The sequence below is a fragment of the Scytonema hofmannii PCC 7110 genome (assembly GCF_000346485.2).
GTDB lineage: Bacteria > Cyanobacteriota > Cyanobacteriia > Cyanobacteriales > Nostocaceae > Scytonema > Scytonema hofmannii.
Genome location: NZ_KQ976354.1, coordinates 7,652,639 through 7,710,309 on the forward strand (window position 1 = coordinate 7,652,639; position 57,671 = coordinate 7,710,309).

Annotated in this window: 48 protein-coding genes and 1 pseudogene (2 of these 49 running past the window's edge); 25 read left to right on the plus strand and 24 right to left on the minus strand. The window is 40.9% G+C overall.

Going from position 1 to position 57,671, the window contains the following annotated elements; translation table 11 throughout:
- From WA1_RS32090 to WA1_RS32100, 3 genes are all read right to left on the minus strand, one after another.
- Positions 1-1,887: the 5' portion of a hypothetical protein gene (locus tag WA1_RS32090; RefSeq protein WP_017740195.1), read on the minus strand. The gene continues 1,527 nt to the left of window position 1, outside the view; the window shows 1,887 of its 3,414 coding nt (coding positions 1-1,887); its start codon is at positions 1,885-1,887; the stop codon falls past the left edge of the window.
- 236 nt (positions 1,888-2,123) lie between these two features.
- A complete protein-coding gene (locus WA1_RS55665) occupies positions 2,124-2,318 on the minus strand; it encodes a DUF6887 family protein (RefSeq protein WP_026134331.1) in 195 nt (64 codons plus the stop codon).
- Between the two features lies 1 nt (position 2,319).
- Positions 2,320-4,884: a dynamin family protein gene (locus WA1_RS32100; RefSeq protein WP_026134330.1), complete on the minus strand. Its 2,565-nt coding sequence runs from the start codon at positions 4,882-4,884 to the stop codon at positions 2,320-2,322.
- Positions 4,885-5,172: 288 nt separating this feature from the next.
- Between WA1_RS32100 and WA1_RS32105 the strand changes: the two genes are divergently transcribed.
- Complete coding sequence (locus WA1_RS32105; RefSeq protein ID WP_017750193.1) at positions 5,173-6,795, plus strand: IS1634 family transposase; 1,623 nt, start codon at positions 5,173-5,175, stop codon at positions 6,793-6,795.
- A gap of 1,243 nt (positions 6,796-8,038) precedes the next feature.
- On the opposite strand, the gene WA1_RS32110 is transcribed toward WA1_RS32105, so the two are convergent.
- From WA1_RS32110 to WA1_RS32115, 4 genes and pseudogenes are all read right to left on the minus strand, one after another.
- Positions 8,039-9,259, minus strand: coding sequence for a group II intron reverse transcriptase (locus WA1_RS32110; RefSeq protein WP_017747400.1), 1,221 nt, complete (start codon positions 9,257-9,259; stop codon positions 8,039-8,041).
- Positions 9,216-9,549, minus strand: a pseudogene (locus WA1_RS58305) (reverse transcriptase N-terminal domain-containing protein); the annotation flags it as partial. The gene WA1_RS32110 and the pseudogene WA1_RS58305, both read right to left, overlap by 44 nt.
- A 215-nt stretch (positions 9,550-9,764) precedes the next feature.
- A complete protein-coding gene (locus WA1_RS55670) occupies positions 9,765-10,001 on the minus strand; it encodes a hypothetical protein (RefSeq protein ID WP_148662805.1) in 237 nt (78 codons plus the stop codon).
- 271 nt (positions 10,002-10,272) lie between these two features.
- Positions 10,273-11,070 carry a class I SAM-dependent methyltransferase gene (locus WA1_RS32115; protein WP_017747398.1) on the minus strand — a complete coding sequence of 266 codons (798 nt, stop codon included), beginning with the start codon at positions 11,068-11,070 and terminating at the stop codon, positions 10,273-10,275.
- 391 nt (positions 11,071-11,461) lie between these two features.
- On the opposite strand from WA1_RS32115, the gene WA1_RS32120 reads away from it, so the two are divergent.
- Complete coding sequence (locus WA1_RS32120) at positions 11,462-11,884, plus strand: DUF433 domain-containing protein (protein ID WP_017747396.1); 423 nt, start codon at positions 11,462-11,464, stop codon at positions 11,882-11,884.
- Entirely contained in the window at positions 11,862-12,077 is a 216-nt protein-coding gene (locus tag WA1_RS60495; RefSeq protein ID WP_272819273.1) for a DUF5615 family PIN-like protein, read from the plus strand. The genes WA1_RS32120 and WA1_RS60495 overlap by 23 nt, the downstream gene beginning before the upstream one ends.
- A gap of 179 nt (positions 12,078-12,256) precedes the next feature.
- Here WA1_RS60495 and WA1_RS32130 read toward each other — a convergent pair whose 3' ends face one another.
- The 3 genes from WA1_RS32130 to ribBA form a co-directional block, all read right to left on the minus strand.
- Positions 12,257-12,787, minus strand: a complete 531-nt coding sequence (locus WA1_RS32130) for an REP-associated tyrosine transposase (protein WP_017747393.1) — start codon at positions 12,785-12,787, stop codon at positions 12,257-12,259.
- 821 nt (positions 12,788-13,608) lie between these two features.
- Positions 13,609-13,794: a hypothetical protein gene (locus tag WA1_RS55675; RefSeq protein WP_148662806.1), complete on the minus strand. Its 186-nt coding sequence runs from the start codon at positions 13,792-13,794 to the stop codon at positions 13,609-13,611.
- Between the two features lie 40 nt (positions 13,795-13,834).
- Positions 13,835-15,523: a bifunctional 3,4-dihydroxy-2-butanone-4-phosphate synthase/GTP cyclohydrolase II gene (gene ribBA / locus WA1_RS32135; RefSeq protein WP_017747392.1), complete on the minus strand. Its 1,689-nt coding sequence runs from the start codon at positions 15,521-15,523 to the stop codon at positions 13,835-13,837.
- Between the two features lie 401 nt (positions 15,524-15,924).
- Between ribBA and argC the strand changes: the two genes are divergently transcribed.
- The gene (gene argC, locus WA1_RS32140; RefSeq protein ID WP_017747391.1) at positions 15,925-16,983 is read left to right on the plus strand and encodes an N-acetyl-gamma-glutamyl-phosphate reductase; all 1,059 of its coding nucleotides are present in this window, start codon (positions 15,925-15,927) and stop codon (positions 16,981-16,983) included.
- 69 nt (positions 16,984-17,052) lie between these two features.
- Here argC and eno read toward each other — a convergent pair whose 3' ends face one another.
- On the minus strand, positions 17,053-18,339 hold the full coding sequence (gene eno / locus WA1_RS32145) for a phosphopyruvate hydratase (protein ID WP_026135107.1): 1,287 nt from the start codon (positions 18,337-18,339) through the stop codon (positions 17,053-17,055).
- A gap of 276 nt (positions 18,340-18,615) precedes the next feature.
- Here eno and WA1_RS32150 point away from each other — a divergent pair, with 276 nt between their 5' ends.
- From WA1_RS32150 to clpB, 4 genes are all read left to right on the plus strand, one after another.
- Complete coding sequence (locus WA1_RS32150) at positions 18,616-19,242, plus strand: 4Fe-4S single cluster domain-containing protein (protein ID WP_026135106.1); 627 nt, start codon at positions 18,616-18,618, stop codon at positions 19,240-19,242.
- Between the two features lie 82 nt (positions 19,243-19,324).
- Entirely contained in the window at positions 19,325-19,756 is a 432-nt protein-coding gene (gloA, locus tag WA1_RS32155) for a lactoylglutathione lyase (protein ID WP_017747388.1), read from the plus strand.
- Positions 19,757-19,783: 27 nt separating this feature from the next.
- Positions 19,784-21,433, plus strand: a complete 1,650-nt coding sequence (locus tag WA1_RS32160) for an iron uptake porin (protein ID WP_017747387.1) — start codon at positions 19,784-19,786, stop codon at positions 21,431-21,433.
- 529 nt (positions 21,434-21,962) lie between these two features.
- Positions 21,963-24,632 (plus strand): ATP-dependent chaperone ClpB, encoded by a 2,670-nt coding sequence (gene clpB, locus WA1_RS32165; protein ID WP_017747386.1) that lies wholly within the window; start codon positions 21,963-21,965, stop codon positions 24,630-24,632.
- 149 nt (positions 24,633-24,781) lie between these two features.
- On the opposite strand, the gene WA1_RS32170 is transcribed toward clpB, so the two are convergent.
- Both WA1_RS32170 and WA1_RS32175 read right to left on the minus strand, forming a co-directional pair.
- A complete protein-coding gene (locus WA1_RS32170; RefSeq protein ID WP_017747385.1) occupies positions 24,782-25,708 on the minus strand; it encodes an RpnC/YadD family protein in 927 nt (308 codons plus the stop codon).
- A 493-nt stretch (positions 25,709-26,201) separates the two neighbouring features.
- The gene (locus WA1_RS32175) at positions 26,202-27,104 is read right to left on the minus strand and encodes a hypothetical protein (RefSeq protein WP_066613080.1); all 903 of its coding nucleotides are present in this window, start codon (positions 27,102-27,104) and stop codon (positions 26,202-26,204) included.
- Between the two features lie 308 nt (positions 27,105-27,412).
- Here WA1_RS32175 and WA1_RS32180 point away from each other — a divergent pair, with 308 nt between their 5' ends.
- Positions 27,413-27,619 carry a hypothetical protein gene (locus WA1_RS32180; protein WP_017747383.1) on the plus strand — a complete coding sequence of 69 codons (207 nt, stop codon included), beginning with the start codon at positions 27,413-27,415 and terminating at the stop codon, positions 27,617-27,619.
- 22 nt (positions 27,620-27,641) lie between these two features.
- Here the strand turns inward: WA1_RS32180 and WA1_RS32185 are convergent, their stop codons facing one another.
- Positions 27,642-28,604: an RpnC/YadD family protein gene (locus tag WA1_RS32185; protein WP_066613081.1), complete on the minus strand. Its 963-nt coding sequence runs from the start codon at positions 28,602-28,604 to the stop codon at positions 27,642-27,644.
- A 341-nt stretch (positions 28,605-28,945) separates the two neighbouring features.
- On the opposite strand from WA1_RS32185, the gene WA1_RS32190 reads away from it, so the two are divergent.
- A complete protein-coding gene (locus WA1_RS32190; RefSeq protein ID WP_066613083.1) occupies positions 28,946-29,137 on the plus strand; it encodes a hypothetical protein in 192 nt (63 codons plus the stop codon).
- Here WA1_RS32190 and WA1_RS32195 read toward each other — a convergent pair.
- A complete protein-coding gene (locus tag WA1_RS32195; RefSeq protein ID WP_066613090.1) occupies positions 29,131-30,093 on the minus strand; it encodes an RpnC/YadD family protein in 963 nt (320 codons plus the stop codon). The genes WA1_RS32190 and WA1_RS32195 overlap by 7 nt on opposite strands.
- 308 nt (positions 30,094-30,401) lie before the next feature.
- Here WA1_RS32195 and WA1_RS32200 point away from each other — a divergent pair, with 308 nt between their 5' ends.
- Positions 30,402-30,644 carry a hypothetical protein gene (locus WA1_RS32200; protein ID WP_066613093.1) on the plus strand — a complete coding sequence of 81 codons (243 nt, stop codon included), beginning with the start codon at positions 30,402-30,404 and terminating at the stop codon, positions 30,642-30,644.
- Here the strand turns inward: WA1_RS32200 and WA1_RS32205 are convergent.
- Complete coding sequence (locus WA1_RS32205) at positions 30,615-31,577, minus strand: RpnC/YadD family protein (RefSeq protein ID WP_066613096.1); 963 nt, start codon at positions 31,575-31,577, stop codon at positions 30,615-30,617. The two genes, WA1_RS32200 and WA1_RS32205, sit on opposite strands and share 30 nt — an antisense overlap.
- A gap of 308 nt (positions 31,578-31,885) precedes the next feature.
- On the opposite strand from WA1_RS32205, the gene WA1_RS32210 reads away from it, so the two are divergent.
- A complete protein-coding gene (locus WA1_RS32210) occupies positions 31,886-32,128 on the plus strand; it encodes a hypothetical protein (protein ID WP_017747377.1) in 243 nt (80 codons plus the stop codon).
- On the opposite strand, the gene WA1_RS32215 is transcribed toward WA1_RS32210, so the two are convergent.
- Complete coding sequence (locus WA1_RS32215) at positions 32,099-32,977, minus strand: hypothetical protein (protein WP_066613099.1); 879 nt, start codon at positions 32,975-32,977, stop codon at positions 32,099-32,101. The genes WA1_RS32210 and WA1_RS32215 overlap by 30 nt on opposite strands.
- 341 nt (positions 32,978-33,318) lie before the next feature.
- Between WA1_RS32215 and WA1_RS32220 the strand changes: the two genes are divergently transcribed.
- Positions 33,319-33,576, plus strand: coding sequence for a hypothetical protein (locus WA1_RS32220; protein ID WP_017747375.1), 258 nt, complete (start codon positions 33,319-33,321; stop codon positions 33,574-33,576).
- Here WA1_RS32220 and WA1_RS32225 read toward each other — a convergent pair.
- Both WA1_RS32225 and WA1_RS32230 read right to left on the minus strand, forming a co-directional pair.
- On the minus strand, positions 33,547-34,485 hold the full coding sequence (locus WA1_RS32225; protein WP_017747374.1) for an RpnC/YadD family protein: 939 nt from the start codon (positions 34,483-34,485) through the stop codon (positions 33,547-33,549). The two genes, WA1_RS32220 and WA1_RS32225, sit on opposite strands and share 30 nt — an antisense overlap.
- 260 nt (positions 34,486-34,745) lie before the next feature.
- Entirely contained in the window at positions 34,746-34,973 is a 228-nt protein-coding gene (locus tag WA1_RS32230) for a ribbon-helix-helix domain-containing protein (protein ID WP_017747373.1), read from the minus strand.
- A gap of 215 nt (positions 34,974-35,188) precedes the next feature.
- Between WA1_RS32230 and WA1_RS32235 the strand changes: the two genes are divergently transcribed.
- Positions 35,189-35,428, plus strand: a complete 240-nt coding sequence (locus WA1_RS32235; protein WP_017747372.1) for a hypothetical protein — start codon at positions 35,189-35,191, stop codon at positions 35,426-35,428.
- 241 nt (positions 35,429-35,669) lie between these two features.
- On the opposite strand, the gene WA1_RS32240 is transcribed toward WA1_RS32235, so the two are convergent.
- Positions 35,670-36,632, minus strand: coding sequence for a class I SAM-dependent methyltransferase (locus WA1_RS32240; RefSeq protein WP_017747371.1), 963 nt, complete (start codon positions 36,630-36,632; stop codon positions 35,670-35,672).
- 301 nt (positions 36,633-36,933) lie between these two features.
- Positions 36,934-37,056, minus strand: a complete 123-nt coding sequence (locus WA1_RS60500; RefSeq protein WP_272819274.1) for a hypothetical protein — start codon at positions 37,054-37,056, stop codon at positions 36,934-36,936.
- A 246-nt stretch (positions 37,057-37,302) separates the two neighbouring features.
- On the opposite strand from WA1_RS60500, the gene WA1_RS32245 reads away from it, so the two are divergent.
- The 10 genes from WA1_RS32245 to WA1_RS32290 all read left to right on the plus strand — a co-directional run bounded on the left by WA1_RS32245 (position 37,303) and on the right by WA1_RS32290 (position 52,568).
- Positions 37,303-38,361 (plus strand): radical SAM/SPASM domain-containing protein, encoded by a 1,059-nt coding sequence (locus tag WA1_RS32245; RefSeq protein WP_017747370.1) that lies wholly within the window; start codon positions 37,303-37,305, stop codon positions 38,359-38,361.
- Between the two features lie 355 nt (positions 38,362-38,716).
- Positions 38,717-40,720 carry a molecular chaperone HtpG gene (htpG, locus tag WA1_RS32250; RefSeq protein ID WP_017747369.1) on the plus strand — a complete coding sequence of 668 codons (2,004 nt, stop codon included), beginning with the start codon at positions 38,717-38,719 and terminating at the stop codon, positions 40,718-40,720.
- Between the two features lie 276 nt (positions 40,721-40,996).
- A complete protein-coding gene (rpmB, locus tag WA1_RS32255; RefSeq protein ID WP_017747368.1) occupies positions 40,997-41,233 on the plus strand; it encodes a 50S ribosomal protein L28 in 237 nt (78 codons plus the stop codon).
- A gap of 454 nt (positions 41,234-41,687) precedes the next feature.
- On the plus strand, positions 41,688-46,646 hold the full coding sequence (hpsA, locus tag WA1_RS32260) for a hormogonium polysaccharide biosynthesis protein HpsA (RefSeq protein ID WP_066613100.1): 4,959 nt from the start codon (positions 41,688-41,690) through the stop codon (positions 46,644-46,646).
- 81 nt (positions 46,647-46,727) lie between these two features.
- Positions 46,728-47,441 (plus strand): hormogonium polysaccharide secretion pseudopilin HpsB, encoded by a 714-nt coding sequence (hpsB, locus tag WA1_RS32265; protein ID WP_017747367.1) that lies wholly within the window; start codon positions 46,728-46,730, stop codon positions 47,439-47,441.
- A 41-nt stretch (positions 47,442-47,482) separates the two neighbouring features.
- Positions 47,483-48,511, plus strand: a complete 1,029-nt coding sequence (gene hpsC / locus WA1_RS32270) for a hormogonium polysaccharide secretion pseudopilin HpsC (protein ID WP_017747366.1) — start codon at positions 47,483-47,485, stop codon at positions 48,509-48,511.
- A 3-nt stretch (positions 48,512-48,514) separates the two neighbouring features.
- Positions 48,515-49,315, plus strand: coding sequence for a prepilin-type N-terminal cleavage/methylation domain-containing protein (locus tag WA1_RS32275; protein WP_272819276.1), 801 nt, complete (start codon positions 48,515-48,517; stop codon positions 49,313-49,315).
- A gap of 258 nt (positions 49,316-49,573) precedes the next feature.
- Entirely contained in the window at positions 49,574-50,539 is a 966-nt protein-coding gene (gene hpsE / locus WA1_RS32280) for a hormogonium polysaccharide biosynthesis glycosyltransferase HpsE (protein ID WP_017747364.1), read from the plus strand.
- An 18-nt stretch (positions 50,540-50,557) separates the two neighbouring features.
- A complete protein-coding gene (hpsE, locus tag WA1_RS32285; protein ID WP_017747363.1) occupies positions 50,558-51,553 on the plus strand; it encodes a hormogonium polysaccharide biosynthesis glycosyltransferase HpsE in 996 nt (331 codons plus the stop codon).
- A gap of 61 nt (positions 51,554-51,614) precedes the next feature.
- Positions 51,615-52,568: a glycosyltransferase gene (locus WA1_RS32290; RefSeq protein WP_017747362.1), complete on the plus strand. Its 954-nt coding sequence runs from the start codon at positions 51,615-51,617 to the stop codon at positions 52,566-52,568.
- Between the two features lie 146 nt (positions 52,569-52,714).
- Here the strand turns inward: WA1_RS32290 and WA1_RS32295 are convergent, their stop codons facing one another.
- Both WA1_RS32295 and WA1_RS32300 read right to left on the minus strand, forming a co-directional pair.
- Positions 52,715-53,008, minus strand: a complete 294-nt coding sequence (locus tag WA1_RS32295) for a nucleotidyltransferase family protein (protein ID WP_017747361.1) — start codon at positions 53,006-53,008, stop codon at positions 52,715-52,717.
- Between the two features lie 115 nt (positions 53,009-53,123).
- Entirely contained in the window at positions 53,124-54,266 is a 1,143-nt protein-coding gene (locus WA1_RS32300; protein WP_026135404.1) for an IS4 family transposase, read from the minus strand.
- Positions 54,267-54,565: 299 nt separating this feature from the next.
- Here WA1_RS32300 and WA1_RS32305 point away from each other — a divergent pair, with 299 nt between their 5' ends.
- On the plus strand, positions 54,566-55,189 hold the full coding sequence (locus WA1_RS32305; RefSeq protein WP_026135103.1) for a pilus assembly FimT family protein: 624 nt from the start codon (positions 54,566-54,568) through the stop codon (positions 55,187-55,189).
- Between the two features lie 240 nt (positions 55,190-55,429).
- Here WA1_RS32305 and WA1_RS32310 read toward each other — a convergent pair whose 3' ends face one another.
- Positions 55,430-57,671: the 3' portion of a type IV pilus secretin family protein gene (locus tag WA1_RS32310; RefSeq protein ID WP_017747359.1), read on the minus strand. 236 nt of this gene lie beyond the right edge of the window; only the last 2,242 of its 2,478 coding nucleotides appear in the window; its start codon lies off the right edge, out of view; the stop codon is at positions 55,430-55,432.

Genomic DNA, 57,671 nt, shown 5'->3' on the forward strand with positions numbered 1-57,671 from the left:
TTCTCGAATTTCTTTATCAACATAAGCTAATAAACTACCAGGTAGATATTTGCCATTATCTAGGAAGTAATCGCTTAACTCTTCTGGTTGTACTTTTAAAACATCCTTGTCCAGACGTTCTCGGACAACAGCCGTTAGCAAACAGTCTGCGATCGCAGCTTTCAGCAACAAAAACAACCGCAGAGTAATCAACTCCCCACCCAATTGTAAATGACCGGAAGAACCCAGTAATTTAGGAGTCAGTTTGTAATATCTTCCGCCATCACCCCGATCTTCTCCTGGCTCAAAGGGGTTAATTTCTTCTAGCGTTAAGCGAATCAGTGCAAGATCCGTCGTTCCACCACCAATATCTAAAACCAGGACATTTTGCCACCATTTGTCCCCATTGTAACGGCAACGAGTTTTAAACGACTCAATCCCCACATTGAGATCGCCACCAAATTCCCGCCAGAGAAAAAAGAGGGCGACTGATATAGCTTCATCATAAGCCATCTGCACATCTTCAATATCCAATTGTCGCACCAAATTTTCAATTTCACGACGTACAAACGGTGAAGCAATTGTTGGATAGGTCACGACGGCGCGGTAGAACTTTCCTTCCGAACATCTACCCGGATAACGTTGGCGGTACTTCTCAGTTAACTCTATAAGTTGAGCATAAGCGGCTTGAAGTAGTTTGTTAACTTCAATGCTCTCAGAGTTTCCATTCAGTGTAATTTGGAAAGAACGTTCTTGTCCAAAGTAACGTTTGGGAGAATGCAAGAATCTACCTTCAATTTCCTCGCCATTTCTAATTGCATCCAGCCTGTGCTGCTTTGCTTGTTCTCCCAAAACCACTTTAACTTTTGCGCGATCGTTTTTTTGTGGGGATGGTTCCAAATGAGAAACTTCTAACTCACTAGAAATTTCATTCAGACGGCGATCTTTATCTAATTCTACTGATATTAAGCTTTGCCATTCTAACGGAGGTACGCGGAAAACCTCATGATAGATTTGATTCAACCTTTTGCTGGCTGAACGACGAAACCAACTCAGACGTTTGCTCAAACAAATTTCAATTTGTCGGATAGTTTCTAACAAATCAATATTGTTCACACCCCGAAAAAGTCGATCTCCCAAATTATGGCGAGTGACAGAATTGATTTCTTTCAAGTCTTTGCTCAGTTCGGTTAGAAACTTTTGCCATTCTTGTTCCCATGCATCCCGACTAACACCTGGTACATTATCTACAGGGCGTTGATTTAGCCATGAAGCCATTCGTTCCCGCAACCGTGCTTCTTGCTCGTTGGGAAAACTATCTGGAGTCACAATCACCTTAGGATCGTACAGTGTAATTGTAGAATTAGACGTACCAAAATCTATGGCAAACCAACCTGGATAGGAAATTTCTGACTTTTGCATTTCTGGTATTGGTTCGGATTTAAAAAAGGGTCCTGGAGGTGGTGGCGTTGTAGGTGGGACTGAAATTTTAGTTTCTGTCTCTCCGACTGGTGCGCTAGTCCATATATTGCATTCAGATACAGCAATTTTCGTGGCGAACAGGTTTGGGTTCCCGACTTCATCAGAATCAAAATATTCCACAGTGACCAATAGAATACAGTTGACGCGCATTGATAAAGGTCGATTCCACCTGCAATCTATTTGCTTTAGTCTTTGTGGACTTGTGAGTTTTAAGAGTTTGCTTGTACTAAAATTAACACTTTTATAGGCTGAGTGTATCTGTTGTGCTAAATCTTCTGGTGTTCCAGTGACAGAGATATCAATTCTGGAAATGTGGGGTAAGTTGAAGTTGTCAGTTGGTTTAATTTCAACGACTGGTAGCAGTAGAAGATCGTCGTCTTTGAGCCGCAGTTGGTAGCGATTTAATAGTTCGATTTTGACTGGCATTTTTGTGATTTTAGATTTTAGATTTTGGATTTTGGATTGGGGATTGGGAGAGAGAGTCGTAATATATGGTAATTATATTTGATTTTTTGAAATACACGTAGATAGGCCAATACCTAGCCATGTCAAAGTAATGACTAAAAACTAAGTCTTTTCTTCGTTTCCTTTGTGTCTTTGCGGTTCAAAAAAATTTTTTAACCACAAAGACACAAAGAGCACGAAGCTAAAATAGCAAGAAACTAGCTAGCTTGATGCTGACTAACTCGCCGTTGCAATTCAGCTTCGGCTTCTTCTATTGACATGGGTTTTGGATTGGGGTTAGCAGCACGTTTTTTATCAATGTATGTGTAAAAAGCTTCACGCTCTTCGGGATGTTGTTTGACGTAGTTTAGCAAGTCGTTATCGGACATAGCATTGTAATTAAGTTTAGTCAATTTAAATTTCCTCTGGATAAGAAATTGCTGGAATTTGGGATAGAGTATCCAACCAAGGTGGAATGGAGGCTGAGGTTTGTGCTTCTGCGGAGGCGATATGTCGTAGTAAAGGTTCGTGCTTGGATTTTAAAAGTTCTTGCAGATTGTCTACAATTTCTTTTAAAGCTTTGGAGAAAGATACTTTGACTTGCTTGGTGAGTTGACTGACATACTGTACTAAATGCAATCCCGCACTTGCGGTTATTTCATCTCGCAATCTTAAAACAGCAACTTGGTGGTTAAATGGTCTTGGAGTAACCATGAATTTTTTATCTGGACTCCAATCAAAAATTTGACCGTTTTGATGTCTGTCGTCTTGACGTGCTAGGGGGAATAAAGCATCTGCATGCACGGGAACTGCATCTCCTGCTAGCCCGCTATGTTGGATAATTAGGTTTTGCCATCTTTGAGAGGGTTCGATCGCACGCAGCAGGTTTCTGAATAAGCGAACTTGGCTTCTGCCAAATTTTTTCTCAATGGAAGATTCTTTGTCTTGTAATAAAATTGGACTGAGTTTCTCTCTTTCTTGTTGTACGTCTGTGGATAATTTGCTAAACAAGTCTGTCACGGCTTCTGTGGTGCGATCGTGAGCAAAGGCTTGCATATCTTGAATGGTTTGTACAAATGCAGAGTAGAAATCATCGCTTTTTGTAGGAATTGAATCATCTACCTCATCTTCTTCAAAAAAGCTTTCACTTTCTGTCAAAACAATCGTTCCATTTTTAGTTCTGTCAAAAAGCAATGTCCACTCGCTCCATTCAAAAAATATTTTATTGGTTAGCTCGTCTTTAACAACATCGCTAACGGCTACATTGTTACGATTAATTAAAATGGGTTGTTTGTCTAAATCTTCTTGGAATTGTCTGTAGGTGGTCACTAAATTTTCTATGGCTTCTCGTAAGGTGATAAAAACGGGGCTTTCAACGACTGGTATGTAAGCTGGTATATTTTCTAATAGGTTTTTCAGGTTGTTTTGTTCTTTTCTCAAAGCCTCAACCGCTTTCTTTGTATCTTCTACCAGTTGCTTCATTCCGTGGAAAGCTACGTGTTCTTTTAGTAAAGAACGCAACCTATTAATACCACCATCTTCAGCATAATTGCTCAGTTGTTTGTGCAAGTAACTCGAAGGTGGTAGCATTTCACTAAGTTGTCGCCATTTCTCCCTAAGTTGAAGTTCATCTGGTTTGTTTGGTTTGTCTAGTTCGGATAAAAACTCTCTTGAAGAAACTTGCAGTAAAGAGGACTGTTCTGCTAGTTTGGTGAGTCCATAGAGTTGTGACAGCAAAACAATATTTTTTTTCTCTGTCGTCAAATTACTGGCGCTAGCAATGGTCAGTTTGAGAATGTTAAGCTGTTCCAGGACGGTTTCTTCTGACAGGAGTGGTTCATCTAAAAGATCGTCGAGCGATCGCTCATCACTCCCACTGAGAGGAATTTGATTAAAGCGTCCAACACCGACTATAATCCGATCTCGAAGGTCTTGTCCCTTATCCCGTTCTAACATACTGCGGATTTTCGTAGCAGTGACGCCACCAGGGTATCGACCATTGAGGAGCAGCAGAATAGTTTGTACGTCCCTCAATTCCCGCAGAGACAAAAAGGCGTCTCTGACACCAGAATCAGCCGCTCCCAATCCTGGAAAGTCCAACAGAATAAATTCATTTGTCCCCTGTAGGGAAGATAAATCCCAAATTTGTTTTGACACTTCAACCGTCACATCAACGCGACGGATCAGGGAAAAGCTACTCCGTAAATCTTTGGCTGATGGCTGTGCTAAAGTTTCCCAACGTTTCGGAGGTGGAGGTAATTGGTCAAAGCTGAGTTCTAAGATATTCATAGGCGGCTCAGCCAATCTTAACCCTTTGTGAGCGGTAGTACTATCAATCTGGTAGGTTTTACCGCAAATATCTTCTCCATGTACGCTATAGGTACGAGCAAAGAGCACGAGTTCTCGTAATAAAGACCTTAACTCCAAGCTTTGAATTTTCCACGCTTGCTCGCACCATCTTAAAATCCCGTTACTATCAACCTGAGTTGTAGGGTACAAACTTTTCACTAGAGCAAGTTCTGATGCTGGTAAATTGACAGCTTTTGCTCGTTGTTCTGCCTCTTCTATCATATAACACAGGCACTCTCTCACACCTTCGTGAGAAAGATATTCAACTGCAAACTGACTAATTTTCGTAGTTTGTAAGTCTGGTTGTTGAACGAGGTGAATCGCGGTGACATTACCCGTTGTGGGGGTTTCACTTACGGGTAGAGCATCAGCATAGCCAATGAGACTGCCCAAAAGCAATGTTTTTCCACTGCTAAATTCTCCCATAATCCCGATTTTGACAGGAGAAGAAGCAAGTTCTACGACTCTCTTAGCCGATTGTTGAAGGCGCTGGGTGCTCTCGTGAATAGTTGTTGGTACCCAGTTATCCCTGGGAGGTGGGTTTTGCGAGACTAAATCTAAGCTCTGAAGTACAGATTCCCCATATTCTTTATAACGGCGTAATTGTTCTACTGCCATGTCGCCTCTCATACCGCTTCCTGATTAGATACCAGTGTAAAGGATGAAATATAAAGTATGAAGGATAAAACCCACATTCCGCACTTCAAAATGTAGTACAGAGAGTCACATAATTCTTCTCAGATGCAGGTAAATAAAAGTACACGAATTTTTTCAGTAGTTCGGCATTGAGTTGGCATGAAGAAATAAAGCAAAAGCAAAGTAGAAAATTGATTTCCAGCTTTTGATAAAACTAAATATACATTGATTAATTTCAAATGGGACAATCAGAAAAACTCAAAAATCTTTGATAGGTAAAAAATGTTCCCAATCTCAGATGCGAAAATTAAGAATATCGACCACTTAGGAATAGTAGCTGGGCTGATTGACGAAATAGGAATAGTTGAAATAATAAATTCTAAATTAGGAATAGACACCCGAGAGAAGATTTCAGCGGGAATATTGGTGAAAGCAATTTTAATCAATGGATTAGGATTTGTATCAAGACCTTTATATTTATTTAGCCAGTTTTTTGAAGATAAAGGAATCGAAATATTATTGGGTTCAGAGGTAAAAAAAGATTATATGAATGACGATAAACTGGGAAGAGTCATGGATAAATTATATAAATATGGATTGAATAATCTGTTTATAGAAATTGGATTATCAGTGATTAAAAAATTTCAGATAAATACAAAATATTCACATCTGGATGCGACATCATTTCATCTACATGGAGAATATAAAAGTGGAGAAAATCAGGAAAAAGAAGAAGTAAGCAGAGAAAGACCAATAATTGTAACCAAAGGATATTCTCGTGACCATAGACCAGATTTGAAACAATGTATTTTAGATTTAATTACGAGTAGTGATGGAGATATACCATTATTAATGAGAGCGGGAGATGGTAATGAAGCGGATAAAGCCGTATTTGGAAAAATTTTAGTAGAGTTTAAAAAGCAAATAGATTTTGAAAGTATTATGGTCTGCGATAGCGCATTATATAGTCAAGAAAATCTCCAATTAATTGAACATCTAAAATGGATAAGTAGAGTACCGATGACAATTAAAAAAGCACAGGGATTAGTGAAGTTTGTAGAAATAGAAGAGATAAGTCCAGAAGAAAGAGATAAAAGAGCAGCCCTAAACTTAGAAGGATATAAATGGAAAGAAGAAATAGTAAATTATGGTGGAATTAAACAAATATGGCTAATAGTAGAAAGTCAAAACAGAAAAATTAGTGATTTAGAAAAGCTAGAGAAAAAGCTAAAAAAAGAAAAAGAAAAAGTTGAAAAGCAGTTGAAAGCATTCAAAAAAGAAGATTTTGAAACACCGGAGCAAGCCAGATACAGACTAAAAGCCATTAATAAGAAATTGAAACTATTTGAAATTAAAGATGTTCAAATTTTTGAAAGTCAATCAAAAGAGAATCAGACTATTTATAAAATATCAGGAGTCATTCATGAAAAAATAGAAGAGATAGAAATCCAAAGAAAAGAAGCAGGAAGGTTTATTTTAGCAACTAATTTAGTAGACGAGAATAAGTTAGAGCCAGAAGAAATTCTGAGAAATTATAAAAATCAACAATCATGTGAACGAGGATTTAGATTTCTGAAAGACCCATTATTTTTTGTTGATAGTTTTTTTGTAGAAAATCCTGAAAGAATAGAGACGATGTTATTTTTAATGTCTCTGTGTTTATTAGTTTATAATCTCGGTCAAAGGCAACTAAGAAACAGCTTAAAAAGAGTCAAGATGGGAATCAAAAATCAATTAGGAAAATTAACTTTTAGTCCTACATTAAGGTGGGTATTTCAATGTTTTCAAGGAATTCATATTTTAATTTTAAACGGTGTTAGTCAAATAGTTAATTTAACAGAAGAGCGTCATTTTATTTTGAATAATCTGCCATCATCTTGTCAAAAATATTATTTGCTTTCTTAATTTAAGCAGTATATGGAGAGTGAATAAAAATTTCTCAGTTTCCGAGGAAATCATAATTATTCCTCCAATTTTTAGTGCTTAAATAACCTGTTTTATCAGTTAAATATTTGATAATTGATAATTTTTCTTTATGCCACGGATTGGTTCAATATTCTTTTCTTAATTATCCTAATTGTTTGACTTTTACGTTGATTGTAGTTTTTTTGTACTTCAATTTGAAGTGCGGAATGTGGGATAAAACATAAAGTATTGCGGGAGCGCGTTTGGCGATCAGCGCTCTTTCAGCTTGCGCTTCGCGAACGCGACCTTATCCTGTCAGCGATGACCCGTGTATGAGATTGGGTGCAAATAGACAGAAGTAACAGCAATGGTAAGGTAATGATACGATGAAAACGACAAGAGATCGGAGCTTGAGGCGATCGTTCAAGCCCTCGCAAAATTACTCCCTTCCCGCTATAAGACTACCGATCTGCTTTTCCTCTTACTCCCTTGCTCTTTGCGTCTTTGCGGTTCATTAAATTAGGTAATCTTCTGGCGGGAAGGGAGTAACTCAACGAACCGCCAAGCAAATACAACCCTACCTTGATGACTTGGTTGTCCGTTTACGAGAACTTGAGGAACCTTCCTTTGAAGAATTCGATCAAGTACTTGAGGATATAGCGAACGAAATTCCTGACGTTCCGCCTCTTACAAGTGTAGGGATAAGCCATGATAGTATCTACCTTTCTTAGCGGCAAGTACTATAGCAATCCTATTTGAATTATAAAAATTACTTCTTTTAATGAACCGCAGAGGCGCAGAGAACGCAGAGGGAAGAAAGAGGAGATTTTACCAATGATTTAGGATTGCTATAATTACTCCCTTCGGTGCTAGAAGAATACCTTATTTAATGAACCGCAAAGACGCAAAGAGCACGAAGGAAGAAGAAAAAGAAGATAGATAATCTTAGACCGGGAAGGGAGTAGCTCGCACAACAAGGATTTTGTTTATATAGACTGACATTCTCAATGTGAGGTTTTTTTGTAACTTTATTTTTGTTAATATCACAGTGATCGAAGGCGGAAGCCCACGAAATTGAGTTTTAAAGCTTGGCGGAAAAACTCAATTGTCCTTCAGGCGTGGGAGGAAGCCGTAAGCACTTTTAAGTGCAGTCTAACTTTTTCAGAATGGGTAGGGTCGAGGTGTACATTACTGTAGCACCCCTCCCATCCGGAACCGTGCTTGCCATTTTCACGGCACACGGCTACTCAGTGTGTTGTCCATTTGTCACGTCGGACTTCCTAACCTTTTTACTTATGAAATTTGGAATATCATTTATCCAATCCCATTCAAATTTCTCCCAAAATTGAAATAATTTCTTATGGAATTTCAGATAGTTTTTCCTCCGAATTTCTTTTAAGTCAATTGCGGTTTTTTCGTCATGACAATGCCGATGTAATAATTGAAGATTTTTGTATTCATCCTTACCGCCTAGAGCTTTGGGGATTTTGTGGTCTTCTTCAATTACATCCCAACTTTGGAAGCTTAATCCGCACCAGGGACATTTACCCTTTTGCTGTTTTAATAGCTTAGCCTTACGATTCGGCATTTCAGGATGTGTCCCTAGTCTTGAACTCCAATAAACTGTGTCGCCATCGTAGGGGCTTTTATCGCCTTTAACTTTGACATAGTCAGTGCTACTGCAACTCATCTCACTATGTTTAAGTAACCTTCGGGGGTTCGCTTCCCCTTTTTTGGTTGCGAATACCCAGTGATTATCGTCTATGGAAGTCCAGTACTTATGATAAGCTTTTTTGGCTTTTCCACAGCGACGGAGTGCCCATCGTCGAAGTTTCAGGTATGTGAGGTGGTCTTGTTTTGATAATTCTCTAACTGTTTGAGCATCGGAGTGGGAGTAAAAAGAAGTCCATCCCCTTATCACAGGGTTGAGGTCTTTGATTAATTCCGCTTGTGGCGTAGACCTATGTTTTGTGATGATTCTTCCAACCTCCTCTTGGTGAGCCTTACTCGCCTTCGCGGATGGGGTGATAAGGGTGTTAAAACCTAATATTTCACCTTGTGCGTTTTTATTGCTTCGGTACTTCCCGGCTGAATATTGTCGGATGTGATGTCCTAAGAAATCAAATCCGGCTTTGCCATCCTCACTTAATTCAGAATTGAATGTGTGGGTTAACCGGGTTTTTTCAGGTTTTAATTCAAGTCCTATACCAATTAACCATTCCGAGATGATTTCTCGGCATCTTTGGACAACGGTTTTATCTTCGTGAAGAATTACGAAGTCATCGGCGTAACGGATTATGTTAGGAGGATTAAAATGTGTGTCCTTTTTGTGAAACCAAGTTTCCCTCATGGTAGTTGACATTCTGGGAAAGGTTTCTTGAATCCGTTGTTCCATACCGTGGAGGGCTATATTCGCAAGTAAGGGTGAGATCGCGCAGTCCAAGGTGTTGCCAATTTCTGCCATGGCGTAGGAGTTCCTCACTCAATTCAAAACGTTGCTCGAATGTGAGCTTGGCTATTCCATCGATACAAGAGTGTCTTTTTGCCAGCGTTTAGCTGTGACACTTGACGTACAGCCAGCATTCGTGCTGAGGTCGATTTCAGTATCAGCTTTTGAAGGGACTTTGCTTTCCGATAGTCGCCAACACAAACAGCTTTGTAAATTCTTTTTTGCAGGCGGAAGAGGTTTCGGCGGAATTTCTTCCACGGCAACGTCTTCCAGGATTCACTAGTATTTCTACTGTGTCTAATCATGCGCTACTCCAATTCATTTACTCTGAACACCTCAGACCAATTACGGTCTGTCCTACCCAATGTGAGGAGTTCCGCATCTCGTCTTGCCTACTGGGGTCTCGACCTTTCCCCAGACCTCATCATCGTTTTTCTTCGTTCCCTCGGAGAGATTGATTGTTCCTTTAGGTGTAGCCATTTCAACCACTGAATCCCCTAGACTCATGCCACTGCCATGATTACTGCGTGGCGGGGATTAAACTCCAGTGAAGTCGGGGTTTTGTGTTGCGCCCCGCTTGACGTTGGGTTGCTTTTCTAGGCTCGATTTCACCGTGGGAACTCCCCGTTAGCACCAGTGTCATTCCGCAACGAACGTCTGATTGCGCCCTGTTCCCAGCTTCACCCCCCAAGAATCGAGCTTGGTCGGTGTGGGCAGATAGGGAGTCATGCCTGAATCTGGCAGACGGGACTTTCACCCGTATTCCTTCAAGAGTTCAAGGTTACTTTAGGATTTCACCTTGGGCAGCTTGTGTACGGACTGATACCGTGATTCTGCTGCCAACGAATCGCACAACCATTATGTCTGTTTAATTACCTGGTTTCAGAGCTTGGAACTAGCTACGCATCCCAAGGTGAGTACTTTAACACTTAATGTAAACCCAGCTTGTTTAAGGCTGATAGTCTGGTAAACTTGGCTTCAACTAAACTGGGTTTAGCTGAAGCCCACTGCTTTAAGCAGTGGGTTGCTTACCTCATTCTATAAGCCCAGATTTCAAATTTTGCATCGGAAGAGAGAACTGTTTGTAGACCATAATGTTCAATACAAAACTCTTCAAATTCATTCATGCTCTGGTGAAATATCTCATCTGATACTTGCCAACAAAAGCCATATGCCCGTAATTTAAGGAAATTTAATAGCTCCTCAACAGTGTTATTAACAGCCCATTGCTTTGCAATGAAATAATTTGATATATATCCTTTACTGTTGAAATATTTATCTACGTCTATTTCTTGGAGGACTGTATTTACATATTTTGATTCTTGCTTGTCACCTTCATACTTTGATAAGATGGCTCGAAAATGACCTTCAAACTCTCTCCGCTTTGGTGGAGTTATCCATTGACAGTTGAGATAAAAGCCTTCAGGTTTCAGCACGCGATCAATCTCATCTAAAAATGCTCTCCAGTCAGAGACTGTATGAACCATGTGAACAGTTAATATAACATCAAAACTGTTGTCTGGAAAAGGTAATTGTGAGGCATCTGTATGTCGTAATATTAAATTGGGAGGAGTTCCATTTATTTTTTGACGGAACTGCTCCAGCATTTCTTCAGAGATATCTATTCCTGTTACAGAATAACCACGTTTGACAAGAGGAAGAACATTTAAACCTGTACCAACTCCGGGTTCTAGAAAAGATGTCTCAGGTGTTGCACAAGTAAGGTCAAGAATAAAGTCTGCTACTTCTTCCGCTACTGATTCTGTTAACCAACGCGTTTGGTTGTAAATTTGTGCAATGCGATCGTAATAATTGAATTTCTTCATATTAAATTACGGTTTTTGAGCCGATAAAAACACTGTTAAACCATCCTTGTGTGTGCGAATATTTGTAAACCTAGTCTGGGTTAACCACTGCAAGAGGGTTGTTTGTGACTAAACACGCCCGCCACAGGTGACAAAGTAGGTCAGAGAAAACAGGCTAAGGATCGGTGTCAGCTTGTTTTGAGTCCCAGGATGATACAAATCGTAAATGAGTACCTTCCTCTTGGGACTCAGCGCCTGAAAAACTTTCTGCCATGGATTTACTCCTTTTTGGCGTATGCCAAGAACAATTTAACACTGTTTCAAGCTTCTTGAAGTACGCTATAAAAAAGGGCTGAAATGATTGTTAGGAATAGATTTAAGATATTTCATATAAAGAGAGAGCACTACAATTATGCGACTAGAAAACTATTTTGACTTTTTTGCACCAAATGACATTCGGGTTAAAGGTACGCGAGTTGGGATCGAAAGTATTCTTTATGAGTATATTCATCGTAAGTTATCCCCAGAGGAAATACTTCCCAAGTTTCGCACTTTGACATTAGAGCAAGTTTATGCCACGATTTTGTATTACCTTCACAACAAAGAAGAAGTTGGTAAATACTTTGCTGACTGGTTGGAGTGGGGTCACCAGCAACGTAAGGCGCAAGAAATGAATCCTCACCCTGGAATTATTAAGTTACGGGAACGGATAGCCAAGTATGGACGCAACCCAGAGGTATACAAAAAACTTCGTGCTGAGGGAGTTCTAGATTTATCAACAAGTACAAAGGAAGCAACTGAAATAAGGCAAGATGATTTGTTACCTAATGGATGAAAATGTAGACCCAGTTTATCAAATTCAACTATTACGGCAAGACACTAATTTAGTCGTTTGGGCTGTGGGTGACATGGGTACACCCTCGAAAGGTACTCTCGATCCTGAGATCCTTATTTGGTGTGAAGAACATGACTTTATTTTAGTAACTAATAATCGTACATCTATGCCTGTGCATTTAATTGAACATTAAGCACGAGGTCGTCATGTACCAGGAATTTTCATCTTAAATCCAAAGATGAGTATTGGTGAGACAATTGAGGAATTAATTTTGATTGCTGAAGCATCAAGAGATGATGAGTATCAAGACTGTATCACTCATTTGCCTCTTAAATAAGAAAGTGACGGAAATCCAATACTTGTCGGTTAAGCCTAAAAATACTCATGACTTCCACGGCTGTTTGCTCTCCAGTTTATGGTATAAATTCCCTGCTGAACGTAACGGTGAAAACTAGAATATTCCCAATCCTTGGGTGCTACCACTAATCCATGCTTCACAGGATTATAATGAATGTACTCCAGATGATTAATAAAGTCTTTTTCATCTCGTATTTGATGTTCCCAAAAGCGACGTTGCCAAATCGCCTGCTCCTGTTTCTTTTTTCGAGATGTGGATATTTCACCGCGATAAATACTTGCACAGCGATGACTAAAATAACTTTTGACTAAACGCCAGCGTGTAGAATAGTCACAATCTCCTTCAGGTAGTGTCCAAATAGAGTGTATGTGCTCGGGTAATATAGCGATCGCTTCAATTTTAAAAGGATGTTGCTGTAGCACGTATCGAAAAGCATTTCTTAATAGAGAAATATTACTTGGTTCACATAAAAACTTGCGTCTGTTGTGAGTGACTACAGTAAAAAAGTATGTACCTCCATCTATTTTGACTCTACGATATTGCATTTTTTTTGTTAGGGTTATATTTTAATAATGATTTTAAAATTATCAAATTCGTTTTAGTACAAGTCAATTGAGAAGAATACTGAAAATAGAACTTACGTAAAAACTAGTTTTTAGGATGAAGTTTTGTTGTTTGAGATTTATGTAGAGAAAATTTCATGTGATGTGTTGAGTGAAGCAAAATTCACGTAGTAAGGGTTGAGGAACGAAACCCAACAGATGGTTGTAGATGTTGAGTGAAGCAAAATTCACGTAGTAAGGGTTGAGGAACGAAACCCAACAGATGGTTGTAGATGTTGGGTGAAGCAAAATTCACGTAGTAAGGGTTGAGGAACGAAACCCAACAGATGGTTGTAGATGTTGAGTGAAGCAAAATTCACGTAGTAAGGGTTGAGGAACGAAACCCAACAGATGGTTGTAGATGTTGAGTGAAGCAAAATTCACGTAGTAAGGGTTGAGGAACGAAACCCAACAGATGGTTGTAGATGTTGGGTGAAGCAAAATTCACGTAGTAAGGGTTGAGGAACGAAACCCAACAGATGGTTGTAGATGTTGAGTGAAGCAAAATTCACGTAGTAAGGGTTGAGGAACGAAACCCAACAGATGACCATAAATGTTAGGTGAAGCAAAATTCACGTAGGTTGGGTTGAGGAACGAAACCCAACAGATGGTTGTAGATGTTGAGTGAAGCAAAATTCACGTAGTAAGGGTTGAGGAACGAAACCCAACAGATGGCCATAAATGTTAGGTGAAGCAAAATTCACGTAGTAAGGGTTAAGGAACGAAACCCAACAGATGATTATAAATGTTAGGAGAAGCAAAATTCACGTAGTAAGGGTTGAGGAACGAAACCCAACAGATGGTTGTAGATGTTGGGTGAAGCAAAATTCACGTAGTAAGGGTTGAGGAACGAAACCCAACAGATGACCATAGATGTTGGGTGAAGCAAAATTCACGTAGTAATAGCGATCGCACAGCTTGTGAGAAATGCGGGATATCCCTATAGACATTGGGTTAAGCATATGCATTATAAATGTTGGGTTTCGTTCCTCAACCCAACCTACCAAAACTGTAAATCTTCTGAGTTCCCAAATTCTCGCAACAAATTGAGGAAGGCAATGTACCAATAGGAAATGATTGCCGATCCAATTGCACTTGCAAATTACTCATGGGGTCAACACCAGGAGAAATCAGAAATTCTAGCTTTTGGATGTAGGGCAAATTTACCAAGTTGTCTAAAATTTGAGAAATTGCTTGTGCGTAAGGATGTCCTTTCTGCTTGTACCAATCGCTGGTTGCAATGTTGGCTTGGTCAAAACCTAAATGTACTATTAGGGATGGTTCGTCAAACAGCGCCAAGGCTAGAGGACGTGCTTCTTCTTGTAGCAATAGATCGCAACTTTTTGCGAGATGCCGCAATTTTTCTAAGCGTTCGTAACGTTCCGTCACAGCTTTTGGATCGTCTTGCCAGTGAATAGCTACTGTTACTAAATAAGTTTGTAACAGCATATGACCCAGCTTTTTCGCTTTTGTTGTTAGATAGTAGGAATTGTAGTCGGTTGCTTCAATTAACAGAGGTACGCGATCGACAACTTCTAAACCATAGCCTTTTAACCCGGCAATTTTACGGGGATTGTTAGTAATCAAGCGAATCTTATGCACGCCTAAGTCCATAAGCATTTGCGCTCCCATCCCGTAGTCTCGCAAATCGGCGGCGAATCCCAACCTTTGATTTGCTTCTACGGTATCGAGTCCCATGTCCTGTAAGGAGTAGGCTTTTAACTTGTTAACCAATCCTATTCCCCGACCTTCTTGTCGCAGGTAAACGACAACGCCTTGACCCGCATTTTCCAGCATTTTCAGGGCTGCTTGCAATTGCATCCGACAGTCACAGCGTAAGGAACCCAACGCGTCTCCAGTGAGACATTCTGAGTGCATCCGTACCATCACTGGATGGTCATCAAATTCCGCAGGATTACCCTTGACAATGGCGACGTGTTCTGTATTGTCTAAAGTATGTCGGTAGGCGTAAATTTTGAAGTGACCGAATTGGGTTGGTAAATCGGCGACGGTTTCCCGCTTGATTAAGCGATCGTGCTCGAGGCGGTAACTGATTAAATCAGCAATACTAATGATTTTTAGATGGTGGTGGGTGGCGTAGTTAAATAACTCAGTTAACCGTGCCATGGAACCGTCGGGGTTTTGAATTTCACAAATAACCCCTGCGGGATATAATCCAGCTAATCGGGATAAGTCAACGGCTGCTTCCGTGTGACCTGCCCGTTTGAGCACGCCTCCAACTCTTGCGCGAATGGGGAAAATATGACCGGGACGGCGCAAAGAAGAGGGTTTTGTGGCTGGGTTGATAGCCACTTGGATGGTACGAGCACGGTCTTCTGCTGAAATACCAGTGGAAACACCCAACTCCGGTCCGGCATCAATACTGACGGTGAAAGCAGTTTGGTTGGTGTCTGTAATATTTGTCACCATCAATGGTAGGTCGAGTTCGTCTAAGCGATCGCCCATCATTGCCAAACAAATGAGACCCCGTGCTTCCACTGCCATAAAATTAACGATGTCCGGGGTGGCAAATTGAGCAGCGCAAATCAAGTCGCCCTCATTTTCTCTGTTCTCGTCATCTACGACGACGATTGGGCGACCTGCTTTTAAATCTGCCAGGGCGGTATCAATTGAATCAAATTTGAAACTTTGAGTTGAAGAGGTGATATGCTGCGACACAGGCGATCCCCAGCTAGCAAACGTAAATTTTTTTAACAAATGCTTGTTTTTGATTGTAGCTCTTTTAGATTACTTCGGAAGTCCTGCGAGTAAGATTAGTTAACATATTCAAGACTGCCCTAAAATTGGTTCTTGATGGTGCTTCATTGCAGCAACACGCAGAGGACAACCATACAGCAGTTTTCAAATAAATAAACCACACTATGCTCTTGTGGTACGGGCGTCTTCGCCCGTGCATTAGAGAGGGCGGGCGAGGACGTCTACCCCACAGTCAGATAGTCTATTAACCTGAAAATTGCTGTAACCCTTTAGCAGTTAGCTATCGGCAGTCAACCCAAGCTAATAGCTGATAGTTGGATGGCAAAGCAAATTAACTAAGAGCAGATAAGGATTTAACCTCTATGGGCAATTTTGGGCGCGTTCCGGTTGGAGTTGTTGGCGCGTCAGACTACGGCGGAGTGCAGTTAGTGCGGCTCTTAATGGATCATCCAGAAGTCGAACTAGTTTATTTAGGCAATGAGAGCAGTATAGGAAAACCATTTGCAGATCTTTATCCTCAATTGGCTCACGCTGTTAACCAAAAAATCGAGGCTGTCGATCCAGAAGTTATTGCTCAGCGATGTGAAGTAGTATTTCTCTGTCTACCAAACGGTCAGGCTTGCGAAATTGCACCGCAACTTTTAGAGAAAGGGTGTAAGGTTCTCGATTTAAGTGCAGATTATCGATTTAGTCATTTACCAACTTACACAGCTTGGTATAGTAAGGAGCGAACAGATCGTTCAACGGCTGCTGTTGCTGTATACGGCTTACCAGAACTTTATCGCGATCGCCTGACTGAAGCACAGCTAGTTGGTTGTCCCGGTTGCTATCCCACAGCCAGTTTACTCGCACTTTCTCCACTCCTCAAGCAAGGGTTAATCGTCCCAGAAACCGCTATTATTGACGCCAAGTCAGGTACATCTGGTGGCGGTCGTCAAGCAAAAATCAATATGTTGTTGGCAGAAGCAGACAACTCTCTAGCCGCCTATAGTGTTTCCCGTCACCATCACACCCCAGAAATCGAGCAAATTTGCAGCGATTTAGCAGGACATGAGGTCACGATTCAATTTACACCACACTTAATTCCCATGGTACGGGGCATCTTAGCAACAGTTTATGCTACACTCCGCGATCCCGGTTTGGTGCGAGATGATTTAATTACAATTTATAGAGCTTTCTACCGTAACTCCCCGTGGGTAAAAATTTGCGATCCGGGCATTTATCCCCAAACTAAGTGGGCTTACGGTAGTAATCTTTGTTATATTGGTATAGAAGCTGACCCACGAACGGGTCGCGCTATTGTCATGTCAGTTATTGATAACTTAATCAAAGGGCAAGCGGGTCAAGCCATTCAGTGTCTTAATATCATGATGGACTGGGATGAGACACTAGGGTTACCGAAGTTAGGGTTTTATCCTTGAATTTTGGATTTTAGATTTTGGATTTTAGATTGGTAATTAAGCTACAATCCAAAATCCAAAATCTAAAATCTAAAATCCTTTCGGACCTAATCCAACAGCACCAGCATAGACGGCGCGATCGCTAAGTTCATCTTCAATTCGCAGCAAGCGGTTGTATTTTGCAACTCGTTCGCTACGACACAGAGAACCTGTTTTAATTTGACCGGCACGGGTTGCAACTGCTAAATCAGCGATGGTTGTGTCTTCGGTTTCTCCAGAACGATGGCTAATCACTGACCGGAAACCATTGCGGGTTGCCAAGTCAATTGTTTCCAAAGTTTCTGTAAGCGAACCAATTTGATTGAGTTTAATCAAAATGGCATTACTTGCTTTGAGTTCAATGCCTTTTTGCAAGCGCTTGGTGTTGGTGACAAACAAATCATCTCCCACCAACTGCACGCGAGAACCTAACTTTTGAGTCAGTAACTGCCAATTTTGCCAATCTTCCTCGTGCAACCCATCTTCAATGGACACAATCGGATATTGGTCAACAAGTTTGCCGAGGTAATCAATAAACTCAGCACCAGAGTGAGGTTTGCCATCATAGACGTACTGCCCGTTTTTGTAAAACTCACTAGCAGCAACATCCAGTGCTAACGCCACTTGTTCTCCTGGTTTGTAGCCAGCTTTCTCAATAGCTGCAACAAGCAATTCCAAAGCCACTTGGTTTGACTCCAGGTTGGGGGCAAAACCACCTTCATCGCCCACACCAGTGAGCAAACCTTTTTCATCTAACACTTTGCTAAGAGTCGCAAACACTTCTGCACCCCAACGCAGCGCTTCTCGGAAAGAAGGTGCTCCAACGGGAACAATCATAAACTCTTGAAAATCCACGTTGTTAGCTGCATGAGCACCACCGTTAATCACGTTCATTAACGGTACGGGTAACAGATTTGCTAACGGACCACCTAAATAGCGGTAGAGGGGCATTCCCGAAGATTCAGCACCCGCTTTAGCTACTGCCAGAGAAACCGCTAAAATCGCATTAGCACCAAGATGGGATTTGTTAGGGGAACCATCCAGGTCAAGCATGGTGCGGTCAATAAGTTCCTGGTTAAGGACGTTCATTTCTACTAACTTGGGAGCTAGCACCTCATTGACATTTTGCACCGCCTTGAGGACACCTTTACCCCCATAACGGCTTTTGTCGTTATCCCGCAATTCGTGTGCTTCAAAAGTGCCAGTAGAGGCACCACTGGGAACCTGCGCCAATCCTGTAGCACCGTTTACCAAAAACACTTGTGCTTCAACTGTCGGTCTACCGCGAGAATCAAGAATTTCGCGAGCAAATATAGCATCAATGGCAGTCTCAAACATTTGTTCTCGATCCTTTGTCATTTGTCATTTGTCATTGGTCATTTGTCATTGGTCAATGACTAACGGCTAACAGTCCAGTGACTCTCTGACCATTAGCATAAAGGTTTAAAGGGCGATCTGCTCGTACATTAACGAAGATTTCCAGTGACCAGTGACCAGTGACCAGTGACCAGTGACCAGTGACCAGTGACCAGTGACCAGTGACCAGTGACCAGTGACCAGGTTAATGGTTACTCTGCTCAATCCAAAATCCAAAATCCAAAATCCAAAATCCAAATGACTCAACAGAAAACAAATCCTTATCTTTCTTTGATTGAGATTCCGGCTGGATATCTCAACATTATGGGCTACGTAGATGAATCAGAGGTTAATGGTCCCGGATGTCGTGCTGTTATTTGGGTGCAGGGTTGTTCGCGGGAGTGTCCGGGTTGTTTTAATCTTGAATCTTGGTCGTTTGAAATTAATCAACTGGTATCGGTTGATAGCTTAGCTGAAAAAATTCTCAGCAAGCCCCGCAATCAAGGGGTGACATTTTCTGGAGGGGAACCTTTTTGGCAAGCTCCTGCACTGGCTTCTCTTGCTCGTAAAGTGAAAGCAGCTGGGCTGAATGTTATGTCTTTTTCTGGTTTTACTTTAGAACAATTGCGATCGCCCTCCGGACCAGCTGGTGCTCAAGATTTATTGGAACAGTTAGATATTCTGATTGATGGTGCTTACGTTGAGTCACTAGCAATCAATTCACCACTTTCCCCTGTTTCTTCTAGCAATCAACGAATTCATGTGCTGAACCCAGCTTTTCAAGACCAAATCACTTGGGCTAGCGACCAAATAGAAGTTCATATTTTCAAGGATGGTCGCCGTTTGATTACGGGTTATCGCGGAGGGTTGGTCAGTGACCAGTGACCAGTGACCAGTGACCAGTGACCACTAACAACTAACAACTAACCACTTACAATAAATGCGGAAGCATCAAAGGGGAAAAATTATGCGACTGCTGCATACAATGCTACGGGTAGGCAATCTTGAAGAATCTCTAAAGTTTTACTGTGAAGTTCTGGGAATGAAACTATTGCGGCGAAAGGATTATCCAGGGGGAGAGTTTACTCTGGCTTTTGTTGGCTATGGTGACGAAAGTGACCATACAGTTTTGGAATTGACTTACAACTGGGGCGTAGACAAGTACGATTTGGGTAGTGCATACGGTCACATCGCTCTTGGAGTTGATGATATCTACGCAACTTGTGAGGAAATTAGAAAACATGGTGCTAAAGTGGTGCGGGAACCAGGTCCAATGAAGCATGGTTCTACGGTTATCGCATTTGTGGAAGATCCAGATGGATATAAGGTAGAACTGATTCAACTGGGTACTCAAGGGTCTGCTGCTAAACAAGAAACTGCACAGCAAGTGACTGCCTAGTAATCTTAAATTAAAAACATAAGTGTGATGGAGTTGAGCGTTAAGCAATGCAAGTGGCGGAGAATTCGTTCTCAAAAATTGTTGGCGGGAAGTTCTATTGGTTGTATTATTTTTAGCCACCTGTGCTTTCCTTCAACAGCGAGTTCTTTGCCTTCTCTACAGCGCCAAGAGGCTGCTTTTTCAACGGCGATGGATGTGGCGACGGATGAGGAAACAGATGTAACGGATGAATTATCTGAAGATTTTACGGATGATTCAGCATTATCTGACACTGTGACTCAAGAGTTTGCTCCACCAACTTCGGTTTCGGAATTGTCTGATGTTCAACCGACTGACTGGGCTTATCAGGCTTTGCGATCGCTCATGGAACGCTACGGCATTCTCTCTGGGTATTCTGATGGTAAGTTTCGCGGTAACCGCCCTCTGTCTCGTTATGAATTTGCGGCTGCTTTGGCGGCTACTTTGGATAAAGTGGATAGCTTAGTTGCCAATGCTATTGGCGATCGCTATATTCAAGAGGATTTGGTGACCTTAAGGCGATTGCAAAAAGATTATCGTTCTGCCTTGGATCAATTGCAGCAAAGAATTGCGTCTACTGAAGATCGAGTGACTCAACTTGAGGCGAATGAATTTTCTACCACCACCAAACTCCAAGGACAGGTGATTTTTGCCTACACTGAGGGGAGCAATTCTGGAACTAGCATAATTGCTCGCGAACGGTTAAATTTCTTAACAAGTTTTAACGGTCAAGATTTACTCCTGACTCAGTTGGAAGCAAGTAATAACGGGCTTGATACGATTGGACAGGCGCAAGAGAAAAACGTCAACTTGCTAGGAACACGTGGTTTTATTGCCAATGGAGGTGGGTTGGATTACATAGGATCTGATACCAGTCTCAGTCTCAGGCGCTTGTATTACACGTTTCGTCCAGTTTCCGATTTAGCAGTGACTGTTGGGACAAAAATCTCGCCACGGGATTTTATTGACCGTAACACTTATGCTAACAACGAAGCTGTTGATTTTAGTTCTAGTTTTTTTCTGAATAACCCTCTCATTGTCCAAAACCAAATCGACCGAAATGGTGGCGCAGGAGCTGTTGTTGCATGGAACCCAGGTAGCGGACCTTTTACTTTACGTTCTCTCTATGTTGCTGCTGATGCAAATAATCCCAACTCAAGCACGGATGGTGGTTTTTTTGGGGATAGATACCAAACGAGCGTGGAAGTGGAATACGTTGCCCGCGATCGCTTTGCATTCAGACTACAATATACTAATGCTGCAATTAATAACACTGACATTAATGCCTTTGGTGTTAATGCCGAGTATGCGCTGAACCGTTATATAGGGATATTTACGCGCCTGGGATTTGGGAATTATCAGGGATTTAACACCGCTATCAACCAGGACTTAGATTTACATTCCTTCAGTTGGGCAGTGGGATTTGGTCTTCGTAACCTCTTCATTCCAGGAACGACGGCGGGTTTCGCTGTTGGTCAACCTTTCGTCACCAACAAATTGGGAAATGCAAATCAAGTTAACTTTGAAACATTTTATAATTTAGAACTAAACGATAATCTCAGTATTACCCCTATATTGTCGGTAGTCACCAATGCTGATAACAGTACTTCCAACAGTACTATTTGGCAAGGAACTCTCAGAACGGTGATTGTGTTTTAGTGGTTAGTGGTTAGTTGTTAGTTGTTAGTTGTGTAGGACAGGCGTCTCGCCTGTCCGTAATGAGTGGTTGGTAGGGGCGCAACGCCTTGCGCCCCTACAGCGTAGGGAGAGCTAAAGCTAACCACTAACCAGTCCATAGATACAAGAAAAAATACTCTAATAATGCTTGTATATTAATCTAGAGTTGCACCATAAAAAGATGGATGCAACATACAACTCAACTTTATTCTTTCATGCTCACTACCCAGTCTCGTTCCCAGGCTCGGCGTGGGAATACCTACCGCGAGGCTCTGCCTCCAGTAAAGTATAAAATATTAAGGCAGTCCTGACGAAAAAAATTTTCGCCACCAATCATGAACATCCCTTTTTCCCCACTCCCTACTCCCTACTCCCCACTCCCTTTTTCAAGCTAGCAGCCCAGGAACGAGATGGGAGAAATCCCTTTTCCCTAACCCCTAGCCCCTAACCTCTATACTTAGTTTAAAAACCCCAATCTAAAATCTAAAATCTAAAATCCAAAATCGTAAAGATGCAGCCTACAGATCCGAATAAATTTACTGATAAAGCTTGGGAAGCAATTGTCAAATCGCAAGATATTGTCCGCGCCTATCAACAACAACAACTTGATGTTGAACACCTAGTGCTTGCTCTATTGGAAGAACCAACGGGGCTAGCAACACGTATTTTTAGTCGGTGTGAAATTGATCCTTCGCGCTTGCAACAACAACTCGAAGCTTTTACCCAGCGTCAGGCAAAAGTGGGGAAAAATGACCAGCTTTACTTGGGTCGTAGTTTAGACCTGATGTTGGATAAGGCTGAGGAAGCTAGGGCGAGGATGAAGGATGGCTTTATATCGATTGAACACTTACTCTTGGCTTTTACCGAGGACGATCGCATTGGGCGGCGGGTGCTGAAGAGTTTTAATGTAGATGCTGTTAAGCTAGAGGCTACGATTAGATCGGTGCGCGGCAGTCAAAAGGTGACTGACCAAAATCCGGAGTCTCGTTATGAAGCTTTACAAAAGTTTGGCAGAGACTTGACAGAACAGGCAAAGGCTGGTAAGTTAGACCCGGTTATTGGACGTGATGACGAGATTCGTCGTGTCGTACAAGTTTTGTCGCGCCGGAGCAAGAATAATCCGGTATTGATTGGGGAACCTGGGGTAGGTAAGACTGCGATCGCAGAAGCGTTGGCGCAGAGGATTGTGAATGGTGATGTTCCGGAATCTTTGAAAAACCGTCAGTTGATGGCTCTGGATATTGGAAGTTTGATAGCTGGGGCGAAGTATCGAGGTGAATTTGAAGACCGTTTGAAATCGGTGCTTCGAGAAGTCACAGAATCCAACGGGCAAATTGTTCTGTTTATTGATGAACTGCACACTGTTGTGGGTACGGGTTCCAATCAACAGGGGTCTATGGATGCAGGGAATTTACTCAAACCAATGCTCGCACGGGGAGAACTGCGCTGTATTGGGGCGACAACTTTAGATGAGTACCGGAAATTTATTGAAAAAGATGCGGCTTTGGAACGGCGCTTTCAACAAGTTTTTGTGGATCAGCCGAGTGTGGAGGATACTATTTCCATTCTGCGGGGATTGAAAGAGCGTTATGAAGTTCATCATAATGTGAAAATTTCTGACTCAGCACTGGTAGCTGCAGCAACACTGTCAGCAAGGTATATTTCTGACCGATTTTTACCAGACAAGGCGATTGATTTGGTGGATGAAGCAGCAGCACAGTTGAAAATGGAGATTACTTCCAAGCCAACAGAATTGGAAATCATTGACCGACGGTTGATGCAGTTGGAGATGGAGAAATTGTCTCTGGCTGGGGAAGAAAAGGCGACAGTTCAAACGAAAGAGCGTTTTGAGCGAATTGAGCAAGAAATTACCAATTTGACGGAAAAACAGCAAAATTTAAACAATCAATGGCAGGGTGAAAAGCAACTGTTGGAAGCCATTAGCGCTTTGAAGCAAGAAGAAGAAAAGCTACGAGTGCAAATTGAACAAGCAGAACGTGCGTATGATTTGAATAAAGCGGCACAGTTGAAGTATGGTAAGTTGGAAGGAGTGCAGCGCGATCGCGAAACTAAAGAAACGCAACTCTTAGAAATTCAAAGTACGGGAGCGACTTTACTGCGAGAACAGGTAACAGAATCTGACATTGCGGAAATTGTTGCTAAATGGACGGGGATTCCGGTTAATAGTCTGTTGGAATCGGAACGGAAAAAGTTGTTGCAATTGGAAAATCACCTGCACGAACGGGTTGTTGGGCAGCAGGAAGCTGTATCGGCTGTGGCGGCGGCTATTCGTCGCGCCCGTGCGGGGATGAAAGACCCCAGCCGTCCTATCGGTTCCTTCTTGTTTATGGGGCCGACAGGTGTGGGGAAAACGGAACTGGCTCGTGCATTGGCAAAGTTTCTCTTTGATTCGGCTGACGCTTTGGTGCGTTTGGATATGTCTGAGTATATGGAGAAACACTCGGTGTCCCGATTGGTGGGTGCGCCTCCAGGGTATGTGGGTTATGAGGAAGGGGGTCAGCTTTCGGAAGCAGTGCGTCGCCGTCCTTATTCAGTGGTGCTGCTGGATGAAGTGGAAAAAGCTCACCCCGATGTGTTTAATATTTTGTTGCAAGTGTTGGATGATGGGAGAATTACTGACTCTCAGGGAAGGACGGTTGATTTTCGCAACGCTGTAATTGTGATGACCAGTAATATCGGTAGCGAACATATACTGGATATATCTGGGGATGACGCGAATTATGAGAAAATGCGGAACCGGGTGATGGATGCTTTGCGTTCTCACTTCCGCCCGGAGTTTCTCAACCGGGTTGATGATATTATTTTGTTCCACACTCTCAATCGCAGTGAAATGCGGAAAATTGTTCGCATTCAACTCAAACGCGTGGAAAGTCTCCTCAACGAGCAGAAAATTTCCTTGGAAATATCTGCTGCAGCTTGCGATCGCTTGGTGGAAGTGGGATACGATCCAGTTTACGGTGCAAGACCGATTAAACGAGCAATTCAACGGGAAGTAGAAAACCCATTGGCGACTAAGTTGTTGGAGAATACGTTTGTTCCCGGTGATACGGTGGTTATTGATGTTGGGGATAACGAGCTAATGTTTAGTAAGAAAATGGTGGTGAAGGTACCAGCGACACAGGGTAAGACTTTGTTGATTGAAGCGTCACGCGAGGCTTAGTTGCTGCTTAAACAGTTCTAAAAAACCGGGTATGAGGAGAAATCGAGAGCGACAAGTTGCACGCTTTGTACTCTCACCCGGTTTTAAATAAAGCTACAAAATCAGTAGGACTGATAACTGCTTACTGGTCACTGGTCACTGGTTACTGGTCACTGATTATTGCCAAAGCGAGCAATTAACTCCGGGCGTGATAACTGCACGAGTAATGGCATAAATTCTTCTGGTGATAAAGTTAATATTGATTCAATCATTGTGGAAAGTTCCGCATCCAGAGAACCAAAACGAACTCTTAACAAGTTTTCTACAACCTGTCTTCTTTCTTCAATCTGTCCCTCAATTCGTCCTTCAAGTCGTCCTTCAAGCTGTCCTTCCTGTTTGGCAAGTTCACGCTCTTGCTGGTAAAGTGGTGCTAATCTCATAATCAACTCCCGATCTTCTGGTTCTGAAATGGTTTGGGAAGCTAAATTCTGCCTCAGAGTGTATAACAATTCTAACGTTGCTTGACGAAACGGATGGGTGATGGGCAATGCCTCTAGTTCATCAATGGCGCGGCTTTGCACTCTCCCTCTTCCCAACATTCTTAACCACAGTGTTTCTGGGGTAGGTGGGAGTTGATGAATCGCAATGATTGCCATTCGATAAGTGTCAGGGGTGAAGTACACTCCACTAGTCCAATCTTCGGCTTGAGTTGCGCCAAATCCTGAGAGTAACTTGCGTGAAGCTGTCGGTGTTAGTATCCAAAGTTTGGGAAGGGCTGAGTTTTGTCGAGTCGAGGTGTTGTTTCTCTTCGCTTCGCGTCGCAATTCTCCTCTAATTTGTAAAAGTTTGAGCAAACAATCACAAATGTCTTCCACAGGTGCTGCATTGCGAAACGGTTCTAAAATCGCTGGGATGGCGGCGATTCTACCTAACAATCCTAAAGTTTCTAATTGTGCTGTTGTCGGTGTTGGTGCAAAGAGAAGATCGATTTCTCTAATTTCTGAGGAGACTTTTTTTGAAGATTTGACTTCTCCATAGGGTTGAAGCAGTTTTTCAAGGTAATCTTTGGCAAATTGGTCATGAAGAAATCGAGTCATATTTTGAGATAGTGAGAATTTTTTCTGTGAGTGTTGGTACAGTCATTTCACGCTAGGGAGTTTCTGTTCATAAGTTCTCAGTACCTGGAAACGATTGTCTGAATACTCTAGGAAGTTATTCGCCAGATTCTATCTAATTTTGTAGACACTATTTCTCACAGAATTGATGAGAATTTTAAATAGTTGATTTTGAAGAAAAATCTCGCAATTATGAATGAGATATTTCTTTGAGCGAGAAATTTGTTCATTATCTCTGTTGCTGAGAAAACTGTAGAAAACATCTCAAGGACAAGTACACAACTATCAAGATGAGCAAGAACAAAATATTGGCTCTGTTTACTAACAGCTTAGTTGCTGCTCAAACAGTTCTAAAAAACCGGGTATGAGAAGAAATCGCGAGCGACACGTTGCACGCTTTCCACTCTCACCCGGTTTTAAATACAACGACAGAACCAGTAGAACTGGTCACTGGTTACTGGTCACTGGTCACTGGTCACTGATTATTGCCAAAGCGAGCAATTAACTCTGGGCGTGATAACTGCAAGAGTAATGGCATAAATTCTTCTGGTGATAAAGTTAATATTGATTCAATAATTGTCGAAAGTTCCGCATCCAGAGAACCAAAACGAACTCTTAACAAGTTTTCTACAACCTGTCTTCTTTCTTCAATCTGTCCTTCAAGCTGTCCTTCCTGTTTGGCAAGTTCGCGCTCTTGCTGGTAAAGTGGTGCTAGTCTCATAATCAACTCCCGGTCTTCTGGTTCTGAAATGGTTTGGGAAGCTAAATTCTGCCTCAGAGTGTATAACAATTCTAACGTTGCTTGACGAAACGGATGGGTGATAGGCAATGCCTCTAGTTCATCAATGGCGCGGCTTTGCACTCTCCCTCTTCCCAACATTCTTAACCACAGTGTTTCTGGGGTAGGTGGGAGTTGATGAATCGCAATGATTGCCATTCGATAAGTATCAGGGGTGAAGTACACTCCACTAGTCCAATCTTCGGCTTGAGTTGCGCCAAATCCTAAGAGTAACTTGCGTGAAGCTGTCGGTGTTAGTATCCAAAGTTTGGGCAGGGCTGAGTCTTGTCGAGCCGAGGTGTTGTTTCTCTTCGCTTCGCGTCGCAATTCTCCCCTAATTTGTAAAAGTTTGAGCAAACAATCACAAATGTCTTCCACAGGTGCCGCATTGCGAAACGGTTCTAAAATCGCTGGGATGGCGGCGATTCTACCTAACAATCCTAAAGTTTCTAATTGGGCTGTTGTCGGTGTTGGTGCAAACAAAAGATCGATTTCTCTGATTTCTGAGGAGACTTTTTTTGAAGATTGGACTTCTCCATAGGGTTGAAGCAGTTTTTCAAGATAATCTTTGGCAAATTGGTCATGAAGAAATCGAGTCATGTTTTGAGATAGTGAGAGTTTTTTCTGTGAGTGTTAGTACAGTCATTTCACGCTAGTGAGTTTCTGTTCATGAGTTCTCAGTACCTGGAAACGATTGTCTGAATACTCTAGGAAGTTATTCGCCAGATTCTATCTGATTTTGAAGACATTATTTCTCACAGAATTGATGAGAATTTTAAATAGTTGATTTTGAAGAAAAATCTCGCAATTATGAATGAGATATTTCTCTCATCAAGAAACCTGTTCATTATCTCTTTAGCTGAGAAAACTGTAGAAAACGTCTCCAGGAAAAGCGCACAACTATCAAAATGAGCAAGAACAGAATATTGGCTGTGTTTACTAACAGCTTAGTTGCTGCTCAAACAATTCTAAAAAACCGGGTTAGAAGAGAACTTGAGAGCGACAAGTTGCACGCTTTCCACTCTCACCCGGTTTTAAATACAACGACAGAACCAGTAGAACTGATCGCTGGTCACTGGTTACTGGTCACTGAATCACTGGTCACTGGTCACTGAATCACTGGTTACTGGTCACTGGTCACTGATTATTGCCAAAGCGAGCAATTAACTCCGGGCGTGATAACTGCAAAAGTAATGGCATAAATTCTTCTGGTGATAAAGTTAATATTGATTCAATCATTGTCGAAAGTTCCGCATCCAGAGAACCAAAACGAACTCTTAACAAGTTTTCTACAACCTGTCTTCTTTCTTCAATCTGTCCTTCAAGTCGTCCTTCAAGTCGTCCTTCAATCTGTCCTTCAAGTCGTCCTTCAAGTCGTCCTTCAATCTGTCCTTCCTGTTTGGCAAGTTCACGCTCTTGCTGGTAAAGTGGTGCTAATCTCATAATCAACTCCCGGTCTTCTGGTTCTGAAATGGTTTGGGAAGCTAAATTCTGCCTCAGAGTGTATAACAATTCTAACGTTGCTTGACGAAACGGATGGGTGATGGGCAATGCCTCTAGTTCATCAATGGCGCGGCTTTGCACTCTCCCTCTTCCCAACATTCTTAACCACAGTGTTTCTGGGGTAGGTGGGAGTTGATGAATCGCAATGATTGCCATTCGATAAGTGTCAGGGGTGAAGTACACTCCACTAGTCCAATCTTCGGCTTGAGTTGCGCCAAATCCTAAGAGTAACTTGCGTGAAGCTGTCGGTGTCAGTATCCAAAGTTTGGGAAGGGCTGAGTTTTGTCGAGTCGAGGTGTTGTTTCTCTTCGCTTCGCGTCGCAATTCTCCCCTAATTTGTAAAAGTTTGAGCAAACAATCACAAATGTCTTCCACAGGTGCGGCATTGCGAAACGGTTCTAAAATCGCTGGGATGGCGGCGATTCTACCTAACAATCCTAAAGTTTCTAATTGGGCTGTTGTCGGTGTTGGTGCAAAGAGAAGATCGATTTCTCTGATTTCTGAGGAGACTTTTTTTGAAGATTTGACTTCTCCATAGGGTTGAAGCAGTTTTTCAAGGTAATCTTTGGCAAATTGGTCATGAAGAAATCGAGTCATGTTTTGAGATAGTGAGAGTTTTTTCTGTGAGTGTTGGTACAGTCATTTCACGCTAGTGAGTTTCTGTTCATGAGTTCAGATTGTTAGTAGCAGGTTACAATTAGCCGTTGTCCTGACCTGGAAACGACTGTCTGAATACTCTAAGAAGTTATTCGCCAGATTCTCTCTAATTTTGTAGACACTATTTCTCAGAGAATTGATGAGAATTTTAAATAGTTGATTTTGAAGAAAAATCTCACAATTATGAATGAGATATTTCTCCGAGCGAGAAATCTGTTCATTATCTCTTTTGCTGAGAAAACTGTAGAAAACATCTCAAGGACAAGTACATAACTATCAAAATGAGAAAGAACAAAATATTGGCTCTGTTTACTAACAGCTTAGTTGCTGCTCAAACAGTTCTAAAAAACCGGGTTAGAAGAGAAATCGCGAGCAACAAGTTGCACGCTTTCCACTCTCACCCGGTTTTAAATACAACGACAGAACCAGTAGAACCGATCGCTGGTCACTGGTTACTGGTCACTGGTCACTGATTATTGCCAAAGCGAGCAATTAACTCCGGGCGTGATAACTGCACGAGTAATGGCATAAATTCTTCTGGTGATAAAGTTAATATTGATTCAATAATTGTCGAAAGTTCCGCATCCAGAGAACCAAAACGAACTCTTAACAAGTTTTCTACAACCTGTCTTCTTTCTTCAATCTGTCCTTCAAGTCGTCCTTCAAGTCGTCCTTCAATCTGTCCTTCAAGTCGTCCTTCAAGTCGTCCTTCAATCTGTCCTTCCTGTTTGGCAAGTTCACGCTCTTGCTGGTAAAGTGGTGCTAATCTCATAATCAACTCCCGGTCTTCTGGTTCTGAAATGGTTTGGGAAGCTAAATTCTGCCTCAGAGTGTATAACAATTCTAACGTTGCTTGACGAAACGGATGGGTGATGGGCAATGCCTCTAGTTCATCAATGGCGCGGCTTTGCACTCTCCCTCTTCCCAACATTCTTAACCACAGTGTTTCTGGGGTAGGTGGGAGTTGATGAATCGCAATGATTGCCATTCGATAAGTGTCAGGGGTGAAGTACACTCCACTAGTCCAATCTTCGGCTTGAGTTGCGCCAAATCCTAAGAGTAACTTGCGTGAAGCTGTCGGTGTCAGTATCCAAAGTTTGGGCAGGGCTGAGTTTTGTCGAGCCGAGGTGTTGTTTCTCTTCGCTTCGCGTCGCAATTCTCCCCTGATTTGTAAAAGTTTGAGCAAACAATCACAAATGTCTTCCACAGGTGCCGCATTGCGAAACGGTTCTAAAATCGCTGGGATGGCGGCGATTCTACCTAACAATCCTAAAGTTTCTAATTGGGCTGTTGTCGGTGTTGGTGCAAAGAGAAGATCGATTTCTCTGATTTCTGAGGAGACTTTTTTTGAAGATTTGACTTCTCCATAGGGTTGAAGCAGTTTTTCAAGGTAATCTTTGGCAAATTGGTCATGAAGAAATCGAGTCATGTTTTGAGATAGTGAGAGTTTTTTCTGTGAGTGTTGGTACAGTCATTTCACGCTAGTGAGTTTCTGTTCATGAGTTCTCAGTACCTGGAAACGATTGTCTGAATACTCTAGGAAGTTATTCGCCAGATTCTCTCTAATTTTGTAGACACTATTTCTCACAGAATTGATGAGAATTTTAAATAGTTGATTTTGAAGAAAAATCTCACAATTATGAATGAGATATTTCTCCGAGCGAGAAATCTGTTCATTATCTCTTTTGCTGAGAAAACTGTAGAAAACATCTCAAGGACAAGTACATAACTATCAAAATGAGAAAGAACAAAATATTGGCTCTGTTTACTAACAGCTTAGTTGCTGCTCAAACAGTTCTAAAAAACTGGGTTAGAAGAGAAATCGCGAGCAACAAGTTGCACGCTTTCCACTCTCACCCGGTTTTAAATACAACGACAGAACCAGTAGAACCGATCGCTGGTCACTGGTTACTGGTCACTGGTTACTGGTCACTGGTTACTGGTCACTGGTCACTGATTATTGCCAAAGCGAGCAATTAACTCTGGGCGTGATAACTGCAAGAGTAATGGCATAAATTCTTCTGGTGATAAAGTTAATATTGATTCAATAATTGTCGAAAGTTCCGCATCCAGAGAACCAAAACGAACTCTTAACAAGTTTTCTACAACCTGTCTTCTTTCTTCAATCTGTCCTTCAAGTCGTCCTTCAAGTCGTCCTTCAATCTGTCCTTCAAGTCGTCCTTCAAGTCGTCCTTCAATCTGTCCTTCCTGTTTGGCAAGTTCACGCTCTTGCTGGTAAAGTGGTGCTAATCTCATAATCAACTCCCGGTCTTCTGGTTCTGAAATGGTTTGGGAAGCTAAATTCTGCCTCAGAGTGTATAACAATTCTAACGTTGCTTGACGAAACGGATGGGTGATGGGCAATGCCTCTAGTTCATCAATGGCGCGGCTTTGCACTCTCCCTCTTCCCAACATTCTTAACCACAGTGTTTCTGGGGTAGGTGGGAGTTGATGAATCGCAATGATTGCCATTCGATAAGTGTCAGGGGTGAAGTACACTCCACTAGTCCAATCTTCGGCTTGAGTTGCGCCAAATCCTAAGAGTAACTTGCGTGAAGCTGTCGGTGTCAGTATCCAAAGTTTGGGCAGGGCTGAGTTTTGTCGAGCCGAGGTGTTGTTTCTCTTCGCTTCGCGTCGCAATTCTCCCCTGATTTGTAAAAGTTTGAGCAAACAATCACAAATGTCTTCCACAGGTGCCGCATTGCGAAACGGTTCTAAAATCGCTGGGATGGCGGCGATTCTACCTAACAATCCTAAAGTTTCTAATTGGGCTGTTGTCGGTGTTGGTGCAAAGAGAAGATCGATTTCTCTGATTTCTGAGGAGACTTTTTTTGAAGATTTGACTTCTCCATAGGGTTGAAGCAGTTTTTCAAGGTAATCTTTGGCAAATTGGTCATGAAGAAATCGAGTCATGTTTTGAGATAGTGAGAGTTTTTTCTGTGAGTGTTGGTACAGTCATTTCACGCTAGTGAGTTTCTGTTCATGAGTTCTCAGTACCTGGAAACGATTGTCTGAATACTCTAGGAAGTTATTCGCCAGATTCTATCTGATTTTGAAGACATTATTTCTCACAGAATTGATGAGAATTTTAAATAGTTGATTTTGAAGAAAAATCTCGCAATTATGAATGAGATATTTCTCTCATCAAGAAACCTGTTCATTATCTCTTTAGCTGAGAAAACTGTAGAAAACGTCTCCAGGAAAAGCGCACAACTATCAAAATGAGCAAGAACAAAATATTGGCTGTGTTTACTAACAGCTTAGTTGCTGCTCAAACAGTTCTAAAAAACCGGGTTAGAAGAGAACTTGAGAGCGACAAGTTGCACGCTTTCCACTCTCACCCGGTTTTAAATACAACGACAGAACCAGTAGAACCGATCGCTGGTCACTGGTTACTGGTCACTGGTTACTGGTCACTGGTTACTGGTCACTGGTCACTGATTATTGCCAAAGCGAGCAATTAACTCTGGGCGTGATAATTGCATGAGTAATGGCGTAAATTCTTCTGGTGGTAAAGTTAATATTGATTCAATAATTGTGGAAAGCTCCGTATCAAGAGAACCAAAACGAACTTTTAACAAGTTTTCTACAACTTGCCTTTGTCCTTCCTGTTTGGCAAGTTCACGCTCTTGCTGGTAAAGTGGTGCTAATCTCATAATCAACTCCCGGTCTTCTGGTTCTGAAATGGTTTGGGAAGCTAAATTCTGCCTCAGAGTGTATAACAATTCTAACGTTGCTTGACGAAACGGATGGGTGATGGGCAATGCCTCTAGTTCATCAATGGCGCGGCTTTGCACTCTCCCTCTTCCCAACATTCTTAACCATAGTGTTTCTGGGGTAGGTGGGAGTTGATGAATCGCAACGATTGCCATTCGATAAGTATCAGGGGTGAAGTACACTCCACTAGTCCAATCTTCGGCTTGAGTTGCGCCAAATCCTAAGAGTAACTTGCGTGAAGCTGTCGGTGTTAGTATCCAAAGTTTGGGCAGGGCTGAGTCTTGTCGAGCCGAGGTGTTGTTTCTCTTCGCTTCGCGTCGCAATTCTCCCCTGATTTGTAAAAGTTTGAGCAAACAATCACAAATGTCTTCCACAGGTGCCGCATTGCGAAACGGTTCTAAAATCGCTGGGATGGCGGCGATTCTACCTAACAATCCTAAAGTTTCTAATTGGGCTGTTGTCGGTGTTGGTGCAAAGAGAAGATCGATTTCTCTGATTTCTGAGGAGACTTTTTTTGAAGATTTGACTTCTCCATAGGGTTGAAGCAGTTTTTCAAGATAATCTTTGGCAAATTGGTCATGAAGAAATCGAGTCATGTTTTGAGATAGTGAGAGTTTTTTCTGTGAGTGTTGGTACAGTCATTTCACGCTAGTGAGTTTCTGTTCATGAGTTCAGATTGTTAGTAGCAGGTTACAATTAGCCGTTGTCCTGACCTGGAAACGACTGTCTGAATACTCTAAGAAGTTATTCGCCAGATTCTCTCTAATTTTGTAGACACTATTTCTCAGAGAATTGATGAGAATTTTAAATAGTTGATTTTGAAGAAAAATCTCACAATTATGAATGAGATATTTCTCCGAGCGAGAAATCTGTTCATTATCTCTGTTGCTGAGAAAACTGTAGAAAACATCTCAAGGACAAGTACATAACTATCAAAATGAGCAAGAACAAAATATTGGCTCTGTTTACTAACAGCTTAGTTGCTGCTCAAACAGTTCTAAAAAACCGGGTTAGAAGAGAAATCGCGAACGACAAGTTGCACGCTTTCCACTCTCACCCGGTTTTAAATACAACGACAGAACCAGTAGAACTGGTCACTGGTCACTGGTCACTGGTCACTGGTCACTGGTCACTGAATCACTGGTCACTGGTCACTGGTCACTGGTCACTGATTATTGCCAAAGCGAGCAATTAACTCCGGGCGTGATAACTGCACGAGTAATGGCATAAATTCTTCTGGTGATAAAGTTAATATTGATTCAATCATTGTCGAAAGTTCCGCATCCAGAGAACCAAAACGAACTCTTAACAAGTTTTCGACAACCTGTCTTCTTTCTTCAATCTGTCCCTCAAGTCGTCCTTCAAGTCGTCCTTCAAGTCGTCCTTCAAGCTGTCCTTCCTGTTTGGCAAGTTCGCGCTCTTGCTGGTAAAGTGGTGCTAATCTCATAATCAACTCCCGATCTTCTGGTTCTGCAATGGTTTGGGAAGCTAAATTCTGCCTCAGAGTGTATAACAATTCTAACGTTGCTTGACGAAACGGATGGGTGATGGGCAATGCCTCTAGTTCATCAATGGCGCGGCTTTGCACTCTCCCTCTTCCCAACATTCTTAACCACAGTGTTTCTGGGGTAGGTGGGAGTTGATGAATCGCAATGATTGCCATTCGATAAGTGTCAGGGGTGAAGTACACTCCACTAGTCCAATCTTCGGCTTGAGTTGCGCCAAATCCTAAGAGTAACTTGCGTGAAGCTGTCGGTGTTAGTATCCAAAGTTTGGGCAGGGCTGAGTCTTGTCGAGTCGAGGTGTTGTTTCTCTTCGCTTCGCGTCGCAATTCTCCTCTAATTTGTAAAAGTTTGAGCAAACAATCACAAATGTCTTCCACAGGTGCTGCATTGCGAAACGGTTCTAAAATCGCTGGGATGGCGGCGATTCTACCTAACAATCCTAAAGTTTCTAATTGGGCTGTTGTCGGTGTTGGTGCAAACAAAAGATCGATTTCTCTAACTTCTGAGGAGACTTTTTTTGAAGATTTGACTTCTCCATAGGGTTGAAGCAGTTTTTCGAGGTAATCTTTGGCAAATTGGTCATGAAGAAATCGAGTCATGTTTTGAGATAGTGAGAGTTTTTTCTGTGAGTGTTGGTACAGTCATTTCACGCTAGTGAGTTTCTGTTCATGAGTTCTCAGTACCTGGAAACGATTGTCTGAATACTCTAGGAAGTTATTCGCCAGATTCTATCTGATTTTGAAGACATTATTTCTCACAGAATTGATGAGAATTTTAAATAGTTGATTTTGAAGAAAAATCTCTCAGTTATGAATGAAATATCTCTCTCATCAAGAACTCTGTTCATTATCTCTTTTGCTTAGAAAACTGTAGAACGCAAATTTTGCCAATATTCTGGTGTAACTTCCTGACCTTGAGAATCAATGCCTTCCAGCAAAAGTACTTCTAACTTCGCTTGTGTCTTGCGTTTTTGGTCTTGTTGCACCAAATCCAGAAAATATTCGCCAATGCTGTTATATGCACCTGTCATGATTTGTGCTTCTACATAAACACGCACTTCATCAGGTATATCAATATCTATTTTCATTGGATTTCAAGCATAACTGTCTACATTATTTTAGCTTACCGATCCATGTTGACAAATCGCGCAGTATTCAGACAGCAGTGCTACATTTACTAACAGCAATGGATCGTTATGAGTCAACCAGTTTTTCCGGAACACAGCAGATTCTCTCTCAAATGTTTACCGAATTGTTGGTGACGGCTGAACAAATTCTAACTTCGAGATAAGGAACACGAATCATGACCGAGCAAATGCCTAATGATGCACCGTCCCCCGAAGCACAGGAAGTCGCTGAAAAGTTTTCTACCGGGATTGAGAACTTTCAGTGGCGGGGTGATTACTTTAAATTCTGTGAAGTTTTGGGGCTAACGCCAGATGATTATGCTGAATCCCACTATCAGCGTTTCATTGAACTGGCGGATGCATTATCTCATTTTCGCGTTGAGGAATTAGCCAAAATTTTGGACGCGTTTAAGTGAAAAATGCGATCGCGATCGCTACTGCTAACAGGTACGTCGAGAGCACAACTGTGATGATGGGAAAAAACAAGAGATTGACTATGTTTCCTAACAGCTTAGTTGCTACTCTAACAGTTCTAAAAAGCCAGATATGTGAATAAATCGAGAGTGAAAAGTTGCATACTTTCCACTCTCACCCAGTTTTCAATACAGCTACAGAATCAGTATGACTGGTCACTGGTCACTGCTCACTGGTCACTGATTACTGGTCACTGCTTATGTTTCTTGCCATCGCCTGTCGTAATATTTGTGGCAACCAGGAAAGATAATAATATATTTGTTGTGCCTGACTGTACAGAGACAATAACTTTGCTTCTTTCCAGAAAGTAGATGGTAGAACGGCTTTGAGAATTTTTTCAAATTTATCTCCCGCTACATTTGGAATTGAACCGCTAACAGAATAATGTTGTAAATGTGGAGGTAATTTCCAGTTAATTTTAGTGTCTGGCTGATGTATGACAGGTTCAACATTTCCCCGCCATGCAACTCCCATGATTTGCATAGTTTGATACACCATTGTGTTCCACCCTTTCTCTTTCAAGTAGTTCAACCCTTGACCTACATCGGGAGAGGCTAAATCGTGAAATAAAATTAAAGCATCTTCTTCTGCAACTTGTTCGCAAATTATTGCATCATTGAGTGGCGCTGGTGCTTCGTGATGACCGTCTATAAATATCAATGACCATTTCCGTTGCAATTTATTTGCTAACTCTTCTACTTTTTGAGGGCTATGTCCTGGTATGAGATTTACAGATTCCTTCACGTCTGCCCACTTTAGTGATTCTGTAACGCTTTCATGAAATAATTGTTGGGATAGCATGGGATCGATTATATCTAACTCCACACCTCCTAGAGCTAAATGACAAGCCGACCAACCCATCCAACAACCTATTTCTAAAGCTTTTTTCCCCTTAAATTTTAAGGCTGTATTGTAAAGAATATGAGCTTCATCTCTGCTAACAAATCCTACCCCCTGCTGTCGCTTATCAACGTACCAGTTATGAGCAATATTCCGGCGCAAGTAAAGCCAAAAAGAATCATATGTATTTCCCAAAATCATATTGGGAAAACATGAATCTGGTTGAATAATGGAAAATCCTGGTGAAACATAATCTCCCTCTGGCAATATGCCGCCTTCTATCACTTGTGCTGTTTTTTCAATCATGGGATTTTTTGTACTACTCAAACTGGTTTGCAGTACTTGTTAAGTTGTACTTACCAAGTCCACGGTTGTCCATCTAGTATCGAAGGTAGCTATTACAAACAAAGCGGGCAATACACAGTATCTCGTCTCAGATAATGTTTTGCCCGCTTGTTCCTTCTAGTTTGGTTTTCAGTACTAGCATGGAAATCTTACTTTTGTGGATTTGATTATACTATAAGTGGCGTCAAAAACTTTGTTATGGGCGGTTATGGGGTTAATCGTCAGATTCGTTTTGGGCAATCTTGTGTAGCAGGTACGCCCATTACCGTGCAGGGTGTAGTTGAATGACTGGCGGCTGGGCTTTCATTTCAAGGCTCTTCCCAGTCTTCAGGTTGATGATATTCGTGCTTGCAGAGTGCGATCGCTCAATACATTGCTTAGGCATTAAAGGTATCTCTTTTAGTGAAACTTCAACTCATAGATTGGGGTCATTTATCATAGATGTTTACAAAATGTAGTATTAAGTAATTACTCGAAAAATTAAGTATTTATACGTAATTTACAAACCTCTTTTAGGTGATTTAATTTGACAAAATCCTCCTTGACACATTAATAGCCTGTGTGTTTTGATCGGATAGTTTATTTCAGTATGAAAAGTAAAAATATACACTATGTATTGTTCGGAGTTAATATGACTTTTTTCATAAAACCGAAAAAAATTCGCTTGGACGCAGCTACAGTTTGCCAGTTAAACTGCCCTTCTTGCCCAACAGCACAAGGAGAAATCAAAAAAACGCTTAGAGGGGGTTTCCTGAAATTTGAAGATTTTAAAAGATTAGTAGATGAAAATCCTTGGTTATCACATATAGAATTATCCAATTGGGGGGAAATCTTTTTAAATGCAGATATATTAAAAATTTTAGAATACAGTTATCAGAAAAATGTTTCTTTGTCTGCTAGCAATGGCGTCAACTTAAATACTGTTAGTGAAGAAGTTTTAGAAGGGCTGGTGAAGTATAAATTTAGAAAGATGTCTTGTTCTATAGATGGAGCTAGTCAAGAGACATATGAAATTTATCGTCGTCGGGGAAATTTTGAGCGCGTAATTGATAATTTAAAAAAGATAAATCATTACAAAAAAGTATATAATTCCAAGTTTCCATTAATAAGATGGCAATTTGTAATTTTTGGCCACAATGAGCATGAAATACCAATTGCAAAACAATTAGCTAAAGAACTAAATATGGAACTTTGGTTAAAACTTTCTTGGGATGAATCATTTTCACCGATCAAAGACAAAGAAAAGATTGCTAAGATTACAGGCTTAGGTGTTGCTAGTCGCAGCGAATACCAAGAAAAATATAAAATTAACTATATGCAAAAAGGAATTTGTTCTCAGTTGTGGAATGAACCTCAACTAAATTGGGATGGTAGAGTGTTAGGTTGTTGCTTTAATCATTGGTCTGATTTTGGAAATGCTTTTGAATCTTCTTTAGAGACAAGTTTAAATAATGAAAAAATTAATTATGCTCGACAAATGCTTTTAGGGAAGAAGGAAGAAAGAGATGATATTTCATGCACTCAATGCATTCACTATAAAGCCATGAAAAATCACAGTGAATGGTTAACAATGAGTCAGATAAGAAGGGCAAGCGCAGCTAGAAAGTTACATATGATTGCGGATAGTCTATGGATTGGTAGATTAGGTAGATTAAAAGTTTGGCTTGTGAATAATTTTATGAATAAATAAGTAAGTCGGCATTAATATTGATTGTCAAGACAAGGCAGAGAAAGTAAGGATAAAAATTAGTCTTTTAACATTTTTTAACATTCCTTCGTTTATTTTTGCCTACCTACATAAAAAAGTATCCACGGTTTGAGAAGTTTTCTCTCATAAATTCAGAAATAAGCAAAATATTCTTTCCTGTTTGGGCTTTGATCGGTTTTACAAAAAATCTTGCTAATATAATTCTTGCTTACTAAATGTGGCTATGTAGGGTAATCCGCATCTTATATAGGAAGATATCCCGTAAGCACAAGTAAGTGTAAGCACTGCTAATCTAGCCTTAAAATCCTAATCAGTAACTTTGATAGAAGGCATGACTATGCTAGAACAAGGTACCATAAGTATTCATACTGAGAATATTTTCCCAATAATCAAGAAGTCCCTCTACTCGGATCATGAAATCTTCTTACGGGAGTTGGTTTCCAATGCTGTAGATGCTATCCAAAAACTGAAGATGGTATCCCGTGCTGGGGAGTATTCGGGGGAAATTGGCGAACCGGAGATTCAAATCGCCATCGATAAGGACAAAAAAACCCTATCCATCACCGATAACGGTATCGGGATGACGGCGGAGGAAGTTAAGAAGTACATCAACCAAGTTGCCTTCTCCAGTGCGGAGGAATTCATTAAGAAGTATGAAGGCAAATCAGACCAACCAATTATCGGTCACTTTGGTCTTGGTTTCTACTCCTCCTTTATGGTGGCGCAGAAGGTCGAAATCGATACTCTGTCTTATCAAGAAGGAGCGCAGGCAGTTCACTGGAGTTGTGACGGTTCTCCACAGTTTACTTTGGAAGATTCATCCCGTACAACTCTTGGTACAACCATAACTCTTACCTTGCAAGAGGAAGAAGTGGAGTACTTAGAACCCTCTCGCATTAAACAGCTTGTTAAAACTTATTGCGACTTTATGCCAGTTCCCATCAAACTTGATGGTGAGGCAATCAACAAGCAAAGAGCTGTGTGGCGGGAGTCTCCCAGTAGTTTGAGTCAAGAAGATTATTTAGAGTTTTACCGCTATCTGTATCCTTTCCAAGAAGAACCGTTGCTCTGGGTGCATCTGAACACAGATTATCCTTTCATTATCAACGGTATTTTATACTTCCCCAGGATGAAGCCGGATGTTGATGTAACGAAAGGGCAGATTAAGCTGTTCTGCAATCAAGTTTTTGTCAGCGACCACTGTGAAGAAATTATTCCACAGTTCCTGCTGCCAATGCGGGGTGTGATTGACAGTACTGATATTCCCTTGAACGTGTCGCGGAGTGCTTTGCAAACCGATCGCACCGTGCGGAAAATTGGCGATTATATTGCTAAGAAAGTGGGCGATCGTCTTAAAGAACTTTACCGCGATAATCGCGAACAGTACGTCAGTGTTTGGAAAGACTTGGGTACTTTCGTTAAATTTGGCGTTCTGAATGACGAGAAATTTAAGAAACAGGTGGAAGACATCATTGTTTTCCGCAGTACCTATCAACCAAGTAGCAGCCCGCAATCAGCACCAGCAGCTAACCCAACAGTTGAAGTTGAGGTGCAATCTCAAGAAGGTGATGTATGGCAAGATGTCACTCCCAGTTCTGAGTCTTCAGCCCCAACTTCTCAGTCACCCTACACTACTCTGAAAGAGTATCTGGAGCGTAACAAAGAACGTCACGAGAATCGTGTCTTCTATGCTACCGATGGAGTGTCGCAGGCGACTTACATAGAACTGCATAAAAACCAAGGTTTGGAAGTCCTGTTTATGGACTCTTTCATCGACACCCACTTTATCAACTTCTTAGAGCGGGAATATAATGAGGTCAAATTTACACGGGTAGATTCTGACTTAGACAACACCTTGCTGGATAAAGACCAAGATAAGGAGATTGTCGATCCAAAGACAAATAAAACTCGGAGTGAAACCGTCAAAGATCTCTTTGAGAAAGCTCTCAACAAACCTAAGGTGAACATCCGCACGGAAGCTTTAAAAGCAGACGATCCCCAAGGAACACCACCAGCTATGGTGCTTTTGCCAGAAATTTTGCGCCGCTTGCGGGAAATGAATGCTCTGATGCAGCAGCAACAAGCAGAGTTTCCTGAAGACCATATTTTGCTGGTAAACACATCTCACCCACTGATTCAAAATTTGGCAAGTCTCAGCCAAAGCAGTATTATTCAAGGGGATGGTGAGTCGCCTACCGGACAGCTTGTGAAAATGATTTGCCAACATATATACGATTTGGCACTCATGTCTCAAAAGGGTTTTGATGCTGAAGGAATGAAATCTTTTGTTGAGCGTTCTAATGAAGTGCTCACCAAGCTGACTCAAGAAGCAACAAAGTAGAAACCTAACCCCATAGATCCCACTGTAGGGGCGCAAGGCATTGCGCCCCTACCCAGGATTGTGGTTCATAAAAATGAAAATTGCTGTAACCTCCAGTGCGAAGGTCATGATTTCTAGTTCCTAGGCTGAGCCTGGGAACACCTAGTGTGAGGCTCAGCTTCATATTTTTACAATTAGGTGACGTATTATCTCAAAAATCAGGACAAACTGCCACCCACTTAGCGAGCAATTCTATACAATAAGAGATTGTGTCCAAAAAAATCGGAGAACTTTGATATGTCTCGTCGCTGCGAATTAACTGGTAAGAAGGCAAACAATGCCTTCGCAATTTCCCACTCTCATCGTCGTACCAAACGCCTTCAGCAAGTCAACCTGCAATCTAAGCGGATTTGGTGGGAAGGAGGAAATCGTTGGGTGAAAATGCGTTTATCTACCACAGCCATCAAAACCCTTGATAAGAAAGGATTGGAAGCAATGGCGAAAGAAGCTGGAATTGACCTCAACAAATATTAAGGGAACTGATTTTTCCCATTCAACCTCTAATGTATCTTCCACTGCCTCCCCTCGTCGGGGAGGTTTTTAATATCTTAATCTTCATTTTTCGATAAACTGATATGTTTTGTTACCAGGTGGGTAACATAAGCTTACTATCTAACATTATCTTCACAAAGTTCTTTGCTTTGAAACACATCTTTGCAAAGTTCATGTAAACCTATGGTGTTATTATTCTTTTTCGGCTATAAATTAGGTAATTCTAATAACATTAGTCTTTATCTAAAAAGCTGAAAAAATACCATTCTTGAAGAAAATCGTTTGGTACTGCTATCAACCTTGCATCATAGTTATGCATGGTTAAAAAGTGGTGTCAAGAACTTGATTTTTGCCTGCATATGTTTGTTAGGCACAGTTCAACAATAGTAAACATTTTAAAGAAACCAGCATTAAATCTCTTAACAGGGAAGTGGCTATGAAGCGAAATAGCAAGTTAGTCAAGGCTACGAGAAATTTCTACCAAAAGCTTTGCAGTTCCTCTCCATTGACAATTAAAGAGCAAAGTTTGTGGCTGCTGCGAGCTTTTTTAGTTACCAGAAAACAGTCTGATTGGGTGAATGCTGGTTTTGTGTTGCCAACAGTCGCAATGGTAGCTCTGGTTGTTGTGCTGCTGACAACGGCAATTTTATTTCGGTCTTTTGAAAGATCCAAAAATGCTAGCAATGTTCGGGTGAATGAGGCTGTTCTCAATGCTGCTGCTCCAGCAATTGACCGCGCTAGAGCAAAAATAGATGCTTTATTTGAAGATCCAACATTACCACGTGCAACACCATCTGATAGTGCCTTGTATGATGCTTTAAAAAAAGAAAAATATATACTTGGGGATGAAAAACGCCTAAAGTTAGGTGTTGATATTGATAATCATAACTCCATTGTAGCTCCAACAAACACAACAGCATTAGAAAATGATGAAACACTGAAAAGTGCTTGGAAATTTGCAGTTGATACAGATAATAACGGTAAAAAAGATAGTTATACTCTCTATGCAATTTACTTCCGCAATCCTACTCGAGATACTACTACAGGGAAATTTAACCGTAAAAGAAATGCTTTAGAAGTTAGAACTCCACCTGAAACTAATGAACAATGCGGAAATGCCACTGGTTTTGCTAGCTTAGTGGGTAATTCTAGCTGGTATAAGCTGCAATCAGGTAACTTGGGCAAAAGCTTTTTTGTCTACACTGTTAATGTGCCAATTACACAGGCAGAATATAATAACTTGCCTGCAACTGCATCAAGTTCAGATCCAAATGAAGCTACTAAAGCTAATAGCGAACCTTACAAAGGTAACAGAGGTTTTGTTGCATTAGAATTTCAGCAAGACCGCAGTCGTATTCCTCTAGCAAATAATGCAGTTTGGTTTGAGAACGACCTAGAAATCACACCTGGTGTTGACTTGCTATTAAATGGCAGAATTCATACAAATGGTAACTTATTGGTAGGTGGAAACCCAGATGCAACGCCAGACCCTATTGTTAGACTTCGACAAGTTAGCAGCAAACATTCCTGTTTTTACAATCAAGAAAACGGACTAGTCACTGTTGGCGGTAATGTAGGAACTGGTAACCTTGGTCATACTACAGATCAACTTCAAGTGACCGTTGATTTATATCGAGGTTTTAAGAAAGCCGTTACCACCGCTCAAATTAGCAACACAAACAGATCTACCAATTCTGCTGGTGGTGCTGCGGTTGGATTTAACGATGCAGCATTCAATCAACGCATTGCAGCAATGCTAACTTCTGCACTCGGTCTATGTACAACCTGCACATCCACAACAGTCACAAATGGTCAAACCTTCAAACAGGCTGTTAATAACGTTAACGCCTACCCAGCAGAAGTAAAAAGTAACGTGACAGCGCGAGTCAAAAATGCTGACGATGTCCTATATGCCAGCAGTATCCTTACAGAGGAAATACAAACTTATCTCCAACAACGGGCAAGACGAGTTCCCTTTGTAGAAGTATCAAACCCCACTGGCGTAGGGGCAAACTCAGGATTTACTGGTTTTACATCAAACATAGATCCTCCTGAAGCTTGGAGAAAACCATTAAATTCTAGTAACCAGTTCACCAATGCTGTAAATATCTCTGTCACTACCACTCAGTTAGAGGCAACATATCCCGAATTACAAAAGAAAGAAGGCGTTCAAAGCAATTTGGGCGATCGCATATTTGTAGGTAATAATTTACCAGCAAAATGGGCACCCAATGAACCACCTAACGGCACATATGTAGGATCAACTGAACCTCAGTTTATCAACAATGTAAACTGGACTCGACCAACTGGCACACAAGCTAAACAGAGATGGCGCAACACACAAATACAATCCGTTACAGATTTAGGTGTATCTGAACGGAATGGTTTTTGGGAACAGAAAGCAGCAGAAAACCCTATAAACCCGTTGGATAACGTGGGTGGGGTGAGGATCGTGACAGGTGCAGGAATCTACGTTGATGGTACAGGTAATACTGCCAATCTCTTGACAGGTCCATTTTATCCTCGCGGTGCTAATTCTTTTTTACCAGATCCATCAGATCCCACTCCTGCAAATAGTAATGATATTCCTGTTTGGCCTGACACAATGCCAATGAGTAGCCCAAAAGCTACAGAAACTCGCAAAGGTGACCTGCTGATGAGAGCCACGGCAGTTTATCACTACAAAATAGACTCTGGTATTGACCAAGAACCAATTGCTTGTGTCAGCAGCTACTACGATCCTACCAACACAACCACTGCTAAAAACAAAGTCAACGTTGATGGTGGATATGGTATTGATACCGCCAAGGGTAGATCAAACAATGGTGTTGTTTACGATTACCCTACAGGTGGGAGAACAACATTCTTTGCTCTTAATAAGGTTCGTCTTCAACAACAAGCAAAGTTAGTATTCGCCAATGGACGACCAGTTAATCCAGCCTTACAAACAGCTTTACAAAAAATTGGCAACAACAGTGTAGTCCCCAGCAGTGGTTTGCAATATGCTGATTACTCAGCAATTGATACAGCGCTTTGTGCTATCAATATTCTCGGTGGTGCCACTCCTTCCCCGTCCCCATTGACTGACAAGCCTAATCATGGAGACATCAAAGAAGCATCTTTCCTTGATGCTCGAGAAATTAAACAAGTTTCTCAATCATCCGCATCTGATCAATATGATCTAGACATTGAAGAGCGTCAACCTCTGGAAATTAGGGTCACTGAGATTAACATAGGTAATTTAGCTAGCCGAGGAATTAACGGTACTAGCGAGTATTTATTACCCTACAGTGGCATTATTTACGCAACTCGTGACGATGGGTTACTAGATCGGAGCGATACAACTGCTAATAGTGCGTTACTTAGCCCTACAGACTTTAAGCTCGATCCCACCCGTCGCCCTAATGGTATCCGCCTTATCAACGGTTCGACTTTGGCAAGAAACCCTAGCGTTAATCAAAATGCTTACAATGCTAAAGAAAAAGGTCTAATTTTGGTAAGTAATTTACCTGCGTATATCAAAGGTAATTTTAATTTGCACCGTCCGAATACAACCACCAACACAGAAATTGAAGAATTTATAGAAAAAGAGTCAAATACTGACTTTTACGATCGCCAAACTCGTGACGATAACTTTGCATGTCGTGCTGGAAGAACTGGCTGTCCTAGTAGTGGTGGTGACTATTGGCGACCAGCAACAATTATCGCTGATGCAATGACGTTGCTGTCGGGAACAGCATCAAATGCGGGATTTATAGACGGTTTTCGTAATGAAGGTGATTACGACCATAACAACAATACAGGTGTTCCAGTAGATATCGCTACTGACGTTTCTAGAACAAGTCGTCTAAAAAACGGTTTTCTGGAAAACGGTTTTGCTACGACAACACAGTGGTGGGGTGCGAATAATATTCCTATCACCAGTTTAGGATCTTACACATTAAATGGTGTAACACCAGTTCAGCGAAGGGTTGATAGTCATCCCTTATACGTTATGGAAATTTGCCGTCAGGCATTAGTTTCTGAATGTGATGGTAGTACACCAGATAAACAATGGGCGATGGGCTTTGACATTGATGGAGATGGGATATTAAGTAGCACAGCTCAAAACTATACAATTCCACTCGCTACAGGTGGAACTACAACGATCTCACTCACAGAAAGAGATATTAAGGCTTATCAACTCGGACAAGCTATACTTGCTGCCAAAGGTTCTAATGCCTCGGGTGCTGATAATATACTGACTAACAACGAACTACATTGGATTAATAACAGTGGTAAATTTGCCAAATCTGGTACTCCTCCTCTTCCCAGTAAAACAATTAGAGAACGACTTGGGTCTGGTGATACAGGTTCTCAACCTGCTCTAGAACCAGCAGATCGACGTTATCCCCGGCGGATTGCTTTTGCACGTGATAATAACAATACACTGGTTTTCACCTCTAGTGGTTCTAATAAAATTTATCAGCCAATAGGAGTTGGTTGCCCCGTTTATACTGGTCAGTACAGTAATGCCAGTGATTATCTGAAGAATGGATGTACCTATAACAGCTCACCTACAGTAACCTCTCATTATGGACTACAAGAAAACAATGCTCTTTGGTTCAGAGCAACAAGTTCTAATACTGATCCCAGCGATATTAGTAGTGCAACTTACAGAAGCGATCAATCCCTGTTCTATATTCCTCCCTCTGCTGGAGATGGTCAACCAATCTTAGTGCCAGTTTTGCAGATACATGATGCAAAAAATAATCCTGGAAATAACATCAGAACGGATAACACAAATCAACTTCAAGATGAGTTTAGGGATAGATGGTTAAAAGCGGCAAATCTAGATACTAGCTTTAATGCAACTTTTGTAGTCGGTAATAGCCCTGGTAGAGCAGTTGAAGATTCAGCTGGTTTGCAAAACTTTGTACGATTCTTAGAAAATTGGAATGGTAGGATAGCCAAAATCACTGGCAGTTTCATTCAGTTAAAACGAAGTTCCTACGCCACAGCACCAGTTGCGCCTCTTTTTAAAGCTAATAGAGGAGCTAATAGTGCTAACGCTGCAACCAACACTAGCAAATTTGACTACTCGTTAGATACTTACTCTGGTAGAAACAATGATGGTCTTTCGCCTTTTTACTGGGCACCAACAAGACAGTGGGGCTTTGATGTTGGGCTTCTGTCAGAACAACCAGACTTGTTTGCTCAAAGATTTACAGCACCGCCATCGAATCGTCCAAATGAGTTCTTTAGAGAAGTCGGTCAGGATGACCCTTGGGTGAAAGCATTACTCTGTGCTGGACAAGCAAGTGACAAAAAAGGAGAAAGTGGTGCTACATACTCCAATGCAGTTTCTTCTGAGTATCGTCCACAAGAGTGTAAACCCATACCAGCAGATCCATAAAGAGTCTCTTCTTAAGGAATTGTCTGTCAAACTAAACCAAACTGTTTAAAACTAGGTTGAAATATTGGGTAAATTGCCATGATGACAGAGAAACAAGCGACAAGCTCTAAAAAACAGCAGGCTAATCGACGAAGCAAGATAGTAGCATCATACTTATACAAACCCCAAAAAGGTTTTACCATAATTGAATCTTTGGTAGCACTGCTTGTAGTTAGTATTTTGCTAGCAGCGATCGCTCCAGTAATTACTCTGTCAGTGGCGACCCGTCTTCAATCTCGACGGGTAGAATTAGCGACCCAAGCAGCTAAATCATATATTGATGGAGTGAGGACTCAAAAAATTGTAAGTCCAGTTACAACAGGTAGTACAAGTACACCTATATATCAGTATGGTGCCCCTACAGCTACGGGAAGCTTAACTTGTACGGCAAATAGTTACTGCACAGTTCCAACAGGAACATCTTTATTCTGCGTAGATTTTGATGGTACTGACGCATGTGAGGCTACTAGTCCCATAGATATGATTGTGCAGGCTTTTCGCTCACAGAATGCTAGTACTACCACCACAGGATATGTTTTAGGGGTGCGTGTTTACAGATCTGACGCTTTTAAGCTCAGCACGACTCTCTCTAGAAACAATGCTACCGGTAATGGCGAAAAAGTGACACAAAAAAGCTTCACTGGAGGTGCCGGTAAGCGCACACTACCTTTAGTGGAAATGACAACAGATATTAACGATATTGTGCCTAAATACAATGACCTTTGCACGCGTTTCCCAGGTGGTTGTATCAATTAATTGTCTTTATAAATTACTGGCATTATAACGGGAAAAAACGCATGAAAACTATATTACAATACCTCCCAAGCATTCAAAGAAAATCCTCTAGATTTCTCGAAAAAAATAGTGGCTTTACTCTAATTGAGTTGTTGGTAGCTATGATTTTGGCAGCGTTAGTTATAACGCCTTTGTTGGCATTTATGATTAACGTTTTAGATAGCGATCGCAGAGAACAAGCAAAGGCAACGACTGAGCAAGAAATTCAAGCCGCCCTGGAATATATCTCTCGTGACCTACAGCAAGCTGTTTATATCTATGATGATGATGGAGTAACTAGAAACAGTAATACTGATGTTAGTTTGTCTGGTATTCAAGACCAGATTCCACCTGTTAAAGGTGCTTCTAGTTGTAAAGTTGTTAGTGGAAGTAGTAATTGTAAGCCAATACTAGTTTTTTGGAAACGGGAGTACATACCTGAAAGTGTAGGAGTTAATTCTAATAGTGACACTCAAAAAGATGATGGCTTTGCATATTCATTAGTAGGATATTATTTCATAACAAATCCAACTTCTACTGCTCCTTGGTCATCATCAGCTAGAATTGGGAGATTTCAAATTAGAGGTAGAGTTAACGCAGAGTATAGTAATACCAAAGGTGAAGCTTGCGATCCGGGATTTAGTCCACCTCCACTAGATCTAACAGTAAATGGTTCAAAGTTAAAGGAAAAGATGAGCCAATGGAAAACTTCATTAGGTACATCACCTTCACCATTAACACCATGTGCATCACCTGCTACAGAATACACTAAACAGGTAGATACTTTAGTTGATAACATTAGCACCACTGGTCCCGATCCCGATCCAACAACAACACCTTGTCCACCCGGCGCTAAGCTTGTAGGAGTAGTTAACAGTGGTTTTTTTGCTTGTGTCAATTCTGATGAAGTGCTGGCACAAGTCTATATCAGAGGAAATGCTTTGGTTCGCCTCACAAACAAAAATGATACTGTATACGATCCTAAAGCTTCTGCTTACTTTCCTGGAGGAAACATTCGCGTACAGGGACGTGGTTTCTTATTTACTAAATAATTTTTGTTAGTAACTTATTTAATTAAAAAAATGAACGGGTGTATGCATAACATAGTAATTTCTGTGATCTTCAGAGAAAATTATCAAAAAGGTGTAATGCGAATATTACAACAACGATGTCTAATAAATAAATCAAGATCAACATCTAAGTATACGCATCATAATGGTGGTTTTTCTTTATTAGAACTTGTGGTGGTAGTGCTTATAGTTGCTATTTTAGCAGCAATAGTTAGTCCAGGGTGGCTTGCTTTTGTCAATCGACAACGTGTCAACAAAGCCAATGATGCAGTTTTAGGAGCATTGCAGGATGCACAGAAACAAGCTAAGAAGATTAAACGTATTTATAGCGTGAGTTTTGCAGTGGATAACGGTGTCCCAAAAGTGAGTATCTATCCGAATCCAGATATTACTAATCCACCTCCTCCACTAACAAGCCCTTTGTGGAAGACACTGGGAGAGGATATGAGATTTCAACAAGGACAAGTTTTGATATATAGCAATCTCACAGCTTATAACCCTTCGCAAACTACAAATGAAAATGCTAATAAAAAAGCAGCTAACACTGTCAATTACACCACAGCATTAAGTACCACAGCAATTAGTACAATTACTTTTGATTATATGGGTGTTTTGGCACCTAAAGCTGACAAAACTGATGCTGACACTATTTTAAAAGTTGCAGTTGCCGCACCCAAAGTAGGCAGCACTACTACTGCTGCTAGCGAACTTAAGAGATGTGTTTTTATAGAAACTCTCATTGGAGGAATGCGAATAGGAAAAAACGAAACAGAATGTAATCAATAGAGGTTTAGAGAAAAAATACATAATATTCCATGAAAATACTGAACTCGAAAACTGCTCTTTAAGCACAAACTAGAATCATCAGGAGTAGTTTTTAGTTTATATATGCTTGATGACTACATTGCGATCGCAATGTTTGGGAATTAGCTATTCTATAACTTCAGATTAAACGGTAACTACAAAGTCGTTTTAGCGATCAATAGTATTCGTAAATAGAAATAACTATAAAAAACTCCATAATACACCTAAACCTTTTGCGCTATGAATGAGTGCATCGACTTTACTGTCGCTATCCCAACTTATAATGGTGGTAACCGCTTGTCTGAATTACTAGAAAGATTGCAAAATCAGCTTAATACTCAACATTTTTCTTGGGAAATTATAGTTGTAGACAACAACAGTACCGATAACACTGCTACTGTTATAAAAAACATTCAAGAGGATGGGATGTATCCTTATCCATTGAAGTATTGCTTTGAATCGAAACAGGGAGCTGCATTTGCTAGACAGCGAGCTGTTGAAGAAGCAAGAGGAACCTTAATAGGTTTTTTAGATGACGATAATTATCCCTCACTGACTTGGGTAGCGGAAGCCTATGCTTTTGGTCAAGCCCATCCAAAAGCAGGAGCATATGGCAGCCAAATTCACGGTGAGTTTGAAATTAAGCCACCAGAAAATTTTGAGAAAATAGCTTGTTTCTTAGCGATTATTGAACGAGGGATAGAACCTCATCGCTACGAACCACATATGATGGTACTCCCTCCTGGAGCAGGTTTAGTCGTTCGCAAGCAGGTTTGGTGCCAAACAGTTCCCAAACGCTTGGTTCTCAACCACAAAGGTAAAGAAGCACTCTTAGCTAGTGAAGATTTAGAGGCAGTACTGCATATCCAGTTGGGTGGTTGGGAAATTTGGTACAACCCACAAATGCAAATTTTTCATCAAATTCCTGCATGGCGATTGCAAAAAGAATACTTAATTCGTTTATTTCGTTGTGTCGGCTTAAGTAAACATCACTTACGTATGCTGAGAATACAGCCTTGGAAAAGACCTCTTGCAAGTTTGCTGTACCTCATAAATGATTTCCGCAAGATTATGCTTCACATACTTAAGTATCGAGGTACCGTTCAAAGCGATCCAATCGCTGCTTGCCAAATGGAACTTCTAGTAAGTAGTTTATTGAGTCCTTTCCATCTTTTAAAAGTCAGATACCTAGACCATGATGTCTAAAAGTCATTAATAATATCTATGCTTAATTTTACAGTTGCTATTCCTACTTACAACGGTGCAAACCGTTTACCTCAGCTTTTAGAACGGCTTTTTAACCAATCCGGAGTAGAAGATTTAAACTGGGAAATTCTAATTATCGATAATAACAGTAGCGATCGCACTTCTGAAATAATTCAAACTCTCCAAAAAAACAATATAGGATACCAGTTAAGGTACTACTTGGAAACTGAACAAGGAGCAGCATTTGCACGATTACGAGCTGTACGCGAAGCACAAGGAGAGTTAATTGGATTTTTAGATGACGATAACCTCCCTGCACCTGATTGGATCGCACAAGCAGTTGCTTTTGGTAAAGAGTATCCTCAAGCAGGGGCTTGGGGAGGTCAAATTCATGGTGAATATGAGGTACAACCTCCTGAAAACTTTAAAAGGATTCAAAGTTTTTTAGCTATTAGAGAACGTGGAGAGAAACCAAATCTATACGATCCAGTCAATCTAAGCCTTCCTCCAGCAGCAGCCGTTGTTATTCGTAAACAAGCTTGGTTAGATAATGTTCCCAATCGTCCTGCTTTAAGTGGAAAAGTCCCTGGTTTAATGATACAAGGTGATGATTATGAGCCATTACTGTATATTCATAAGGCGGGTTGGCAAATTTGGTATAATCCCGCCATGCATACACATCATCAAATACCATACTGGCGACTAGAAAAAGATTACCTACTTGCTTTGGCTCGCGGTTGTGGATTGTGTGTTTGTCAGCTACGTTTGTTCAATGCTAAAAATTGGCAAAAACCTATAATTTTTGTGAAAACAATAGTTGGTAATTTCCGACGTATCGTACAACATTTTCTTAAGTATAGAGGAGGATTTAAAAAAGATATAATTGCAAATTGCGAAATGGAATTTTACCTAAGTAGTATGATAAGTCCTTTTTATTACTTAAAATTTAATCTAAAAAAAATGATAAAATATAAACTACAAAAAATATCTTTTTATATTTTTGCATCTTATTGAAAACGGCGGATAAATGTAAAATCAATAATAACTTATTCGGTCTATAAATAAGATTTTTTAAATGCCAATAATTTCTGTAATTATACCAACTTTTAATAGTGAAAAAACTATTCGAGAAACTGTTGAATCTGTATTAAAACAAACTCTTAATGATTTTGAGTTAATTATTATCAATGATGGTTCCGAAGATTCAACCTTAGCGATCGTATCTGAAATTAAAGACCATAGAATTCAAGTTTTTTCATATCCGCATACTAATGCAAATGTTAGTCGCAATAACGGTCTCCATCTTTCTGTTGGAGATTATGTTAGTTTTTTAGATGCCGATGACCTCTGGACACAAAACAAGCTAGAACTACAATTGCAAGCTTTGCAAAAAAACAAAGATGCAATGGTTGCTTATAGTTGGACAGATTATATTGATGAAAACAGTAATTTTTTACTTTCTGGAACTCACATCACTGAAAACGGTAATGTTTATGAAAAATTATTAGTGATTAATTTTTTAGAAAGTGGTTCTAATCCCTTAATTCGTAGAGAAGCTTTAACTAAATTAGGTGGATTTGATGAATCTCTAACTGCTGCTCAAGATTGGGATATGTGGTTGCGATTAGCCCATGATTACCAATTTGTGGCTGTACCGAAAGTACAAATTTTATACCGTAAAAGTAGCAACTCACTTTCCTCTAATCTTGCAAGGCAAGAAAAAGCCTGCTTGTTAGTCCTTAATAAAGCATATAGCAATAGTCCTGTTTCAACACACTCTCTTCGGAACCAGAGTCTAGCAAACCTCTATAAATATCTTAGTTGTAAAGCCTTAGAACCACCTTATAATCGACGCAAAGGTAAAGCTGCTGCTCTATTCTTACTAAAGTATATTATTAATAATTCCTCTAGATTAAACTATGCAAAAATGACGTTAGTCATGTTGCTTAAAATTATAATAATTATTATATTATCTGAGACTTTATCTACAGTAGTATTAAGAATTAGAAAGAGACACACTAATTCATGAGCTTCAACAAATTAAACGTAAAATCCTTTTAGCTTGTAGTTGCGCTTTAGCGCTGAAGCGCAACTACAAACTTCTTACGTTTTTTAATGTTGAATTACTTAAAAAGTATAAAAATTCCTTAATGATCTACAAATAAATACTAATTTTTAAAAAAGAATAGCCTCCTTAAAGACTTTATCTTGAATAAAATAATGTAAAGAATTAGTAGTTACTACATCAACTTTACGATTCAACAAACTTTCCAAATCCTGCACTAAACCACTGGAAAACCAAGGTGTAATTTTATTCAGATCGTAATCAATCAAAAAATCAATATCACTTGTATCTGTTTCTTCTCCTCTAGCTACGCTTCCAAAAATACGGATATTACAAGCCCCATGTTTAGCCGCAATACTGAGAATTTCTTCTCGTTTTCCTTGAAGGACTTCTTTTAATTTCATATTTAATTTTTCTTAAAATACTACAACACCTTATTTTAAACCACTGCGGCATATTTTTAGGTTAAAGGAGGTTTGCTTTAACCCGTATAAAACACCTGACGGGGCGACAAAAGAGCTAGGATGCAGATAGGATAAGCTCCATAGCTCTTAGACCTCGTTGATAATACTTCAATTTATTGCGATTTAATCTCATTAATTCCGTGACTAAATCTTCACATGATTCCATGAAATTAACCCATGTTTGACCATATAATCCAATATAAAAACTGCTGTGTCGCCTTTCAATCCGCCCGTATTCTTTCACGCGACCCACATATTTTTGAACACCTTTTTGTTTAATTTGTTGTCCATGTATTGTGGCAGATGTGTATGCGATGGCTATTAATAAAATTAGAGAAATTAAGCGTTTATTTGAGACCTTAGTATCTTCTAAATTATAACCCCCGCTCTTAAAGTCTCGAAACATTTCTTCTATATCAAATCTTCTTTTATAGGCAGCGATCGCCAATTCTAGCGTGACTAAATTTGTGGCAATAAACCATCCTTCTTTTGGAGCTATTCCTTGAATTTTCCGTCTCCATTTACAAGCTACATTAAAATTGGTAAATCCTTTTTGTTTAGTGACCTTAACTCCTTGTAAAAAGAAAGATATTCCTGGTGATAAGCCTAAATCATTTAACTCTTGCCAAATCTCATGTTCCATTTCAATGAATTCGTTTTTTTTCAAACGAAGACAAAAAGATATGCCTTGCTCTCTGAGCCAACTTGCTAGTTTGACAGAACAAAATTCCCTGTCTCCCAAGAGACAAATTTTGTAATCCTTAAAAATTGGTAAAACTTGAGAGATTAACAATTTTTGTTCGTTAAGATTACTGCTTCCCAACTTAGATAGGAGTTCAAAATATACAGGAAAGGCTCTTTTATCCCAAACTACACTAATTACAAATAAATTAATGCAACCCCATGCAGTGCGATCGATGACTACATAAATCATTTTGTCAGATTGAAAATATGTTGACAACCATGTGGTAACAATCGGAAACCAAATTTTTTCAATTGTTAAGAATGGTAATGATAAAAATCTTTGTAATTTTTTTCGTCTGCTTTCAAATAAAATAGGGATTGGGAGATTTGTTGCTAACGCTTCTAAACTAACTTTTTTAATTGACTGTATAACATTAATTAAAATTGTTAGCAGTAAGTATTCGGTTGGGCTAAATTGACTTTTTAAGTGTATTTGGTAAAATGAAGGTATCATTGTCATTAGATAGGTCTTGTTGACAAAGGTAGACCTATCTTTTTTTACCACAAATTGCTGCACACTTGAACTCATAAGCTTTTCAGGCTATTTTGTCGCCCCTTCAGATAAAACACTGTACTGATTATCCGGATAACAAAAAATATACCAGTAAAGACGAATATAGCCTTTCCGAGTCTGCTGAGGTACAAATTTATCTGCGTCTATCCGCGTTCATCTGCGGTTAGTTCTTTCTTCCTGTAGCTCATGAAAGTGGGAATTGCTATAGATACTTCTGGTAATTTTTCATATCCAAATTAATGCAGGCAAAGCGTTTCAAAAGTTCCTCTAACAGTGGCTTCACAATGTTAGAAATTGTCGTCATTGTTTTAATAACTGGTTTATTAGCCGCGATCGCAGTTCCCAGTTGGCTAGCCTTTGTTGACATTCAACGACTTAAAACTGCTCAAGGCGAAGTTTACCAAGCCATGCGTCAAGCACAAAGTCTAGCGACAAAGAACAAGTTAACTTGGCAAGCCAGTTTTCGCGAACATAATGGCATTGTACAATGGACAGTTCATCAAGCCCAGGCTGACAAATTTGTACCATATACCATTAGTGTCAACGATAATTTATGGCACAACTTGGATACAAATATTCGTATTGATACAGTAAAAAATAATAAAGGCAAATCCGAGACAACGTTGCCAAAAGACACTTCAGCCCAAGCTTGGCGAGTCATATTTAATTACCAAGGCTGTCCGATTTATCAAGTTGGAGATGAATGCACTCAAACATCACTGAGAACACTAGGACAAATAACCTTCTCCAGTAAAAATGGTGGTAAAGCTAAGCGCTGTGTCTATATCTCCACAATACTGGGTGCCATGCGAACAGGAAAAGAGCACGATAAGGCTAATGACAACGGCAAATATTGCTATTAAGTAAGTCAGCGCAAATAATTGTTACTGGTTTGTAGTTGCGACTCATGCGCTAAAGCGCAACTAAGAACGAATCTTAAGATGTTACTTGACCTTTACATACTCCCTTCCCGCTACAAGACTACCAAACTTCTTGTCCTTTTTCTTCGCGCTCTTTGCGTCTTTGCGGTTCATTTAGATAGGTAATCTTTGGGCGGGAAGGTAGTTTTATTTTTTCTTGCTGACCTACTTAACGCTTTTTTGTCACTTTCTAGGTGTTTGTAAACCCCGACGTTCAAGAATTCGTCGAACCTCTGGGCTAGGAGTGTAGTCATAGCCATAAGAAGATCGCTCTGAGTCATCCATCACTTGAGGTGTGAGCAACACAATGACTTCATTGCGCTGGTTGGTTTTGTTTGTCTTTCTAAAAAGCGAACCAAGCAGGGGAATGTCACCCAAGATAGGCACTTTAGAAACAGTAACTCGATCTGACTCTTGAATAATACCTGATAAGATTAGTGTCTGACCATCTCGCAAACGAATAGCTCCCGATCTCAAACTTCTTTGTGATAGCAATGTAATGACACCATCAGGGCTTGGTGATGTTCCGTTTGGTGCAGATACAGTAGGAGCAACAGACAGGGCAACAAATCCATTGTCATCTATCTTGTCAACTTTCACTGAAAGAGTTAAACCAGCATCTTTAATGATTGGTTCTCTGAGATCCCGCGTTACTCTGATACCTCCATACACTTGTGATGTCAAACTTACAACAGCCTCTTCTCCTTCTTGCACAGTAAGAGTTGGGTCAGTCAGAATCTTGGCATTACCGTTAGTGACTTGAGCTTGCAAACTAGCCAGCAAGCGTTTGGGGAACTGAAACAAAGACGGGAGAGCAGACGTGACTGTACCATTAGTACCTGGTGAGACACTTACCTTACCATCCGCATCAATAGTGATTACATCATTTGTACCCCGTGTAATTTCTGTAATGCCAGGTTTTGTGGGATCGTTTGAAATTGGTGCAACTGGTTGATAAGTCGTAGCATCTCTGTTTGGCAATTGTTGGGAGGAGCCAGGTTGAACAGTCACTCCACCTATTCTAACTGCAGTAGGAGATTGGTTGATAATTGTTGTACCCGAACCGCCTCCAGGGATAACCAGCTGATTGTTCGGGTCGAGGAAAGGTGTTCCTTGAATTGGGTTTTCAATCACAGGAGTACCAGTCACACTATTTGCTAGTTCACCACTAGTTGCAGGTCTGGAACCGCCAAAATTCAATGCGGCTGCACCACCATCATTGACAAAGAAGTTATTGCCAATCCCAAAGGAAAAACTACTGTTAAAATCGTGAGTTCCTAAAAGGTTAACATCAATAACCTTGACATTAACTGCCACTTGACGGCGACGAATATCTAGCTGAGTCAGTTGAGCCATTGCAACATCAATCAATCTGGGAGTCCCAATCAAGGTAATTGAATTGGTGCGTTGATCGCCCGACGCCTGCAAACCTCGCAATAAAGGCGTTGAATCTTGAAACTCAGTCCGTAAAGTCTCTACTCTAAGTTCTGTCGTTGTCTGACTTTGAGTGACTGCAGAATTGGCTGCACCACCGACAGGGACAGCATTCACACTAGTGACCAATCGTTCGCGGGTAATGGCACTTTCAGCCCCTAACGCAACCAAAAAACTCAAAGCAGTATCCACCTTAACTTGATTAAGGCGAATATTCCGCATCACAACATCACGGGTGGCATTCGGCAATTTAGGACCAACAAAAACTGTACGTCCACTGCGGTTAGCTTCCAAACCACTCAAGCGCAAGACATAGTTAAACACATCTTGCACTGGCTCATTTTCTATATCTAAGGAGATTGTGGGTCCTTCATTTCCCCCAGCTTGACCCCCAGCTTGACCTCCTTGTTGTCCTTGTCCTGCGGCTGCATTTCCTGCAAAAGCTAAGTTAAGACCGGCAGCACGAGCAAGTAAAGACAACACTTCCCGTACAGGAGCATCTCTCAACACTAAACGAGGTACCCGTTCTTGAGTTCCTAAATCAATGATGCTGGGAGAAGCATCCATGTTTGATATCGCAATATCTCCAACTGGTGGCGCAACGGCTCTAGGTAAGAAAGGTGGAGCCTGATTCAGACGTGGATCGACTCCGGCTGCTGGTGCTGGTGCGCCATTCACAGTCACTTTCGGGTTGGGAACAAGAACCTCTGGCTGCTGATTTTGACTAGGTGGAACTGGAATAGGAGTCGCCGCTTGTTGACTTGGCGTCTTGCTTGCTGTCTGTGCGGGTGCAGATTGAGGAGCCTGCGCTTGCGTTCCATCAGATGGCGCAAAGTTGAGAGTAATTTTGTCTTGCTTTCTCACCACAGGTTGGCTGGTAAGAGCGCCTTTAGTCCCTGTCACAATCACCCGAATGCTATTAGCATCAAGCTGATTGATAGCAACTGAAGCAATTCCCGGTGCGGGATTATCTTGACGAAAGCTATTACCT

Bases quoted from the DNA above. Each gene is read 5' to 3' on its own strand.
- WA1_RS55675 (WP_148662806.1), bottom strand. From the start codon at position 13,794: ATGTCTATAGGGATATCCCGCATTTCTCACAAGCTGTGCGATCGCTAT.
- hpsA (WP_066613100.1), top strand. From the start codon at position 41,688: ATGAAGCGAAATAGCAAGTTAGTCAAGGCTACGAGAAATTTCTACCAA.
- WA1_RS32180 (WP_017747383.1), top strand. From the start codon at position 27,413: ATGAGCAAGAACAGAATATTGGCTGTGTTTACTAACAGCTTAGTTGCT.
- WA1_RS60500 (WP_272819274.1), bottom strand. From the start codon at position 37,056: ATGCCTAAGCAATGTATTGAGCGATCGCACTCTGCAAGCACGAATATC.
- WA1_RS32190 (WP_066613083.1), top strand. From the start codon at position 28,946: ATGAGAAAGAACAAAATATTGGCTCTGTTTACTAACAGCTTAGTTGCT.
- gloA (WP_017747388.1), top strand. From the start codon at position 19,325: ATGCGACTGCTGCATACAATGCTACGGGTAGGCAATCTTGAAGAATCT.
- hpsB (WP_017747367.1), top strand. From the start codon at position 46,728: ATGACAGAGAAACAAGCGACAAGCTCTAAAAAACAGCAGGCTAATCGA.
- WA1_RS32240 (WP_017747371.1), bottom strand. From the start codon at position 36,632: ATGATTGAAAAAACAGCACAAGTGATAGAAGGCGGCATATTGCCAGAG.
- WA1_RS32225 (WP_017747374.1), bottom strand. From the start codon at position 34,485: ATGACTCGATTTCTTCATGACCAATTTGCCAAAGATTACCTCGAAAAA.
- hpsE (WP_017747363.1), top strand. From the start codon at position 50,558: ATGCTTAATTTTACAGTTGCTATTCCTACTTACAACGGTGCAAACCGT.
- WA1_RS32205 (WP_066613096.1), bottom strand. From the start codon at position 31,577: ATGACTCGATTTCTTCATGACCAATTTGCCAAAGATTACCTTGAAAAA.
- WA1_RS32305 (WP_026135103.1), top strand. From the start codon at position 54,566: ATGCAGGCAAAGCGTTTCAAAAGTTCCTCTAACAGTGGCTTCACAATG.
- WA1_RS32295 (WP_017747361.1), bottom strand. From the start codon at position 53,008: ATGAAATTAAAAGAAGTCCTTCAAGGAAAACGAGAAGAAATTCTCAGT.
- WA1_RS32110 (WP_017747400.1), bottom strand. From the start codon at position 9,259: ATGGCAGAAATTGGCAACACCTTGGACTGCGCGATCTCACCCTTACTT.
- clpB (WP_017747386.1), top strand. From the start codon at position 21,963: ATGCAGCCTACAGATCCGAATAAATTTACTGATAAAGCTTGGGAAGCA.
- WA1_RS60495 (WP_272819273.1), top strand. From the start codon at position 11,862: ATGATTTGTTACCTAATGGATGAAAATGTAGACCCAGTTTATCAAATT.
- argC (WP_017747391.1), top strand. From the start codon at position 15,925: ATGGGCAATTTTGGGCGCGTTCCGGTTGGAGTTGTTGGCGCGTCAGAC.
- eno (WP_026135107.1), bottom strand. From the start codon at position 18,339: ATGTTTGAGACTGCCATTGATGCTATATTTGCTCGCGAAATTCTTGAT.
- WA1_RS32245 (WP_017747370.1), top strand. From the start codon at position 37,303: ATGACTTTTTTCATAAAACCGAAAAAAATTCGCTTGGACGCAGCTACA.
- WA1_RS32150 (WP_026135106.1), top strand. From the start codon at position 18,616: ATGACTCAACAGAAAACAAATCCTTATCTTTCTTTGATTGAGATTCCG.
- WA1_RS32290 (WP_017747362.1), top strand. From the start codon at position 51,615: ATGCCAATAATTTCTGTAATTATACCAACTTTTAATAGTGAAAAAACT.
- WA1_RS32170 (WP_017747385.1), bottom strand. From the start codon at position 25,708: ATGACTCGATTTCTTCATGACCAATTTGCCAAAGATTACCTTGAAAAA.
- WA1_RS32185 (WP_066613081.1), bottom strand. From the start codon at position 28,604: ATGACTCGATTTCTTCATGACCAATTTGCCAAAGATTACCTTGAAAAA.
- WA1_RS32175 (WP_066613080.1), bottom strand. From the start codon at position 27,104: ATGACTCGATTTCTTCATGACCAATTTGCCAAAGATTATCTTGAAAAA.
- WA1_RS32130 (WP_017747393.1), bottom strand. From the start codon at position 12,787: ATGCAATATCGTAGAGTCAAAATAGATGGAGGTACATACTTTTTTACT.
- WA1_RS32220 (WP_017747375.1), top strand. From the start codon at position 33,319: ATGAGCAAGAACAAAATATTGGCTCTGTTTACTAACAGCTTAGTTGCT.
- WA1_RS32105 (WP_017750193.1), top strand. From the start codon at position 5,173: ATGTTCCCAATCTCAGATGCGAAAATTAAGAATATCGACCACTTAGGA.
- WA1_RS32120 (WP_017747396.1), top strand. From the start codon at position 11,462: ATGCGACTAGAAAACTATTTTGACTTTTTTGCACCAAATGACATTCGG.
- WA1_RS32230 (WP_017747373.1), bottom strand. From the start codon at position 34,973: ATGAAAATAGATATTGATATACCTGATGAAGTGCGTGTTTATGTAGAA.
- hpsE (WP_017747364.1), top strand. From the start codon at position 49,574: ATGAATGAGTGCATCGACTTTACTGTCGCTATCCCAACTTATAATGGT.
- htpG (WP_017747369.1), top strand. From the start codon at position 38,717: ATGCTAGAACAAGGTACCATAAGTATTCATACTGAGAATATTTTCCCA.
- WA1_RS32215 (WP_066613099.1), bottom strand. From the start codon at position 32,977: ATGACTCGATTTCTTCATGACCAATTTGCCAAAGATTATCTTGAAAAA.
- WA1_RS32115 (WP_017747398.1), bottom strand. From the start codon at position 11,070: ATGAAGAAATTCAATTATTACGATCGCATTGCACAAATTTACAACCAA.
- WA1_RS32200 (WP_066613093.1), top strand. From the start codon at position 30,402: ATGAGAAAGAACAAAATATTGGCTCTGTTTACTAACAGCTTAGTTGCT.
- WA1_RS32210 (WP_017747377.1), top strand. From the start codon at position 31,886: ATGAGCAAGAACAAAATATTGGCTGTGTTTACTAACAGCTTAGTTGCT.
- WA1_RS32160 (WP_017747387.1), top strand. From the start codon at position 19,784: ATGGAGTTGAGCGTTAAGCAATGCAAGTGGCGGAGAATTCGTTCTCAA.
- hpsC (WP_017747366.1), top strand. From the start codon at position 47,483: ATGAAAACTATATTACAATACCTCCCAAGCATTCAAAGAAAATCCTCT.
- WA1_RS32195 (WP_066613090.1), bottom strand. From the start codon at position 30,093: ATGACTCGATTTCTTCATGACCAATTTGCCAAAGATTACCTTGAAAAA.
- rpmB (WP_017747368.1), top strand. From the start codon at position 40,997: ATGTCTCGTCGCTGCGAATTAACTGGTAAGAAGGCAAACAATGCCTTC.
- WA1_RS32100 (WP_026134330.1), bottom strand. From the start codon at position 4,884: ATGAGAGGCGACATGGCAGTAGAACAATTACGCCGTTATAAAGAATAT.
- WA1_RS32235 (WP_017747372.1), top strand. From the start codon at position 35,189: ATGACCGAGCAAATGCCTAATGATGCACCGTCCCCCGAAGCACAGGAA.
- WA1_RS32300 (WP_026135404.1), bottom strand. From the start codon at position 54,266: ATGATACCTTCATTTTACCAAATACACTTAAAAAGTCAATTTAGCCCA.